Raw genomic sequence first — 57,671 nt, 5'->3', positions numbered from 1 at the left:
ACAACTCTTTCGATCATTACTTCGGTACTTATCCCGCCGCTACCAACCCGGCAGGCGAACCGGCGTTCATTGCCGCCAGCGGCACGCCAGCCGTGGCCGGCCTGACGCCAGCCCTGCTGACCGCCAATCCGAACTCGACCAACACTGCCAACGGCGCCGCCGCGGCTAACCCGTTCCGCCTGGACCGCTCGCAAGCCCTGACCGCCGACCAGAATCACGGCTACACCGCAGAACAGAACGCCTTCAATGGTGGCGCCATGGACCTGTTCCCGAAAAACACCGGCACCGCATCCAGCGGCACCGGCACCGGCCCGTTCTTTACCAAGGGTCTGGTGATGGGCTACTACGACGGCAACACTGTGACCGCCCTGTGGAACTACGCCCAGCATTTCGCCATGAGCGACAATTCCTTCGATACCGTGTTCGGACCGTCGACCCCTGGCGCGCTTAACCTGATCTCCGGCCAGACCAACGGCGTGACGCAGGTCGTCGGCAGCAACAGCACGGCTCTGATCGCCGACGGCCAGGGCGGCAAAACCATGATCAGCGATATCGACCCATCCGCCGATACCTGCTCGTCGACTGCCAATACCGCCACCATGAGCGGCAAGAATATCGGCGACCTGCTGAATGCGAAAAGCGTCAGCTGGGGCTGGTTCGAAGGCGGCTTCGACCTCACCGCGACCAACCCCAACGGCACCACCGGCTGCGCCCGCAGTACGTTTTCAACAGTGCTGAACGGCTATACGAGCGACTACATTCCGCATCACCAGCCATTCCAGTACTACGCGTCGACCGCCAACCCTAAACACATCCGTCCTGGTTCGGTGGCGGCAATCGGCACCAGCAACGATGGCGGCGCCAATCATCAGTACGACACCAACGACTTCTTCACAGCGGTCGCTGCCGGCAATTTCCCGTCGGTCAGCTTCCTCAAGGCCCAGGGTTACCAGGACGGCCATGCCGGCTATTCGAATCCGTTGGACGAGCAAGCCTTCATCACCAAGACAATCAATTTCCTGCAACAACAGCCTGACTGGGCCAACACTGTCGTCATCATCGCGTACGACGATTCCGACGGCTGGTACGACCATGTCAGCAAGGTAATCAACGGCTCGACCACGACTGCCGACACCTTGAACGGCGCCAGCACTTGCGGCAGCGGCACACCGCTGAATGGCATCAACGGCACGCCGGTGCAAGGCCGTTGCGGCTTCGGCCCGCGTTTGCCGTTGCTGGTGGTTTCACCCTATGCAAAAGCCAACTTCGTCGACCATACCCTGACCGATCAGTCTTCAGTACTGCGTTTCGTTGAAGACAACTGGCTGAGCGGCACCCGTATCGGCCAAGGTTCGTTCGACGCTATCGCCGGTTCGATCCAAGGCATGTTCGACTTCACCAACGGCGGCAACACACCGAAGCTGAATCTCAATACGACTACCGGCCTGCCAATGTGATAGTTCTGGCAAATAATGCCTGTTTCAAGTCATGATTCCCGGCGGCGCTGCGCATTTTAGGCAGCGCCGCCGGAACGTTTTTATGACGGCGCAGCTTGCCGTTCACCATAGCCTCGATGAAACGCTACTCCAGATTGTTTTTCGCCGTACCCTGCCTGTTGCTGGCATTGGCCGGTTGCGACCGCGCCACGCCCTCCGCATCTGCAACCGCTGCGGCAGTTGCGCCCGCGATGCCCGCAACGCCGATTTATCATGCCGCCCCTGACGCTGCCCATCCTGTGGAGTTAAGCGCTGTCGCCCAGCTCGGCAAAAAGATTTTCTTCGATCCGTCGTTATCCGGCTCCGGCAAGCTGGCTTGCGCTTCCTGCCACAGCCCGGACCACGCGTACGCGCCACCGAACAACCTGGCGGTGCAACTGGGCGGTCCCAGGCTGGAGCGCCAGGGCTTGCGCGCGGCGCCTTCGCTGCGCTACCTGGAACACACGCCGATATTCACTATCGGCCCCAACAGTTCGGTGCCGGACAGCGATACCGTTGCAGCGGCGCCTGTAACCACGGCTGACGTCAGGGTAGCCGCAGTAGCCAAAAGCACGCAGCCCAATGCGTCGCTGCTGGCGGCGGAAGCCAATGTGCCGATGGGTGGACTGGACTGGGACGGCCGCGCCGATACCTTGCAGAACCAGGCGCAAGGACCGTTTCTCGATCCGAACGAAATGGACAACAAGAGCGCCGCAGCCTTGCTGGAAAAATTACGCAGCGCGCCGTATGCAGAGGATTTGCGCAAGCTGTTCGGCGCCAACGTGTTCGACAATTCCGGCCTGGCGCTGAGCGAAGCCTTGTTCGCGCTGGGACGCTTCCAGCTGGAAGACCCGAGCTTTCATCCCTACGACAGCAAGTACGATTATTATCTGGCCGGCCAGGCCAAGCTGAGCGCGGAAGAAAGCCGCGGCCTCAAGCTGTTCGACGACCCGAAAAAGGGCAATTGCGCTTCCTGCCACATCGACAAGCCTTCACGTGACGGCATGTTTCCGCCGGCGTTTACCGATTACCAGTTTGAAGCGCTGGCCGGTCCGCGCAACAAGGACCTGATTGCGAACCGCGATCCGGATCATTACGACCTCGGCCTGTGCGGGCCGATGCGTGACGACTATAAAAAACAAGCGTCCTACTGCGGCCTGTTCAAGACCCCGACCTTGCGCAACAGCGCCACCCGCGGCGCACTGTTCCATAACGGCGTGTTCAAGAATCTCGACGACCTGCTGCATTTTTATGTGGAACGCGAAACCGATCCTGCCAAGTGGTATCCGAAACGCAAGGATGGCAGCATCGACAAGTACGACGACCTGCCGCCGCGCTACAAGAAGAATGTCGATGTCGTGGACGCGCCTTTCGACCGCAAACACGGCGATGCGCCGGCGTTGAATGCGGATGAGATCAAAGACATGGTGGCGTTTCTGAAAACGCTGAACGACGGTTATCAGCCCGGCGCAGGACAAAACAGCGCTTCCAAGTGAGGCAGCAGGCTGGCATGGGCGATTGGCATGAAACCACGGGCTGTCAAGCCAGAACCCGTTCTAGCTGCCCTTCTGTCCGATGATGCGAGGTTCAGCTAGCGCAGAAGCCGCCATGGGATCGTGGCCGCCAATGCTGAAACGGAGCCGTCCGCCACTGAACCGCATCCGCAGCTGACGATATTTCATGAGGTAATGCAATCCGACCAGCGTCGCTACAAAACCAGACGCGGCGCCGACGCCCAGTGCCCAGCGCGGGCCGAAGGTATCGGCAACCCAGCCAATCACCGGCGCACCGAGCGGCGTGCCGCCCAAGGCAACCGCCAGCAGGATCGCCATGACTCGTCCCCGCATCGCCGGTTCGGTCGACAGCTGCACTGCGCTGTTGGCGGTGGTGGTAAACGTTTGCGCGGCCACGCCGATAATCACCAGGGCGACGGCAAACAGTCCATAGCCGGGCATTAGCGCCGCCAGCGTCAGCCCGCCGCCAAAGACTGCCGCACCCGCCAGCAGAAAAGCCATGCGCGGTTTCTCGCGGTGCGCGGCCAGCAGCGCGCCGGTGACCGATCCCAGCGCCATGATCGACGACAGGAACCCGTACTGGTGCGCGCCTGCGTGGAAGACGCTGACCGACATGGTCGAAATGAAGATCGGGAAATTGAGGCCGAAGGTGCCGATCAGGAAAAACATGAACAAGATCGCCTTCAGGTCGGGCCGCCGCCAGATATAGCGAAAACCCGCAACCAGGCTGCCGCGCACGGGCGCCGCCCTGGTTCGTAGATTGAGTTCGCCGACGCGCAACATGTTCAGCGACGCCAGTACCGCGGCAAACGAGGCGGCATTGATCAGGAATACCCAGCCGGCGCCAATCACGGCGATGAGGACGCCGGCGATGGCCGGGCCGATCATGCGCGCGGCATTGAACGAGGTGGAATTCAGCGCCACCGCGTTCGACAAATCGTTTTCGGCCACCAGCTCCGAGACGAAAGTCTGGCGCGCCGGCGCGTCGAAGGCGGTAACGCAGCCCAGCAAAAACGCAAACACGTACACCTGCCATAGCTGGACTACGCCAGCAACCGTCAGGATGCCCAACCCTAGCGCCAGAACACCCATGGCGGCCTGGGTCACAATCAACAGTTTGCGGCGATCGAAATGGTCGGCGGCAAAACCGGTCAGCGGCAATAGCAGTGCCTGCGGACCGAACTGCAGCGCCATCACGATACCGACGGCGGTCGCATTATTGTGCGTCAGCTGGGTCAGGACGATCCAGTCTTGCGCGGTGCGCTGCATCCAGGTACCGACATTGGATACCAGCGCGCCGCCCGCCCAAAGCCGGTAATTGTACCCATTCAGCGAACGGAAAGTGCCGGTCATCATAAGATCAGCCTGGCGGCAATCCGGATCGCTGACATGCTCATGCGCGGCGGCTGTCCAGCAGAGCGATGATTTCCCGGGTGCTGCCGGTTTCACCCAGCCGCGGGAAGATCCGCGTGATGCTGTTGAGGTGGGCGTCAAGGTTCAGATCGGTCATGGCGTCGATCGCCAGCGTGACGTTGAAGCCGAGTTCGTGCGCCTGGCGTGCGGTCGACTCGACGCCGATGCTGGTGGCGACGCCGGCGATCACGACCTGGGTCATGCCGAGTTGCTTGAGATGTTGATCGAGCCCGGTGCCGGTGAATGCGCCCCAGGTCTTCTTGCTGACCGTGTGATCTTGCGGCTGCCGGTTCAGTTCCGGCACCAGTTCAGCCCAGTTGGCCGACAGCGCGCCGCTGCTGCGCACTTGTTCGTTGCGTCCTGGCGCGACGCCGGTCACGGTCACCAGCACCACTGGCGCGCCGTGGCGGCGAAATGCCTCGGCCAGCTCTGCGGCATGTCGTACCACCGGCTGCGTCGGGTGGACAATAGGCAAAGCGAGAATACCTTGCTGCAAATCGATAAGTATCAGCGCGGTCTGTGGATCAAGAATGGTTACTGCCATGAGATTCTCCTTCTGATGATGTGGATTGCGCTCAGCTTCGGCCGCAATGGATTGTGACCACGCTAGGCGTCAGCCAGGCGTTTCAGCAGTTCGACGCTGGCCGCGAGCTGTTCCAGCTCTGGCGCTGCGAATTTGGTGCGGATGGCGCGAAACAGCCAGTCTTCCCGCGCGGCGCGGCCGGCTCTGACCATATCGCGGCAAGCTTCGGTGAGCGATAAAATGGTTTGGCGGCCATCGGCCGGGTCCGCCGCCCCGCTCACCAGCCCGGCAGCCTCCAGCACCGCCACGGTGGCACCTATCGACTGCGGCCGCACGCCTTCCGCCCGCGCCAGGGTGGTGACCGTGGCCGGGCCGTCGCGCTCCAGCCGCAGCAATACCGATTTCTGCGATCCGGTGAAATCTCCAGCATGGCTCTGTTCGCGCAAGCGCCGGCCCAATTGGCCGAGCAGCACACGCAACTCCCCTGCCATGGCGGACGCACGCACGGCATCAGGATCGCTCGTTTGCTCCTGGATGATCATTGTCTTTCCGTGGGTTGTTGATTTATGCTTTTACTTTAGCATATACAAAGGAAGACTTGGTAGTTTTCCTTTATATATTTATGTATGGAGACTGCCTGCCCGATCAGCCGCTGCGGTGTAGACTTCCGATACCTGACCACTTCTTATACGGAGCGCGCATGAAACGAGTCACCGGTATCGGCGGGATCTTCTTCAAGGCCAAGGACGTGGAAGGCATGCGCGCCTGGTATAAAACCCATCTCGGCATCGATGTGCAGGACTGGGGCGGCGCGACGTTCAACTGGGCGGGCGATGATGGCAAGCCGGCGGTCGGCACGACGATCTGGAGTGTCTCCGCGATGGATAGCAATAACTACGCGCCCAGCACCGCGTCGTTCATGATCAACTACCGCGTCGCAGACCTGGATGCGCTGTTGGACGCCTTGCGCGCGGAGGGATGCAATGTGGTCGGCAATAGCGAGGCATCGGAATACGGCAAATTCGGCTGGGTGCTGGACCCGGAAGGCAATAAGGTCGAGCTGTGGCAGCCGCCGCCTGGACAATAAGGCGCAACGGAAGCCCTTGCTGACGTGACTGATCCATTATCTGGAACAGCCATGTGGCGGGGCTGTCAAATTTGAAATGAACACACCCTGCTAAAGGAGCAAGCCCACATGTCAACCACCCAGAAAAACCAACCGAGATTCGTCTGGTACGACGTCATGACCAGTGACACCAAGGCCGCTGAAACCTTCTACCGCAGCGTGGTCGGCTGGAACATGCAGGATGCCGGCATGGACGGCCCTGCCTACACCATACTTTCGGCCGGAAGCATCATGGTCGGCGGCCTGATGGCGATCCCGGAAGAGGCCAGCGCCATGGGCGCAAAACCTTGCTGGATGGGCTATATCGCGGTCAGCGACGTCGATGACTACGCCGCCCGCGTCACCAAGGCAGGCGGCTCGATCCGCCGGCCGCCGACAGACATTCCAGGCGTCGGCCGTTTCGCCGTGGCGGCTGATCCGCATGGCGCCGGCTTCTTTCTATTCAAAGGCAACAGCGAGGAACAGCCGGCGCCGGTGACGCCCGGCGCGCCCGGCCATATCGGCTGGCACGAACTGCATGCCGGCGACATGGAAAGCGCGTTCGCCTTCTATTCCGGCCTGTTCGGCTGGACCAGGGATGAAGCAATCGACATGGGGCCGATGGGCGTCTACCAGACTTTCGCTACCGGCGGCCCGGCGGTCGGCGGCATCATGACCAAGATGCCCGACATGCCCGCGCCCTGTTGGCTGTATTACATCAATGTCGAGGCCATCGACGCCGCGGCTGCACGTGTGACCGAAGGCGGCGGAAAAATCATCATGGGACCGCACGAGGTTCCCGGCGGCAGCTGGATCGTCCAGGGCTTTGACCCGCAGGGCGCGATGTTTTCGCTGGTGTCGGCAAAGCGTTGAGAGAAATGGCGAATCTTGGCGCCGCCGCAGGAACGCATAAGGATATGCGAATCCATTATTTGCGGCAGCGGCCTTGAAACGGGTGTAATGTTGTTTTTGGCAGGTGCTGCCTGCGAAAACCATGCATCCGTTCAGTTACCACAGTCATCTTATGTCCATTGCCATTGACACATCAATCCGAGCCGGCGTCTCCTCCCAAGCGCTCGAAATCAAGCCGATAAGCGGTCCGCTGGGGGCAGAAATCACCGGCCTCGACTTGAATCTGCCACTGTCCGGGCTGGACCTGGCGCGCATCCGCATGGCGTTGGTCAGGCATAACGTCGTGGTGTTTCGCGACCAGCACATTACGCCGGAGCAGCACGTAGCGTTCAGCCGCCGTTTCGGTCCGCTGCAAGTCCATGTACTGAACCGCTTCCATCTGCAGGGCCATCCGGAGATCCTGATCGTTTCCAATGTCATCGAAGATGGCAAGCCGATCGGCCTGGTGGATGCCGGCGCCGACTGGCATTCCGACTTGTCGTACATGCCCAAGCCCAGCCTGGGTTCGCTGCTACATGCGCAGGAATTGCCTGCTGAACAAGGCGATACTTCGTTCGCCAACATGTTCAACGCTTATGAAACGCTCCCCGCCGAGGTAAAACAACTGCTGGAAGGCCGGCGTGCGGTGCACTCCTATGTCTATCGCTATCGCCGCCTGCAGAAACTTTCGCCGTGGCGCGCCGACCTGACCCAAAAGCAGATCGACGAAGTGCCTGAAGTCGAACACCCGGTGATTCGCATCCACCCGGAAAGCGGCCGCAAGGCGTTGTTCGTCAGCGAAGGCTTCACCTCGCACATCGTCGGCTTGCCCAAGGATGAAAGCGATGCCTTGCTGCGCTTCCTGCATGAACATTCTGTAGACCCCGAGAATGTCTATCGCCATCAATGGCGCGCGCACGATATGGTGTTCTGGGATAACCGAAGCACCTTGCATTACGCCGCCATCACGCCGCAGCAGCTGCGCCGCACGCTTTACCGGACCACGGTCGAAGGCGACATACCGGTCTGATAACACAAAAAAACGGCAAGAAATCACTTCCTTGCCGTTTTTTCCTGCCGCTTTCCGATCCCTCAAAAACCGCTGCGCGCGCCTCTTAGCTGAATCAGCGCAGCGATCAATGCATCGATGTCCGCGCAGTTGTTGTAGAACGCCAGCGACGGCCGCACCGTACTCTCCACTCCGAACCTGCGCAAGATCGGTCGCGCGCCATGATGGCCGGAGCGCACCGCGATCCCTTGCTGGTTCAAGGCAGCGCCCACTTCCTCGGTCTTGTAGCCTGCCAGCACAAAAGACAGCGCGGCAGACAGCGACCTTTTTCTGTGCCGATCATAATCAGAAGAAAAATCAAAACGAACGAATACTTTTCTATCGCTATAGTTGAAATTCAAATAAGTGCAGCGGTGCTTTCGCGACGGCTTTATCTATTGCAATGAGATTTGCGCATGGAATCGACTAAAATGACGAGAGAAACCATACTTCCCTCGCCACGTAGTACCGAACACGAAGCCAAGTACGTATGTCCATCATTTCTCCATCTACCAACCCCGGCCGCCTGCGCAGCTTCATTCATTGCCTGGCGGTTCTGCTCGATGACAAGCCCACCGAAGACCGTATCCTGTGCGAAGGAGGCGTATTGCTGCGGCAGTTGATCGCGGTCGACGACTGGCTGCCGGATGCTTGCGCACAGGCCCGGCCCGAGCGTTACCAGCAATATCTGCTGCATGCCGATTCCAGCGAACGTTTTTCAGTTGTCAGTTTCGTCTGGGGACCGGGCCAGACAACGCCCATCCACGACCATACGGTATGGGGCCTGATCGGCATGCTGCGCGGCGCCGAATATTCGCAAGCCTACCGAGCTGCAGACGATGGCAGCCTGCGACCGGAGGGCGATGCGGTCAAGCTCGTACCGGGCACGGTTGAAGCGGTATCCCCGACCATCGGCGATATCCACCGGGTGCGTAACGCATTCGCGGATAGCGTATCGGTCAGCATTCACGTATATGGCGCCAACATCGGTGCGGTAAGACGCTCCGTGTATGCCGAAGATGGTAGCAGCAAGCCCTTCATCTCCGGTTATTCCAACGCCCATTTGCCGAACATCCGGGACCGTTCCATCGAATTGGAAAACCTATGACAACTACTACCAGCAACGAAACAGGCGCTTCCTTCGCCACCCTCTCCTTCGCGCAAATCCGTGCCGCACTGCTGGCGCGCGAGGAACTGGCTTTGCTGGACGTGCGTGAAGAAGCGCCGTTCGCTGAAGAACATCCGCTGTTCGCCGCCAACCTGCCCTTGGGACGGATCGAACTGGAAGCCTATACGCGCATTCCCCGCCGTGATACCACCATTGTTGTGTACGACGCCGGTGATGGACTGGCATTGCCAGCCGCACGACGCCTGCAGCAGCTTGGCTACAGTGCGGTGCATTTGCTGGAGGACGGTTTGCAAGGCTGGCGCAATGCCGGCGGCGAGATTTTCCGCGATGTCAACGCGCCCAGCAAAGCCTTCGGCGAACTGGTCGAATCGCAGCGTCATACCCCGTCTCTGTCAGCGCCTGAAGTCAAGGCGCTGCTGGACGCCAAGGCCGATGTGGTGGTGCTCGATGCGCGCCGCTTCGATGAATACAATACGATGAGCATCCCGGGCGGCATCAGCGTGCCCGGCGCCGAACTGGTGCTGCGCGTGCGGGCATTGGCGCCGCGGCCGGAAACCCAGGTCATCGTCAATTGCGCCGGCCGTACCCGCAGCATTATCGGCAGCCAGTCATTGATTAACGCCGGCATCCCGAATCCGGTCAGCGCTCTGCGTAACGGCACGATCGGCTGGACGCTCGCCGGACAACAGCTGGAACATGGGAAAACGCATAGATTCTCGGATCAAGCGCATTCCGAGGCTGGATCTGAACAACATATCCTGGCTGCGACGTCCGCCAGGCAAGTCGCCGACCGCGCCAAGGTCGGACGCACCGGTCTCGCTGCATTGGTCCGCTGGCAGCAGGAAAACGACCGCACAACTTATCGTCTGGATGTCCGCACGCCCGAGGAATACATGGCGGGCCATTTGCCAGGCTTCAGCTCCGCTCCCGGCGGCCAGCTGGTGCAGGAAACCGATCACGTCGCGCCGGTGCGCGGCGCCCGCATCGTGCTGGCCGACGACGATGGCGTGCGCGCCAACATGAGCGCGTCCTGGCTGGCGCAGATGGGTTGGGAAGTCCATGTTCTGGACGGATTGCAGAAAACGGATTTCAGCGAGACCGGCTTGCCGTCGCAAGCGTTGCCGCCCGCACCGCCGTTCGAATCGGTGACCGCCGCAAAGTTGGCCGAGTGGCTGAGCGAGAGCGATCCTAAGAGCAGCACCGTGCTGCTCGATTTCACCAGCAGCGCCAACTACGTCAAACAGCACATCCCCGGCGCACGCTTTGCATTGCGCTCGCAACTGGCCTCGGTTGTGCGGCAAACATCCTCTGAGGAACGCTATGTGCTGACTTGCGGCAGCAGTCTGCTGGCGGGCTATGCCGCCGGCGATTTGCATCAACTGACCGAGCGTCCGGTATTTGTGCTCGAAGACGGCACCGCAGCGTGGATTGCTGCAAGCCTGCCTTTGGAGTCTGGGGAAACCGCGCTGGCATCGCCCCGCATCGACCGTTATCGCCGGCCGTATGAAGGCACCGGCAATCCGGCCGCCGCCATGCAAGCCTACCTGGACTGGGAATTCGGTCTGGTAGCACAACTGGCGGCGGACGGCACCCACGGTTTCTTCGTGATCTGACTAACCGCGGAAATAGCGTGCTGGCGTGAATGGCATGGCGGCGACCTCGACCGGCACTACCTTGCCGCGCACCATCGCATGCAATTGCGTGCCGATTTTGGCGTACGCAGTCTCGACATAACCCATCGCTACCGGCTTATCCAGTGTTGGCCCGAAGCCGCCGCTGGTGACCTTGCCGATGACCTTGCCGTCGGCGTCGACCAGTTCCGCGCCTTCACGTACCGGCATGCGTTCCAAAGGCAGCAACCCGATCCGCTTGCGGCTGGCGCCTTGCGCCAGATGCTGTTCGATCTGCGCTGCGCCCGGATAACCGCCGGCGCGAGCGCCATCGGCGCGGCGCACCTTCGACAAGGCCCATATCAGGCTGGCTTCGACCGGCGTGGTGGATACATCCATATCGTGGCCATACAGGCACAGTCCGGCTTCCAGCCGCAGCGAATCGCGGGCGCCAAGGCCGATAGGTGCGACTTCCGGCTGCGCCAACAACAGCCGGGCAAGCGCCTCAGCCTGGGCATTGGGCACGGAAATCTCAAAACCGTCTTCGCCGGTGTAACCGGAGCGGCTGATGAAACACTCTGCGCCGGCCAGAGTCACTTTGCCGGTTTGCATGAAAACCATCTGCGCTGTTTCCGGCGCCAGGCGCGCCAGCACTGCGGCGGCAGCCGGACCCTGCAATGCCAGCAACGAGCGGTCTGTCAGTTCTTCAATCTCGCAACGGCCTGCCAGATGCTGGCGCAGATGCGCGGTGTCTTGCTGTTTGCAGGCGGCATTCACCACCAGGAACAGGTGGTCGCCGCCGTTGCTGACCATCAGGTCGTCCAGGATGCCGCCTTGCGGGTTGGTGAATACGGCATAGCGCTGGCGGTTGGCCGGCAAGTCGATGATATCGACCGGCAGCAGCGATTCCAATGCTGCCGCGGCATCCGGCCCGCTCAGGCGCAACTGGCCCATGTGCGAAACGTCAAACAGGCCGGCTTGAGCGCGGGCGTGTTTGTGTTCCTTGAGGATCCCGCTCGGGTATTGCAACGGCATGTCGTAGCCGGCGAACGGCACCATCTTGGCGCCGAGTTCCAGGTGCAAATCATAAAGCGCGGTGCGAGCCGAGGCTGCCGCGCTGCTGATATCAGTCATGAGATAGTGTCCTTTTGATTTATGTATGCGCTGTCCTTGCTAGCGGGACTGACGGTAAAGCACCGGTTTGGCTGGCATGCATTGCAACAGCCAAACCGGCAGCGCATCACTCGTAGTCCGACATCGGCGGGCAGGAACAAACCAGGTTGCGGTCGCCATATACGTTATCGATACGTCCGACCGGTGGCCAGTACTTGTTCTTGCGCAGCGACTTCAGCGGATACACCGCCTGTTCGCGCGAGTACACCCGCGACCACTCGTCGGTCAGGTCCTGCGCGGTATGCGGCGCATGGCGCAAGGCTGTCTGTTCGGCCTTGATATCGCCATTCTCGACCGCACGGATCTCTTCACGGATGGCGATCATGGCGTCACAGAAGCGGTCCAGTTCTTCCTTGGATTCGCTTTCGGTCGGCTCGATCATCAAGGTGCCGGCTACCGGGAACGACATGGTCGGCGCGTGGAAACCGTAGTCGATCAGGCGCTTGGCGACGTCTTCCACCGTGATGCCGGTCTTGTCTTTCAGCGGCCGCAGATCGATGATGCCTTCATGCGCCACCAGGCCGTTGCTGCCGGTGTACAGGATCGGATAATGCGGCGCCAGCCGGTGCACGATGTAGTTGGCGTTGAGGATGGCGATTTCGCTGGCCTGCTGCAGTCCCTGTGCGCCCATCAAGGTGATGTAAGCCCAGGTAATCGGCAGGATGCTGGCGCTGCCCCACGGCGCCGCGGAGACCGGCGCTATGCCGCTTTCCAGCATGCGATGGCCTGGCAGGAAAGGCGCCAGATGGCTCTTGACGCCGATCGGGCCGACACCGGGACCGCCGCCGCCATGCGGAATACAGAAAGTCTTGTGCAGGTTCAGATGCGAAACGTCGCCGCCGAACTTGCCCGGTGCGCACAGGCCCACCATGGCGTTCATGTTGGCGCCGTCGATATATACCTGGCCGCCGTGGGCATGGACGATTTCGCAGATCTCACCGATTGCTTCTTCGAACACGCCGTGGGTCGACGGATAGGTAATCATCAGCGCCGCCAGGTCGCCTGCATGCTGGTCGGCCTTGGCGCGCAAGTCGTTGACATTGACATTGCCTTGCTCGTCGCATTGCACCACCACTACTTGCATGCCGGCCATGTGGGCGGTCGCAGGATTGGTGCCGTGGGCGGAGCTCGGGATCAGGCAGATATTGCGCCGGCCTTCGCCGCGACTCTGGTGATAGGCCCGAATCGCCAGCAAACCGGCGTACTCGCCTTGCGAGCCGGCGTTCGGCTGCAGCGATACTGCATCGTAGCCGGTACAGACGCACAGCATCTGTTCCAGATCATTCACCAGTTGCTGATAGCCCTGGGCCTGATTCAGCGGCGCGAACGGGTGCAAGGAACCGAATTCAGGCCAGGTCACCGGAATCATTTCGGTGGTGGCGTTCAGCTTCATGGTGCAGGAGCCGAGCGGGATCATGCTGCGATCCAGCGCCAGGTCCTTGTCCGCCAGTGCGCGCAAATAACGCAGCATCTGAGTTTCGGAATGATGGCTGTTGAATACCGGATGCGTCAGGTAGGCGCTGCTGCGTTCCAGCGCTGCCGGGATTTTTTCGGCGGCTTCCGCTTCCAGCGTGGCAAACATCGGCAACGCCTTGCCGATCGCAAAGATGCCCCACAGCGCCTCGACATCGGCACGAGTGGTGGTTTCATCCAGGGCGATGCCAACGTTGCCGTCGTCGATCGGCCGCAGGTTGATCATCTGGCTGCGCGCCGCAGCATGAACGTCCTGGGTATGGCCGCCGGTATGCACGGTGATAGTGTCGAAGAAGCTGGCCGCCGGGACTGCATGGCCCAGTTGGCGCAAGCCTTCAGCCAGGATGGCGGTCAGCCGGTGCACGCGCTGCGCTATCGTCTTCAGACCTTGCGGGCCGTGATACACCGCATACATGCTGGCGATATTCGCCAGCAGCACTTGCGCGGTGCAGACATTGCTGGTGGCTTTTTCGCGGCGGATATGCTGCTCGCGGGTCTGCATCGCCAGGCGGTAGGCCGGTTCGCCGCGGCTGTCGATGGAGACGCCGACCAGACGGCCTGGCATCACGCGCTTGTGCGTATCCAGGGTAGCAAAATAAGCTGCGTGCGGGCCGCCGTAACCAAGCGGCACGCCGAAGCGCTGGGCGCTGCCGATCACAACATCGGCGCCGAATTCGCCAGGAGGCGTCAGCAGCGTCAGGGCCAGCAAATCAGCCGCAACCACTACCAGCGCCTGCTTGCCATGCGCCACGCGCACGGTGTCGGCGTAATCGTGGATTTCGCCGCTCAATGTCGGGTATTGCAGCAGCACGCCGAAGCAGTCCAGCCGCTCCAGGTCTTTATGATGATCCCCAACCACCACCTCGACGCCGATCGGCGCGGCGCGGGTGCGCAGCACGTCGATGGTTTGCGGATAGCAGTCTTGCGATACGAAGAAGATGTTGCTCTTGCTCTTGGACAGGCGCTGGCAGAAGGTCATCGCTTCCGCCGCTGCCGTGGCTTCATCCAGCAAAGAGGCATTGGCGATTTCCATGCCGGTCAGGTCGGTAATCATGGTCTGAAAATTCAGCAGCGCTTCCAGTCGCCCTTGCGAAATCTCAGGCTGGTATGGCGTATAGGCGGTGTACCAGGCCGGGTTTTCCAGCAGGTTGCGCAAGATGACGGTCGGCGTATGGCAGTTGTAATAACCCATGCCGATATGCGACTTGAACAGCTGGTTCTTGCTGGCGATCTGGCGCAGTGCTGCCAGTGTTTCCGCTTCGCTGCGCGGCGTGCCTAGCTTGAGCGGATGCCGCTCCAGAATGGCGCTGGGAACTACTTTATTGATCAGTGCGTCGATTGAATCGAAACCGAGCACTGTCAGCATGGCCTTTTGTTGGGTGTGATCCGGGCCGATGTGGCGTTCAATGAAATCGGCGTGTTGCGCCAGATCTTCAAGAGCAGGCCGTGATTGTGTCATGGGTGCTTCCTTCGTGTGTATCGTGTGTAAACAGTGCAGTAAAATTGCGTGATGCTTAAGCTTGGCCTTTGATCATGGCAGCGTAAGCCGCTTCATCCATCAAACTGTCCAATTCAGCCGAATCGCTTACTTTCATCTTGAAGAACCAGCCGGCGCCCAGCGGGTCTTCATTGATCTTGCCCGGCTCATCGGCCAATGTTTCGTTGATTTCGGTGACAGTGCCGCCCACCGGCATCATGATTTCACTGGCGGCCTTGACCGATTCAATCACTGCGGCTTCTTCGCCCTTGGCCAGTTCAGCGCCGACTTCAGGCAATTGCACGAACACCAGGTCGCCCAGGTGGCCTTGCGCGAAGTCGGTAATGCCGACCGTGACCAAGCCGTCTGCCTCGACGCGCAACCATTCGTGTTCAACCGTATATTTAACCTGACTCATGCTATCTCCTGTTTTAACCACATTATCAAAACCTACACATCTTGGCGTATCCAACACCGGATATGTCGGCAGAAATCAACTGCTCAGCCCGCTATTCGACCATAAGTCCGGCCGATTCAACAGCGTATTTTCCCACGCCTCCGGGTGTTTTTTGCAAGCATATGATTCTATTCAGAATTTTAGCATCGCTACAAACCGGCGCCTTCATTCGACATTTCATTTTCATAAATAAAATTATCATTTAATCATTTTCACATTAGGAATCCGATGACTAACGCAACCCGCGGCCGCCAGTTTTCGATGCATTTTTTTGCAAGAATTTACAAAAATTGCGCTAATTTTGTTTACAGAAAGAAATGACTGCCCTATGATCGGATCAATCACAAATATACAGATCTGTCTGTTTTTATCTATTGGATGATTGCAATATGCAACCCTTGTCCCAGGAAATCGATGTCAGCCCGGCAGGTTCTTTTTCACTGAATTCACTGCTGCGCGTCAGCGCCCGGCCCGTACTCCACCGCTTATCAGTCTATGGTGTGCTGCCGCAACAACTGGTTCAGATCATCTCGCGCGCTTCTGTGCGGCTGCTAGACTCTGACCTGACCTCTCAAACGCCGCATGACTGCGGGCCGGGCGAGGAAATCGGCCTGCCATTGGCCGCGCTGGCGCATCAGGCGCACGCAATGACGGAAAGGATCCTGGAGTTGATGGCGCATGTCGAATGGCTCGCCGCCCAAGAGCGTATCGAACTGACGACAGAAGAAAGCGCAGCCCGCGATTTCATCGCCGATGCGACCCTTACCATGACCCGGTTCGGCCGTTACCACGGCGACGATGTGCAACGAGCGCTAGCGCTCAAATTCGCTGCCAATGAACTGCTGCTGCATCTGGTCAGCAGCGCCGCTGTCAAGGATTTTTCAGATCAGCGCGATCTGCTGGCATTCACGAAAATGGCGGGGAGCTCTTACCGCTGTTATCACGAATTGCGCGCAAGCATGGGCGCCGGCAATGCGGTTAACGCACAAGGCTGTCAATGACAACCTGTCATTGACAGCCCTGCTTCCAGCCAGTCGGATAGGCAGCTCTTCAGAACTGGCGCATTTCCGGCGAATGCGTTTGCAACATGGTAAGCAGCGCATCATAGTAATCCTGGCAAGTATTCAAGCGCAACATGGCGCCTTGCAGGATTTCGTTGCGTGCTTCAGGGTATTTTGCATCAAGCGGCACGATCACATTTTCCAGCCAGCCCTGCGCATGGACGATATCGATGCTAATGTGTTCCTTGTAGTAGTCGACCTCGCCTTCCTTGCCCAGGCCGATGCGATGGCAGCCGTGCACCAGTTTTTCATACTGGCGCGGATCGAGCAGCTCGGTGATCGCCATGATGCCGATCGCCTTGAAGTAATGCTTGCGCTGCAGGCAGGTCAGCATGAACAGATTGTGTCCTGCCAGACCTTGCCAACCCAGTGAAGAAGCGTGATTGTCTTCCGCGTTATCGGCGCCGACCATATCCAGCAGTTTGCGGAACAGGTTGACGTGGCTTCTGGTGGAATTGCCGTTGCCCGACTCGTCCCACAGGTTCTGGACCAGTTCCTTGCGGGTTATTTCGTCGGAACCGACCAGTATCAATGCAATCAGGTCGAAGAAGCGGATATTCAGTGCGGCGTCGCTACGGAAAAATTCGACGAACTGGCCATGCGAAGCCGTGGTTTCCAGATAGTCGAACAAAGGATGGTTTGAAACGGCGTGCTCGCTCCAGAGAAAGCGCAAGGCATCGGTGAGCGGCATGCCGGCGCTGATACGCGCCAGCGGCGAAGAATCGCCGGAGGCCAGCCACGCTCTTTCGATTTCATTGCGCATCTGCTGCAGGTAATGATTGGACTGGTTGGCTGCGGCGAAGCTGGTAGCCGACGCCACATGCATGTCCAGCAGGATGAAGAGTGTCCTGTGCACCAGGCACAGGGCTTCGTCCTCATCTGTCGCCAGAGCCCTGGCAAGGGTGGCGCGGACCTTGGTCAGGAGCAGCTCGAATAGTTCGCGGTCGCTGTCGAAACGGCTTTCCAGCGCAGGATCGGCAACCAGCATGGCAACGATGGTATCGAGAGGAAGCTTGGAATATGGCTGCCGAAGGCTTTCGTAGACGTCGTGATGAAGATCCGCTGCATGAAACACTTCTGTAATTTGCGAATTCGCTACGGTCGAATAATTCATGTAACTTCCTCAAAGTAGTGTTTAAACCGTGACTGCTATTGCCACCCTTTATTTTTATGCAAGCGACTGACGCGCCGCCTACAAAATTTTTATGATATCTCAAATTTAAACAGACAGGTCTGTCATATAATTGAAATGTCATAACCTTATATGGATGCCAATGATAGCAGCACGATATCGTGCTTCGCACCACGCACCGCGCCATTGTATGCCGCTTGCCAGCCTGTTTGGGCCGCCAATAATTAAATTGCATTATAGACAACAAATGCTGCGGTAATATGCCGTACTGTATACAATACCGATTGCAGCAGATGATGTCCGGCAGTCGCCCATGCCCTGTGTTACGCACCGGCCAATCGCAATTCACGTAACTTACACTTCAAATTAATGACGCGTATGAAAGAAAAACGACAGATTCTTATTGACACGGCAACGCGGCTCTTTTCCCAAGACGGTTACCATGCGGTGGGCATCGACCGCATCCTGGCGGAGGCAGGTGTAGCCAAGATGACGCTATACAAATACTTTCCATCCAAAAAAGAGCTGGTGGTGGAAGTGCTGGAAGAACGCATGGCGATGTGCGCGAGTTCGCTCTCCTTGTTTCTCGAAAAATTCGATACGCCGATGGAGAAACTGCATGGCGTATTCATGTGGCATGACAAATGGTTTCGCGAAGTCAATTTTACCGGCTGCATGTTTACAGCGGCAGCGGCGGAATTCCACGGTTCCGACAACGCCATCTTGCGCACCGCCGCCAGCCAGAAAAAAGGCCTGACCGACCTCGTCAAGAGCGTACTGGAGCCGCTGGTGGGGAAAACCATTGCCACGAAACTGGCGCGGCAGGTAGTCATGCTACTCGATGGCGCCACCCTCGCGGCCCATGTCAGCGGCCGCAAAAATGCAGCCAACGACGCCTGGAGCGTCGCACAGGAGATGGTCCTGCTTGAACATTCCAAGCTTCAGACCGCGTAGATCGCCCTGCCCCTGATAGCGAGTCGATCCGGCCCTCCCGAGCGACTCGCTGCTCACTCCTTGCAACAAACCATCGCGCGGATACCGGTTAAGCCTATTTCGCATTCCCGACGATTTTTATGCTGCCTTTGAAGTGTACAAAGGTTCCGTCGGGGTATGACACATTGGTATAGACGGTGCCATGTTCAAAATCTTCCACGTGCACCACGTTCAGCTTGGATTCCGGCTCATGCCAGTACGCCATGTAGACATGCGGACGGATCTTGACCGCGGTGTACTGTACCGTCTCGGTGATGCCTTTGAAGATGCCGGACCGGCAAAAAATCGACAACGTGCCAAGATCCTTGAAGTTCAAGTCGATGATCGCATCGCCGAACACGACTTCCACCGCTTTCCCCGCCGCTGGAAAATCGCTGGCGCTTGCCAGCGCCACGCTGGCCGCATCAGAACTTTTACCCGCTGCAGCCAGTCCTTGAGCAGCATCTTGCGCCGATGCCTGTGCTACCAGGCCTAGTTGAAATGCTGTAAATAATGCTATTTTTAGCATTGGTTTCGACAACATGCTATCCCCCCGGTTTGATTGTTTTGAATCGTTAAATAATGTGCGACGGGGAAGTATATCTATAAATAAAATTGAACTGGCGCACTGATGTGTAACCGCCGGAAGGCGTGCCGGCCATCGGCCCAAGGTTGATTCCGGAAGGTTTTTACGCGCAGACTGCTGGAACCCACGCCAACTATTGGGGGAACGCGACGCAAAACATGGGGGCAAACGGGCGTTCCCGGATCTGATAGACAACCAGTTCCGGGGCCCGCTAGCGGTTTGTTAGTACTTTTATGCGAATAAATTTACAATCAAATTACCTTTTCTTCACGCAGCATGGCGATGTAATCCTTGCCATAACCGAGTTGCGCCAGCACTTCTTCGGTATGTTCGCCCAGCAAAGGCGAACGGGTGACTTCGGTCGAACTGTCCGACATCTTGATCGGATTGCCTACCGTCAGATATTTGCCGCGCGTCGGGTGGTCGACTTCGACAATCGTGCCGGTCGCGCGCAATGACGGCTCTTCGGCGATTTCCTTCATCGACAGGATCGGACCACAAGGAATATCGTACTGGTTCAAGATATCCATCGCCTCGAACTTGGTCTTGGTCATGGTCCATTGCTCGATGCGGGCGAAGATCGGTTTCAGGTGCAATAGCCGGGCCGCCGGCGTAGCGTAGGCATCGTCGGTAATCCAGCCTTCCTCGCCGATCACTTTGCAGACCGCCGGCCAGACCGCGCCTTGCGTGATGAAATAGATGTAGGCGTTGGGATCGGTTTCCCAGCCTTTGCACTTCAGGATCGATCCTGGCTGGCCGCCGCCGGATGCATTGCCGGCGCGCGGCACCGCCTCGCCGAATTTACTGTCAGGGTATTGCGGATACTCCTGCATGCTGCCGGTGCGTTCCAGCCGTTGCTGGTCGCGCAACTTGACCCGGCAAAGGTTGAGCACGGCGTCTTGCATCGGCGCCAGTACTTTCTGGCCACGGCCGCTGGTATGGCGTTGATACAAGGCGCTGACGATGCCGAGCGCCAGGTGCAGGCCGGTGCCGCTATCGCCGATCTGGGCGCCGGTGACCATCGGCGGACCATCGTCAAAACCGGTGGTGGACGCCGCACCGCCGGCGCACTGGGCGACGTTTTCGTAGACCTTGCAATCCTCATACTTGCCGGGACCGAAACCCTTGACCGAGGCAACGATCATGCGCGGATTCAGTTCCTGGATACGCTCCCAGCTGAAGCCCATGCGATCCAGCGCGCCTGGTGCAAAGTTCTCGACCAGCACATCGCAGTCCTTGATCAGGGTTTCCAGAACTTCCTTGCCCTTGGCGTTCTTGGTATCGAGCGTGATGGAGCGTTTGTTATGGTTGAGCATCGTGAAGTACAGGCTGTCGACGCCTGGAATGTCGCGCAGCTGGCCGCGCGTGGCGTCGCCCTCGCCGGCCCGCTCGACCTTGATGACATCGGCGCCGAACCAGGCCAGCAGTTGCGTGCAGGTCGGCCCTGACTGGACGTGGGTGAAGTCTAGAATGCGCACGCCATCCAGTGCTTTGCTCATGAAAATCTCCTGTTTATAGTTATCGTCCTCAGCGTGTCGCCGCTGCTGCAGTTGCTACCCTGATCTTAGCTGGATTCAGCTGTCTGCGTCGCCGCTAGCTTGGCTTCCAGTTCCGTCACATGTTTGCGCAACGCGCGGTCTTCGGCAAAACGGCTGCTTTCGTCACGGATGACGGCAACGATGGCCGCCACCTTGTGCTCCGGCGTATGCAGCAAGGCGACAGTGAACGCGATCGACAGGGTGTGCCCATCCTTGTGCACCGCCGGCACCCGCAGCACATCATTGCCGTAGCGCGTAATCCCGGTGTCCATGGTCTTTTGATAACCATCCCAATGGCGTTGCCGCTGGCGTTCCGGAATGATCAAATCGAGCGACCTTCCCAGCGCTTCTTCACTGCTGAAACCGAACATCCGCCGGGCCGCCGGATTCCACAGGGTGATTGCACCCTTGGCGTCGGAAATCACGATGGCGTCGCCGACGGCTTGCACCAGTTGTTCGAGATCGATTGTGGCAGTCATGGTCGGATTCCTTGTCTAATCAAGCAGCACAAATGTAAAGACGGCGTCCGCAATGGACGCCGCCTCTCCTGCCTATCCAGCGTTCACTACCGCATTTTCAGACTGCTTGCGCACTATGCAATTCCGCGATCTGTCCTGCGCTGTAGCCGAGACTGGCCAATACTTCGTCGGTGTGTTCGCCCAGCAGCGGCGAACCGGTGATTTCCGGCGTCAGGTCGGAGAACTTGATCGGGCTGCCGACGGTGAGATATTTGCCGCGTTCCTTGTGATCGACTTCGGTGATGGTGCCGCTGGCGCGCAGCGAAGGATCGTTCGCCAGCTCCTTCATGGTCAGCACCGGCGCGCACGGGATATCGAACTTGCGCAAGATATCGACGGCTTCAAACTTGGTCTTGTCTTGCAGCCAGACTTCAATCGTATCGAAAATCTCGGTGATGTGCGGCTGGCGCGCCTTCGGCGTGTTGTAGGCCGGATCGTCTATCCACTCATCCTTGCCGATCGCCTTGCAGATCGGTGCCCAGGCATGCCCCTGGATGGTGAAGTAGATATACGCATTCGGATCTTCCTGCCAGCCTTTGCACTTGAGCACCCATCCCGGCTGGCCGCCGCCACCGGCGTTGCCGCCGCGCGGCACGACATCGCTGAAGGTACCGTGCGGGTATTGTGGATACTCTTCCAGGAAACCCAGCCGGTCCAGCCGCTGCTGGTCGCGCAATTTGACGCGGCACAGGTTGAGCACGCTGTCTTGCATCGAGACCGCTACCCGTTGCCCTTTACCGGTCTTGTCGCGGCCGATCAGCGCAGTCAGTATCCCTATTGCCAGATGCATGCCGGTATTGCTGTCTCCAAGAGCCGCAGCGCTGACAGTCGGCGGACCATCCCAGAAACCGGTGGTGGAGGCCGCGCCGCCGGCGCACTGGGCGACATTTTCGTAGACTTTCAAATCATCATAATGGTGGCCGTCGCTGAAGCCCTTGACCGACGCCACGATCATCTTCGGATTGAGTTCGTTGATGCGCTCCCAGGAGAAACCCATGCGGTCCAGCGCGCCCGGACCGAAATTCTCCACCAGCACATCGGATTCCTTGATCAGCTTTTCCAGCACCAGCTTGCCTTCCGGCTTCTTGGTGTCCAAAGTCAGCGAACGCTTGTTGCTGTTCAACATGGTGAAATACAAGGCATCCACATCGGGGATGTCGCGCAGCTGCGAACGGGTGACATCGCCCGAACCGGGACGCTCGACCTTGATGACGTCGGCGCCGAACCATGCCAGCAATTGCGTGCACGCCGGACCGGCCTGGACGTGGGTGAAATCGATAATACGAATGCCGTCTAGTGGTTTGCTCATTTCAAAACTCCTGTTCAGTTTGATCTAATCCGTTATTCCTGTCCGTGCGACTGGCTTATTTGTACATGGTCTGCGCCATGGTTCCCGGTGCATATACCGCAGGATCGACCCAGATATTCACCACGGCGCAACGGCGTGTCTTGCGCACCGCTTCGCGCGCCCGTTGCAAGGCGCCGGCAATCTGTGCCGGATCGCGCACTTCTTCACCATGACCGCCCAGCATCTCGGCAAATTTGCCGTAAGGGATATCGCTCAGCAGGTTGCCGACGTTACCGCGTTCTTCGCCGTACTTGGCCAGCTGACCGTAACGGATCTGGTTCATCGCCGAGTTGTTACCGATGACCGCGATGTATGGCACGCCGAAACGGTTGGCGGTTTCCATGTCGAAGGACGTCATGCTGAAGGCGCCGTCGCCGTAGTAGCACATCACTTCCTTCTCAGGATTTGCGAGGCCGGCGGCAATTGCAAAGCCGGTGCCTACGCCAAGGCTGCCGAGCGCTCCCGGGTCCATCCACTGGCCCGGATTGCGCGGGCGTACTGCTTGCGCCGAAATCGTCACGACATCGCCGCCGTCGCCGATGTAGATGGTATCGTCGTTGAGGAACTCGTTGATTTCGTAGGCCACACGGTAAGGATGAATCGGCGAGCTGTTCGATTTAAACAAAGGCATCAGTTTTTCGGTGGCGGCCGCTTCCAGTTGCTGCAACTGCTTCATCCAGGCGCGCCGCTTTTCGTGTGCACCCTTGTTGATGCGGCCGCTGGCGGCTTGCAACACAGCGCCGAGGATGGTGCCGGGATCACCTACCAGGCCGAGCGAAATATCGCGATTCTTGCCGACAGTACGATAATCCTGGTCGATCTGGATCACCTTGGCGTTGAGACCGAGGCGTTTGCCGTAGCCCATGCGGAAGTCGAACGGTGTGCCGACGATCAGGATGACATCGGCCTTGTCGAAGCCTTCGCGGCGGGTACGGTCGAAATGATGCGGATCGCCCGGCGGCAGCAAGCCACGCGAAGCACCGTTGAAGTAAGCGGGAATATCCAGTCCGCGCACCAGGTCGATCGCTTCCTTGTGGCCGCGCGAAGCCCATACCTGGCTACCGTACAGCACCACCGGACGTTCCGCCTGGACCAGGATATCAGCGAGTTTTTCGATATCGGCAACGTCGCCCAGCGATTTGACCGAGGCGCGGTATTGGCCTGCGGCCGGAATCACGGCCTTGCTGATCTCGATTTCACGGTCCAGCACGTCGCGCGGGATTTCCAGGTATGCGGGACCGGGTGCGCCGACGAAGCAGGCCCGGATTGCCATCGATACCATGTCGGCCACGCGTTCGGTGGAACGGACACCTTCGGAGAACTTGGTAATCGGCCGCATCATTTCGGTATGCGGCAAGTCTTGCAGCGAACCCATCATGTGCTGGGTGATGCCGCCCTGGCCGCCGATATGCAACACCGGGCTTTCCGAACGGAAGGCGGTAGCGATGCCGGTGACGGCGTTGGTGCAACCGGGACCGGCGGTAGTGACCACCACGCCCAGTTTGCCGGTCTGGCGCGCATAGCCGTCGGCGGCGTGGGCCGCGACTTGCTCATGGCGGAAATCGACGATGCGGATACCTTCGTCGATGCAGCCATCATAGATATCGATGATATGCCCGCCGCACAAGGTAAAGATGGTATCCACGCCTTCGTTCTTCAGCGCGCGGGCGACCAGATGACCGCCGGACACCACGCCGGCTTCCCGGCTCTTGCGCTTGAGTGTATCGTCAGCGGTTGTACTAGTTGCCACTTTTGGCTCGGATATCACAGCTGCCATCATTCCTCCAGTTGTCGGTTGTCTCTTGGGTTTTCTTGTTGCATTGCTTGATGCCATCTTAGCCATTGCTCCCCGTAGTCTTCATTGACCTCGGTCAAGTTTTGCCGCATGATCTTTGGGCGCTGTCGTCTATCCTTGAATCGCTTACATGACCCTCATAGAAAACCACTCAGAAAAAAACATCATTCGCGTCCAACTGCGTCAAAATAACGTTTTAAAGGCCTTGAGCGAGAGCGAAATGCTCGAGCTGGAATCCCACTTGATCGTGGTGGATGGCGGCAAGGGAGAAATCCTGCTGCACCAGGGCGTACATGAGATGGAGCAATATTTCATCCTGGACGGTATCCTCAAGCGCGTGGTCACCAACCAGCAAGCCAAGGAAATGATCCTGCGCTTCGCCGACGAACGCGACATGGAAACCAGCTACGCTGCCTGGCGCCTGAAAACCCCCGCGCCCTACAGCATCGTTTGCGTCTCCAAGGCACGGGTTGCCAAATTGCCATTGCAGCAATGGGCAGCCTTCATGGATCGCCATCCGGAGCTCAAGCAGACCTTTGAATATGAAGTAATGCGTTTGATGAGCGAGATCATGGCGCACACCATCACTTTGCATCTGCTGGACGCGCCCGGCCGGGTGCACAGGTTTTTACGCAAGCATGCCGAGCTCTACGACCGCATTCCTAAAAAAGAGCTGGCGACCTACCTCAACATCTCTGCGGAAACCCTGAGCAGATTGAAGCATCAGGGAAAAATCTAGTCAGTCATCGCCTCTTCCGAAGCACCCACGTAACCCCGACACGCTGTCAACTCTGACAGCTGTTTATCCCTGTCTTGCCATCGTAGATTGGTAAGGCTGCTGTCGCCTTGCCTGAGCGCAAAGGCCGGCCCAGCGTACTTTTCCGGGAAATTTGTCGATCACAAATGGGGGAATCAACGATGCACGCAAAACCTGTCGTCCAGGCGCTGCTATTCAGCGCCTGCTTGCTAGCCATGAGTGCGCCACTGCGCGCGCAGTCAACTCTCACGCAAACGCCGCAACAACTCCAGAAAACCCAAGGTAACGACGCCGGCGCTGCAGCCAGGCGCGGTTTTGCCGAGTTCGTGCAACATCAGATTCAAGCCCATGCCGGCAACTTGCCAGATGGCTTTCCACTCGATGTCGCCGATGTCCAGGATCTGAAAGATGCCAGCATCGGCTACGGCTTTCCGGTCTATACAGTCGATCCGAAAGACATCGTGGCCGGCCGCAGCGACTTCAGCGCCATGGCCAAGCCAACCGGGACCTGGCGCTTCGTCATCGATCTAAAACACCGCCCGATCGGTCTGGCGACTGTCGAAAAGATCAACGGCGCCTGGCAAACGGTTGCCTATGGCGCGGCCGGCTTGTCCAAGGACGTCGACGCCTTGAGCCGTTTCCATGGCAATGCCGACCATTCCAACCTGCGCTTCATCCGGGTATATCAAGCCCGATCCGACTTTCTCGAGGTCGCTTCAGCCAATGGCGCCGTCCGCTTTGCACCGCTGCAATCCGCAAGGGAATCGCTGCTGCTGCAACAGCGTGCGAATAAAAGCGGCGGCAATGCCAACGATTCCGCCGGCGGCTTGCTCGATGCAAGCCAATTCGCAGAATCATTGCGCGCCGCGGTAAAAGCAAATCTCGCCAACTACCGCTGATCCGGCTTGCGTGCGGAAGCCGCCGTGATGCCAATCATCTGCCTACCCTTCAGGAGTTAATATGAAACAAACGACCTTAAGCCGCATCATGCTGGGTGCAAGCCTGCTATTTTCCATACCGTTGGCCCTCGCCGATTCAAAGACATTGAATGTGCCGCTGATTACGCAAGAACACAGCGAATGGTGCTGGGCAGGCTCCAGCAAGGCGGTGCTGAATTTCTATAAAAAGACCCCGAGCCAATGTAAGATAGTCAACTGGGCGCTTGGCATCAATTACGCCTGCGGCAATACCAGCTTCAACTGGAATAGCCAGGCGAATCAGCCGAACAGCATGTATGGCGACAACGGCAGCGTGCAAGACATTCTCAGTAACTGGGGTGTACCGAATACCGCGCTGGAGAACTACCTGTCGTGGGCGCATGTGGTCAGCGACATCGGCGCAAACCGGCCGTTCATCATGCGTTACGGCTGGACCGGCGGTGGCGGCCATATCGTGGTCGGCCGCGGCTACGAGACCGTGGACGGGGTGAATTATCTCTACATCATGAATCCGTGGCCCGGCGAAGGCATGACCTACGGCACATACGACTCGACAGTATCGGACGATGACCACCAATGGACCAATACCCAGCGCATCAACATCAACGGCTAGCCCTTTGATTAAATTGCACCAATGGAATTATTCCGGTTCCGACGGTATAAATTACGGCAATGTTGTTGTATTCCGCTCCTATCTGTCTATATTGCAGCGCAAGATATTGACAAGTGACATACCTGTTATCGGATAATGTCATTAGATGAATCATTATTCAAACTCTATAATGCAAAGCAGCATAAGAAGATTTCTACTTTGACAGGAGCACCACCATGACTACGGCAACCAATAGCTTCACCCCCGCGAACAGCACAGGTTTTTCGGCGAAAGTAGCAGGCATTGCCTATGCCGTAGCCGCTACCGTGTTCGGTATCAACCTGCGCGAATCGCTCGATGTGGAAAGCACCGGCGACAAGGCTGACACCGCCTACACCTGGGGCATGTAATACTGTCGGCCGCGGCCGACACAGTAGCGTCAACCACCTGACGCAAGTAAAACGCAGCACATGACAGCCAATCCCGGATTGGCTGTTTTTGTTTGTAACGATGGTTTGAATGGCGCTTTCAAGAGCGCCGTTTTGCGTAGAACTTCCGTGCCGCAGCATAATTTAGTTATGCCGTTTTTTTATATCAACAGCGAAACACTTGTGCGGATAACAGCCATTTCGGGAACGCAGGGACGATAAGCCGGACTTTGCGACAGAGGCGCGCGACATCCTGACAAGGGAGCGGCGATGCGTTGCGGGAGAGTGATGTGATTGCGGAATGACGAGGGCCGCCACTCCGCTAGTTGCCTGGCTTGCGGCCTAAGCCGAGTGCTCGATCGCCGAAGACGCGCTGGTATGGTTGTCAGCCACTGGCGCAGCAGCAGCAGCCGCAGGCATTTCCACCCAGCGTTTGCGCATCGGGGCCAGTACGAACTTGGCTGCGAGACCGGCGGCGATGGTAATCGCGGCGGCGATGATGAAGACCCGGTCCCAGGCGCCGCCGGCGGCCAGCACTGAAGTGAGCGGCACCAGCAAGGCTGCCGTTCCTTTTGCGGTGTACAGCGTACCTGCATTCCCCGATGCAAACTTGCTGCCGAAGGTATCGGCGCAAATCGCTGGAAAGATGGAAAATATCTCACCCCAGAACAGGAATATCAAAGCGGCAAACACCATGAATGCGTAGGGATTGTGGCCGTATTGCATCAAGCCCAGCAAGGACAGGCCTTCGCCGATAAAGACTATGAACATGGTATTTTCGCGGCCGATCTTGTCCGAGATGAAACCGCACAGAGGACGGGTGAAGCCATTGCACAGATTATCGATGGAGAGCGTCATGGTCAGCAGCGGCAAGGTCACGCCGAGCAAGGTAATCGGCAATTTGGCGATACCGAAATCCTTGGCTATAGGCGCCAGTTGTGCGGTTGCCATCAGGCCGCCGGCGGCTACCGCCACGAACATGAGATACATCACCCAGAACACCGGCGTCCTGATCATCTGTCCAGCCTTGTAATCGATCTTGGTCATGGTGAGTTTTTTCGACACCACGATTCCTTTCGGCGGCGCCGGCCGGACCATCAGCATCGCCAGCAGGAAGATGCAGACACCCTGCAGGATGCCGAAGAACAGGAAAGCGCGTTCATAGCCGGACGTCTGGATCATGTTGGCGATCGGGATCACCGTCACCGCTGCGCCGGCGCCGAAGCCGGCAGCCGTCATGCCCGCCGCCAGGCCGCGCTTGTCCGGAAACCATTTCAGCGCGTTGCCGACACAAGTACCGTACACGCAACCGGCGCCGACGCCGGCAATGATTGCCGCCGCATACAGCTCGAACAGGCTGGTCGCGGTCGAATTGATCACCCAGCCGGCGGCCGCAAAGATCGCGCCTACGGCAATCACCGGGCGTGGCCCTAATTTATCCACCAGCCAGCCTTCGATCGGCACCAGCCAGGTTTCGGTCACGATGAAAATTGAGAATGACAACTGAATCGCCGCCTGGCCCCAATGATGCTTGGCATCCATCGGTGTCACAAATAAGGTCCATGCATATTGCAGGTTGGCGACCAAGCCCATGCAGATGATACCGATAATCAGTTGAATCCACCGATTAGGGGCGCCCTTGGAATTACTGGTTTCCATGCGTCTTGTCTCCTGATATTTTGAGCTGCTTATATTTTTATCTGTTGCGACAGCTGACGGGATTTCGGCAATGCGCACTATTGGTGCGATGCCTGATTCTGCGGTGCTTTTCCCGGCCATTCCTTGACGCCGGTCAAGATTGTGCATCGCTGGAAGATTTAGTTTTGTGCCGGCAGCTCAAGCCACCCTTCGCAGCTGTAATTGCCCGCGCTCTTCTTCAAAGGTCTTGCCCAGCAACTTCACCAGCGCGTAGACCGTATCCAGCTGCGGCGTCGGCGTTGCAGTCAGGCGTCCCAGCTCGATCACCGACCCCACCAGCGCATCGATTTCCAGCGCCCTGCCCGCTTCTACATCTTTTAGCATCGAGGTCTTGTGTTTGCCGATTTTCTCGGCGCCGGCGATGCGTTTTTCCAAAGGCACGCGAAAGCTGATCCCAAGCTTGTGCGCAATCGTCTGCGCCTCCGTCATCAGCGCCGCGGCAAGCTCGCGGGTCAAGGGGAATTGGCAGATATCGACCAGGGTCGAGTGGGTCAAGGCGCTGATCGGATTGAAACTCAGATTGCCCCATAGCTTGAGCCAGATTTCCGAACGAATGTCATCCAGCACCGGCGCCTTGAAACCGGCCTTGATGAAGGTTGCCGAGATCTGCAGTACGCGTTCGCTGCTGGCTCCGTCCAGCTCACCCAAAGGAAAGCGCTCGCCCTCGAAATGGCGCACCACGCCAGGCGCGACCAGCTCAGAAGCCGGATAGACCACGCAGCCGATGACGCGCGACGACGGGATCTTTTCGCCGACAGCGCCGGTCGGATCCACCATTTTCAAGCGGCTGCCTTCCAGCGCGCCGCCGGTTTTGTAGAAATACCAATAAGGAATTCCGTTCTGCATGGTGACGATGGCGGTTTCCGGTCCCAGCAGATGATGCAGCTCATGGCTCACGGCTTCCAGCTGATGCGCCTTCAGCGCGAGTATCACCAAGTCTTGCTGGCCAACTTGCCGATAATCGTCGCTTGCCTTGGCCTGGCTGGCGATCTGCTCGGAGCCGTCCTCCAGAATCAGCTTCATGCCGTTGCGCCGGATCGCATCCAGATTGGCGCCGCGCACCATGAAGGTCACATCCTCACCTGCCAGCGACAGTTTGGCGCCGACAAAGCCGCCTATGGCCCCTGCCCCCACAATTGCTATTTTCATGATTGCTCCGTATTTGAAATAAGAAATCCGGGAAGCTCTGCCTTGACTATTCAAAGCGATTGCTTAATTTGCCGATGCCTTCGATCTCTATCTCCACGGTGCTGCCGGGCTTCATGGAGCCGACGCCGACCGAGGTGCCGCACAAGATGACATCGCCTGCATACAACGTCATGTCACGGGAAATCAGGCTGACCAGTTGCGCAGGCGAGAACAGCATGTCGCTGACCGGATAGTCTTGCCGCATTTCGCCATTCAATATGGTCTTGACCCTCAGCGCAGCGGGATCAATGCCGCTGGCCACCACCGGGCCGAAGGGACAGAAGGTATCGAAGCCCTTGGCGCGCACCCATTGCGCAAACGACGGATCGCGATTCAGGATGTCGGCCACCGTCACGTCGTTGGCGCAGGTATAACCGAAAATGTATTGCTCCGCATCCGTCTCGGCAACGCGGCAGGAAGTCTTGCCGATTACAATTCCCAGTTCGCCTTCAAACACCACTTTGCCGCCCGACGCCGGCTGGCGAATGATTCCATGCGGGCGCAGATATGAGTTAGGCGATTTGATCAGATACAGCGGTTCCGCCGGCCGCGACAGATTCAACTTGGCGCCCAGCGCGCCGAAGTTATTCCATAGCGCCAGGATTTTGCTTGGCGCTGTCGGCGTCAGCAGCGTGACGTCGCCGGCATCGAGATAAACGCCACCGGGTTCTGGATTCTCAAACATGACCCCGTCCCAGAGCTGGATGCGCTTACCCTCAAGCGTGCCAAAGCGGATCTCATCCTGATACTTGAAGCTCAGCCAATGCCTTATCATTATTTTCTCTCGTGGAAATCATCGACGATCAGCTATCGTTATCGTTATTGCAGGCAAGACAAGCTGGCCTGATTGTGCGAGGACTTGTTGCAAGGAGCCTTGACGACGGTCAAGATTGCCGATTTTTTAGTCGCCGCAGACCACTAGGTTTGTTTGAATAGCAGCTACTATTCAGATACCGATTTCGGCGCGCTGAACTTCGGCCCAGTTCACATTGAGGCCAGACGGTGAGCCGCAAGCTTCAAGCTTCTCCAGGCAACGGGCCCTGGCGTTTTCAATTGCACCGATCAAAAAATCAGCATCGTAGGCATTCAGCAGATGCGGCTGGTGCAGCTCGACATAAGAACAGATCAGATGTTTACCTGCGCAACGCGCCAGCAAGGAATGGTAGGTGTCGAAGTCCCAGTGCCAGCTCAGTCCCAGCTCGTAAAACGCCGCATTGTAGGAAAACAGCGATGCTTCTTCGGATGGGGCGACGAATGCCGGGTCGATCGTGATGCTAGCCATGATGGTTTTCCTCCAGGTGAAGCGCGTCAGCGCTTGGATTCATCCACATCGTTCTGCAGATGTGAAGCCATGGTAGGGAAAGCGAATGGATAGCAACAGTTAAAATTTTTACGAAAAACGATTAGCAATCACTTATGCGTTGATGCGCAAACAGAATGAAAAACGCCACTTTGCGTCAGCTGAAAACCTTTGAAACCGTGGCGCGCCATCTGAGTTATTCGCGTGCGGCGGAGGAGTTGCATCTGACGCAGCCGGCGGTCTCGCTGCAAGTCAAACAGCTTGAGGAACATGCCGGCCTGCCGTTGTTTGAACAGCTGGGAAAGAAAATCTACCTGACCGCAGCCGGCATAGAAATGCTGCGGCATGGCCGCATGATCATCCAGCAGTTTCGCGAAACGGAAGACGCCATGGCGCAGCTGCAGGGCGTCGCCGGCGGCAGGTTGAATGTGGCGGTGATCAGCGCCGGCGATTATTTTTTCCCGCGGCTGCTAGCCGAATTCCAGCGCAGCCGCGACAATGTCAGTCTCAAACTCACTGTGCATAATCGCGAAGAATTGTTGCGCAGCCTGCACGACAACCTGACCGACCTGGCGATCATGGTGCGGCCGCCTGAAGATGTCTGCATGATCCGGCAAGCATTCGCGCCCCACCCTTACGTCATCGTGGCGTCGCCCGAGCATCCGCTGGCCAACAGGAAAAATATTTCGATGACGCGCCTGCTGCGCGAACCGTTTATCGTACGGGAACGTGGATCGGATACATGGCAGTCGATGCAGGAGAGTTTCGGCGAACAAGTCGAGCAGATCAACGTCGCCATGGAAATCAAGAGCTTTGAAACCATCAAGCAGGCGGTGATTGCCGGCATGGGGATCAGTTTCCTGTCGGTCCATACCATCAGCCTGGAGCTGCAGGTTGGTAACCTGGTGGTACTGGATGTGCAGGGTTTTCCAGCCATGCTGAACTGGTATGTGGTGCATCGCCAGAACAAGCAGCTGCCGCCGGTGGCGATTGCCTTCGAAAATTTCCTGATGAGCGACGGCGCGGCGCTGATTGAAAAATTTACCCGCTTCAAACTGAAGCCATGAACTTGCGCTCAGCTCAGCTTGTCGCTAATTCCTTGTTCTTTCTGGGACGGCCGCCCAGCTTGCCATTTTCACGCGCGGCCTTGGTTTTTGCTTCACTGGATATTTTTCCGCCCATCTTGCCAATCTCGGACGCGATCCAGCGCTTGGAGCCAAGAAAACCTTCCAGCAATGCCGGCAGATAAAGATCCGCGTCAATGTGTGGAAAATGGATGCCCAGGCCTGACGGTGAAATTTCGGCATCCGCAAGTTCAGAGGGCTGCGCATGTTCCAGTCCTTGCGCATGCTTGGGCGAAAACGCCAGCTCCAGACCTGAGGCAAGCACGATAACGATACGGGCTACGCGCCGGTCGTAACGCACCGACACCACGCTCGGGAAAGCCGCCTGTTTCGCGGCAGCGCGCTGATTGGCTGCCTCGAATTGCTTGTCAGTTGTGTTATCCATGCAGTTGCCTCCATTCATCGCAAAGAATCGCCACGCTTGCATTCAGCTTGCCGGCTATCTTTGCGACCTCTTTTTGAGAAAATCCAAAATTCTCTCGCAACTCTGACGGTCCATAGGGGCATTGCAGGTTAAACACCGCCTCACAACCGTTGCCGATAACATGGACATGAGCCGGACGATGATCATTGGGATAAACCGCCACACGAAGTCCGAACATTGCGAGTACAGTCGGCATTATAGCAAAACCTAAGCGAGTTGGGTTATTAAATTCAAGGCAGACTTGAACCATACCCGAAGCCGCTCTAAGCAAAATCCCTAAACTTCCCTCCAGAACTCCGTAAAGCGCAGCATTTGCCTGCAATTTCTCAAAAAAAGCAAAAATCACACGTCAAAGCGGCCGTGCCGGCCGGCGCCAAGCGTAAACCTGGAAGCGCCATCTTCGCCTTCGCCAAATACGATCGGCACGCCATGGGCGCCCTCACGCCGCAAGGCCTCGGCGAGTGGCAAATCCCATTGTTCGTAAGCGGAATGGCGATCGGTCAGCATGCATTGCTGAGGAAAACCGGCAATCTGGCGCGCCAGATCTTGCGCCACCAGTAGCGCCCCGCCAACCGGAGTGCTGCGGTTGATCAAGCCCATTCCCAATGCTTCGACTGCAGCCACCGGACGCCCCGTCAGGATCAAATCCAACGCTCGGCCCATGCCGATCAGGCGCGGCAAACGCACGGTGCCGCCGTCTATCAGCGGCACGCCCCAGCGCCGGCAAAATACGCCCAATACGGCATCCTCGTCGGCCACTCGCAGATCAGCCAGCAACGCCAGCTCCAGCCCGCCCGCAACCGCACAACCGTTGATGGCGGCAACTAGCGGCTTGGAGAGCGCCATGCGGCTCGGACCCATCGGGCCGCTGCCGCCGCCATTGGCGTCGAGCTCATTACGCAAGGCTGGATCGGCGATGGCGGTGAGATCGGCGCCGGCGCAGAAATTGCCGCCGGCGCCGGTCAGCACCGCCACTTTCAATGAGGCGTCGGCTTCAAACCGTTCAAACGCCTGGTGCAATTCGTCGGCCATGGGACGGTCGACAGCATTGCGCTTGTGCGGCCGGTTCATCGTAATGGTGCAGATGCTGCTGTCGGTCTCGAACAAAATGGATGGCATGCTACCGCCTTTCTGCCTGTCTACGGATTGCGAGGAAAGAGCCGTAAGCCGCAATTCCGGCTGCGACGCTCTTCCCCGATACTTCAGTTAGTCACAGCGTCAATCGCCCGCATCTCCCGCGCCGCCACCGACAACATGGCGAGGTCGACATTGCCGCCCATCTGGAAATCGGTCAGCAAGCGGCGATAGCGTTCCAGCGGCGTCCTGCTGGCAGCCTGCCAGGCTTCTATCATGTCCTGCGACTGCTCCAGCGCCGGCGACAACTGAATCACCTTGGCGGTCAAGGCGCGCTGCAAACCGGTCAGGTCGCTCTGCAAAGCAGTCCGCGCCAGCGTCTGCCAATGCGAATCCACCGGCAAGGCGCTGACCCTTTCGCGCATCCAGCCGAAGTTCAGATTAAGGTCGAGCGCAAAATAGACCGCAGCCACCAGTTCCAGGCTACGGCCGGTGGACGCTGCGACTTCGGCGATATCCAGCACCGCGCCGATCAGCTCAGCACTGGCCACCCGTCGCGCCAGCTGTTCGGATACGCCTGCCTGTATCAGCGCATCGCGCTTGGCCTTGAGGGCATCGGCATCGGTGGCGGCCAGCAGCGAGACCAGCTGCGGCCCTAGCTGATCGGCGGCCTGGCGGAAGCGCGCGACCGTGGCTTCAATCGACGCTTCCTGCACATGCCGATGCAGGAACCAGAAACCGGCATGCTCGATCAAGCCACCGACGTCGACAAACATTTGCGCCTGCAAGGCATCCGGCACCTGGTTGTCGAGCGCATCGATGTCTTGCCAGATTTCCTCGAAACCGAAGACTTCGCGCGCAATCACGGTGGCGCGCACCACATCGGCCGGGCTGGCGCCGCTTTCATCGGCCAGCTGGTAGACAAACGTGGCGCCGACCCGGTTGGTCAGGGTATTCACCAGATACGTAGCGATGATTTCGCGCGCCAGCGGATGACGCCGCATGGCGTCGGGATAGCGCTCGCGCAGCGGCTGCGGGAAGTAGGCCGAAAGCGAGCTTGCGATAAACGGATCGGCCAGCAAATCCGACGCCAGCAATTCTTCATACAGCCACATCTTGTTATACGCCATCAGCACCGCGCGCTCTGGCGCCGCCAGTCCTTGCTTGGCGGTCTTGCGTTCGGCGCACTCTTCTTCCGAAGGCAGGAACTCAACCGCACGGTCCAGCCGGCCGGCGCGCTCCAGGAAACGGATCAGGCGCGCTTCCGGCTCCAGCAGGCTGGCGGAGCGGCGACCCGCTACCGACAGCGACTGCGTCTGGTAGTAGTTATCGGTCAAGACTTGCAGGCCGACTTCTTCGGTCATTTCCGCCAGCAGCTTGTTACGCTGCTTCTCGGTCATTTCGCCTTCGCTGACGATCAGGCCGAGCATGATCTTGATGTTCACCTCATGGTCCGAACAGTCGACGCCGGCCGAGTTATCAATCGCATCGGTGCAAATACGGCCGCCCTTTTGCGCAAACTCGATACGGCCGAACTGGGTAGCGCCCAGATTGCCGCCTTCCGCCACCACCTTGCAGTTGAGCTCGGCGCCATTGACGCGGATCGCATCGTTGGTGCGGTCGCCAACCTGGGCATGGGTTTCGCGCGTGGCCTTGATGTAGGTACCGATGCCGCCGTTGTACAAGAGGTCGACCGGGGCCAGCAAGATCGCACGGATCAATTCGGCCGGCGCCAGTTCGCTTGCCGTCACGCCCAGCATCGCCTGCACCTGCGGTGTCAGCGCAATGGTCTTGAGCGTGCGCGGGAAAATCCCGCCGCCGCCGGAAATCAGACTACTGTTGTAATCGGCCCAGCTGGAGCGCGGCAAGGCGAACAAGCGTTCGCGCTCGGCAAAGCTGGCGGCCGGATCGGGCGTCGGGTCAAGGAAAATGTGGCGATGGTCAAAGCCTGCCAGCAGCTTGATATGGCGTGACAGCAGCATGCCGTTGCCGAACACGTCGCCCGACATGTCGCCGATGCCGACCACGGTGAAATCCTGCTCCTGGGTGTTAAGGCCGGTTTCGCGGAAGTGGCGCTTGACGGCTTCCCATGCGCCACGGGCGGTGATCCCCATTTTCTTGTGATCGTAGCCGACCGAACCGCCGGAAGCGAAAGCATCGCCCAGCCAGAAGCCGTATTCGGCAGACACCGCATTGGCGTAGTCCGAAAAACTGGCGGTGCCTTTATCGGCAGCCACCACCAGATAAGGATCGTCCGGGTCGTAGCGCACCACATCTTGCGGCGGCAGCACCTTGCCGTCGACCAGGTTGTCGGTCAGGTCAAGCAGGCCGCGCAGGAAATTCTGGTAGCAGGCCACGCCTTCGCGCAGATACGCATCGCGCTCGCTGGCCGGCGGCGCACTTTTCAGCACGAAGCCACCCTTGGAGCCGACCGGCACAATCACGGCATTCTTGACCATCTGCGCCTTGACCAGGCCCAGTACCTCGGTGCGGAAATCCTCGCGCCGGTCCGACCAGCGCAAGCCGCCCCGCGCCACTTTGCCGCCGCGCAGATGGACGCCTTCAAAGCGCGGCGAATAGACCCAGATTTCAAACATCGGCTTGGGTGCCGGCAGGCCCGGCACCTTGGCCGGATCGAACTTGAACGACAGGTACGGCTTCGGCTGGCCATCGGCGCCGCGCTGGAAGTAATTGGTGCGCAAGGTGGCGCTGATCACGCCCAGGAACTGACGCAGGATGCGGTCTTCGTCCAGGTTGGGCACCCGGTCCATCGCTTCTTCAGTCTGCTGCAGCAAACTGTCGACTTTGGCTTGGGCGCCGGCGCTCTTGGCTTGCGCCGGATCGAAGCGCGTCAGGAACAGCTCCACCAGCTTGCGTGCAATCGCCGGATTGGCGGTCAACGCCTGCTCGATATAAGCATTGCTAAAGGTCGAGCCGACTTGTCGCAGATAGCGCGCATAGGCGCGCAAGATGGTCACTTCGCGCCAGTTAAGCCGGGCTCGCAAGACCAGGCGGTTGAGGTCGTCGTTATCCGCTTCGCCGCTCCAGACGCGGGCAAAGGCATCTTCGAAAACACCCTTGATACGGTCGATCTCGACCTCGCTGTCATCGGCGGTCTGCATGCCGAAATCGTGGATCCAGGCCGGCTCGCCATCTTGCAGCTCGATGCGGTAAGGCCGCTCTTCGTTGACCTTGACGCCCATGTGTTCCAGCATTGGCAGGCTTTGCGACAGGGCCATCGGCTTGCCGGCGCGGTAAATCTTCAGGCGCAAGGAAGCCGGCGCGGCTTCAATCGGACGATACAAACTCATGGCCAGGCCGGCATTTTGCTGCGCGGCTTCCAGCAAGACGATATCATGTACCGCGGCGCGCGCCGCGTAGTCCTCGCGGAAACCGGCCGGGAACGAGGCGGCATAGCGCCGCAACAGACGAGTGCCCTGCTCTTCGCCGCGCTGTTCCAGCAAGGCTTCCGCCATGTCGTCTTGCCAACGCCGCGTGGCTTGCACAATGCGCGCTTCCAGCTGCTCGACATTGATGTCGGTGACAGTGCCAGGTTCGGTGCGCACAGTAAACTGGATCCGCGCCAGCATCGATTCCGACAGCAAAGGCGTAAACTCGATGCCGGTGCCGTTAAAGGCTTCCAGCAGCAAGACCTGGATCCGCTCGCGCAATTCGGTATTGAAGCGGTCGCGCGGCACGAACACCAGGCAGGATACGTAACGGCCGAAAGCATCGCGCCGCACGAACAAACGGGTGCGCTGGCGCTCTTCCAGCCGCAAGATGCCGGTGGCGGTGTCGTACAGTTCATCTTCATCGATCTGGAACAACTCATCGCGCGGAAATTGTTCCAGGATGGTGGCCAGGGTCTTGGACAAATGTCCCTTCGGCACAAAGCCGGCGCGCTCCAGTACCTTGGCGACCTTGCGCCGCACCAGTGGAATTTCGTTGGTCGGCACCATGTAGGCGGTAGAGGTGTACAAGCCGACAATGCGGCGTTCGCCGATCACTTTTCCGGAGGCGTCGTAGCGCTTGACGCCGACATAGTCGAGGTAGCCGGCACGGTGCACGGTGGCGCGCGAATTGGCTTTGGTAATGAAAATCGGCGATTGCGCATCGATGATGCCTTGCGCGCTGATCGGCAGCTTGGTCATGTCGGCGCTATCCGAGGTGCGCAAGGCGTCGCGCAATATGCCGAGGCCGGAGCCGGGCACGCCCTGTAGATAATTTTCACCGGCGTTGACGATCAGTTCGTAATCGCGATAGCCGAGGAAGGTGAAATGGTCGTCCACCATCCACTCCAGAAAGGCACGCGCTTCGGCAATTTCACTCTTCAGCACAGCATCGCTGTTATCCTGTTTTTTCAAATCGTCGATGGCGCCGCTGGCCGCCGTCATCATCTGCCGCCAGTCTCCCACCGCGGCGCGGACATCGCCCAGCACCCTGAGCACGCCGGCCTGGATTTCTTCCATCCGCGCGGCTTCGGTGCAACGGTCGATTTCAATGTGTATGTTCGATTCCAGCCGGGCCCGCTCACCGTCCTTGCCGGCAGGTTCGCTGGCGCGCTGGATTTTTTCAACCTGGCCGCCAGCGTCGCGCCAGACCCGGAACACCGGATGAATCACCGCATGCAAGGTCAGGCCCAGTCGATTGATTTCCGTGCTGACCGAATCCACCAGGAAAGGCATGTCGTCGTTGACGATTTCGATCACGCTATGGCCGGATTGCCAGCCATGCTCGTCGATGCGCGGATTATAGATCCGCACGCGCGGCGCACCGCTGGTGAAATGCCTGCCGAATTGCCAATGCGCCACCGCAGCGCCATACAAATCCGCAACGTCGCGGCTCAGAATCTGTTCTTCTCCAACCTGTGAGTAATATTCGGCCAGGAACGGTTGCATGGTTGCAAACACTTCCGGCGGCAAACGATCTCGCGCGAATTCGACCATCTCTGTCAGCTTTTGCTGTTTTCCATCTACTGCGGCGTTATGCATGATTTTCCTTCGAATAGCTAAACGGTTAACTTCTTTCGAACTTTGCTCTGCATAGATTCTACCCATCACGGCGGCAAAACCACAGGCATTTTAAAAAAACAACCCGGCCGCCGGATTCTTGTCATTGTGCGGTAAAACGTTTGTGATAACTTCCCCGGCTTGATAAGGCGTCCAGCTCGGGTTAGCCGACACAAGGAAAATCATGTCGCAACGATTTCATAACCCGGTAGCCATCCATTACGGCGCCGATTGCCTGCAAGATCTGCCGCAAATTCTTGGTGCGGGGAAAGTGGTCCTGGTGACTTTTCCTGAAGCACGTGCGCTCGGACTGGTCGACAAAATGGCAGGGTTGCTGGGCGATCGCCTGTCTTATGTCATCGAAGATATCCAGCCCAATCCTGACGTTGCCGGATTGGCGGCGATGTACCAGCGGTTCTGGCGTCAGGAGCAGGCATGCGACACCGTAGTGGCGCTTGGCGGCGGCAGTGTGATCGATACCGCCAAAGCGCTGCTGGTGGGCACCGCCAGCGACAGTTTCCAGGAATTGCTGGCGCTACTCGCAGACGGCAGGCCGTTCACGCCGCCCAAGACAAAGAGACTGGTCGCCATCCCCACCACGGCGGGAACCGGCAGCGAAGTCACACCCTGGGCAACCATTTGGGATGCCGCCAACCAAAGAAAATACTCCCTGCATCTGGACTGCACCTGGCCCCAGGCGGCGCTGGTCGATCCGCAATTGATGTTGAGTCTGCCCAGGCAAGTCACTATCTCCACCGGACTGGATGCTTTGTCGCATGCCTTGGAATCGATCTGGAATGTCAACGCCAACCCGATTTCCGACACCTGCGCGGTGTCGGCGATCCAGGACATCCTGTCTTGCTTGCCGGCGCTGGTCGACGATCTTGGCAACCTGGCGCTGCGCTCGACCATGGCGCTGGCAGCCCTCAAAGCCGGGCTGGCGTTTTCGAACACCAAAACCGCGCTGGCGCATTCCATCTCCTACGAAATGACGCTAGGTTATGGATTGCCGCACGGGATCGCCTGTTCTTTCACGCTGCCGATGGTGTTGCGCATGGCCTGGGGCGCAAGACCAGATCGCGACGCCACGCTGCAGCGCGTGTTTGGCGCTACCCGCGACGAGGCGGAACAGCAACTCCGGAATTTCCTGCATCTGTTTGACGTCAAGACCAATTTTTCCGACTATGGCGTCGCGCGTCAAGAGGCACGGCAGATGGTCAGCCGCGCGATGCAGGGCGCGCGCGGGAAAAATTTTATCGGCAAAAATGAAATGCTTGCCTTTCCCTGAATCCAGCTTTTGCCGCCAAGCGGCAGAGCTATCGGGCTGGCCGAATCGCGGTCAAGCCTTGCCACCAGACAGTCAGACAAGTCGGCCCTGCTGCAACATGGCGCTGCATTCGCAGGCAGCCATTCGATCTCTCCCTTTTTTCCGCAGCCACGCCGTCCGCCAGCCAACTTGGCCCGGACGACAACATGCCATCGCTTGTTTCACTGTCCTTGCGACTGTGAAATTCAACGTATCCACGCCACATGTCATTTCCATCCGGTTTTCATGTTCCTCATTCGGTAAAATATAAATTCATTAAATTCAGTTAATTCATTGCAGTTAACGAATTTGGCGCTTATGATAAGTCATGTGTTGCCGAAAGTCATTTTTCTCTGTCGGCGACACCATCGCCGACACCCCAAATCATAAAGACCTTTACGGTACTGCGGCCGCCCCCGACGCCAGATAGGGATAGCGCTTCGCCGCAAGGAAGGTCGACATGGGTTTTCGCGCAAGAAATCAACCGCCTTTTTTATTGGATTTTTTCTCCAAAAGCCATGGCAAACTCAAAACCTCTGATTGTGCTGGAACGGATTCTGGCGTTCGAATTGCCGCAATGGCTGGTTGACGCCTTGATCTTGAGCACCACCGCCCAGCTGGCCGGTCACTTCCATTTCAACTCGGCGCTGACCACCACCGCCCCAATTCACTCGGTGCTCTTGTATTTTTGCTGCGCGATTGGCGTGCTGACTTTTTCAAAACTGAATTTGTATACATCGTGGCAAGAATGGTCGATGCCGGCGCTCTTCATGCGCCTGGCTCTGGCCTGGGGCGCCATACTCTTGACGGGATATTTTCTCAGTTTCATGATTCATGGCGTGGGCGGCTTGTCGCGCCGCTGGCTGGTCTATTGGTATCTGATCAGCATCGCTTTCCTGGCCTTGCACCGGTTGCTGACTTATGCTTCGGCTTGCCACTTGCGTAAGCGCGGCATCAACAGCCGGCGCATAGTGATTGTCGGTTACGGCCCCACCGGTCAGGAAATGCACAAGCGCGCGTTGCGCAATGCCGCAGCGTTGTATGACGTGCGTGCCATTGTCGCCACCCGCGAGCAAGCGAACAAGCTGCACGATCCCGCCATCGATCAGATCCATGGCTACGATCAGATCCATCATTATGTAGCCTCGCATGAGATTCATGAAGTCTGGATCACGCTGCCGATGAGCGCAGCGCCGCAGCTCAAGCAGTTGCAACACTGCCTGCGCAATACGCTGGTAGACATTCGCTGGGTGCCCGACACCTCAGGGATACAAATGCTCAGCAATCTAGCCGTCAATTTTCTAGGGATTCCGGCGGTAGAACTGAATCGCCCGGCGCCGAGCGGCGCGCATGCCATCGTCAAACATTTGCTGGACAAGCTGTTCGCCCTGGCGGCGCTGATGTTCCTGGCGCCGTTGTTTGCCGTCATCGCAATGTGCATAAAATGCTCTTCTCCCGGCCCTGTATTCTTCAAGCAGACAAGGCTCGGCCTCAACGGGAAAAAATTCATGGTCTTCAAATTCCGCACCATGAAACTGCACCGCGAGCACAACAAAATTACGCAAGCCACCCACAATGACCCGCGGATAACCCGGATCGGCCAGTTTTTACGCCGCACCAGCCTGGATGAGCTGCCGCAGTTCATCAATGTGCTTTTGGGCGACATGTCGGTCATCGGCCCCAGGCCGCATGCGCTGGAACACAACGAACTCTATGAAAAACTGCTGGAAATGTACATGGTGCGTCACCGGGTGAAACCCGGCATCACCGGCTGGGCGCAGATCCATGGCTACCGGGGAGAAACCGACACCGTGGATAAAATGGAAAAGCGGGTCCAGTTCGATCTGTATTACATCCAGCACTGGTCATTCCTGATGGATTTCCGGATCCTGGTCTGGACCGCCTTCAAGGGCTGGACCGGTAGCGCAGCGTATTGATAGCTGCGGTTTGGCTATCCGGCCCAGCTGCGCCTTGCCCCTTTTCTAGAAAGAAAGCGTTAGCGCAAGCGGCGCCGAACCCGCCGTCAACCCCACCACCTCGCCGCTTTCGGGGCAGGCCCTATCGAACTGGGCAGGCTGGAACTCGCTGATGACGCAAGTCTTGGCGCCATTTCTGGCGAAGCGATAGGTCCCTCCTCCCTGCGTAGTCCCACTCCAAGCGATATACACCGTGCGCCTTTGCTTTACTGCCTCCAGGCTGCTCAACGTCAGCAGGTAGTCGCCGCCATTGGTCTTGGCGGCGACAAGTTGCGTCTGAGCGATCCTGGACAGCAAATGCTGCATCGCCAGCATTGCCGGTTTCGGCCGGCCATCAACGTCGATCAAGCCATAATTGTCCTCTATCGAGCGGGGATCGCCTCCGGCGTCCTTCCAGGCATAAATATTCAGCAATGAAAGCCGCACAAAAACACTGGAGAGATATTCTCTCAATACCAGCATTGCTTGGCCGTTCTGGTCGCGCGTCGGGGCAACGCTGGAATATCCCCACTCTGAAGCGATCACCGGCGCGTTGCTTTTGTCATATTTGTGCATCACCTGATGGATTTCTGCGAAATCGTTGATCAGCGATTCCGGCTTCTGGCGATAAGGATGGATCGATATCCCGCTCAGGCAGGTTTTCAGCGAAACGTCGAGTAATTCGTCGTAGGGCGAGCCGCCATCGGTATGCGGCATGTGCGAGAAGCCGAAGCCAAACACCTTGTACGAGTTCGGACTTTCCTGGCTTTGCAAAGAACTGCAGATTTGCTGTACCGAGGGCACCAGGACCGGGTGTAATAATTCAGGCTTCAAAAAGGTCGGGATTTCGGGCTCGTTCCATAACTCCCATAAAATATCGGGATCGGGATGCCGGCCCATGAAATCCACGGCGAAATTTGCAAAAGAAATGGCGGACTGGCTGGCCGTGTGGCGGCTAGCGGCTGCAGAATTCTGCTCACCCCATACGTCCGGGCCGCCGAACAATGTCAGGATCGGCTTGAGTTGCACAGCGCGCAATCTGGCCAGCAAACCGGCGTAGTCTGGATTTTTCCCGGAAATGGCGGCAACCGGCGGCCGCACGCCGAACCGCACGTATTCAAAGCCAACCTTTTTGATCAGCTGCAAATCCTGTTTCGAGACCCGCGCCGGATCAATCTGGATGCTGATGGCGGTCGGATATTGCGACGGGATATTGGCTTGCTCAAGCGCTTCGGCCCGGCCGCCAGCCAGCACGCAAAACACCAGCGCCTTAAGGGGAAAACCCATGTTGGTCTTCATGTATGCTCCTGCATGGAAAATAGCGGGATTTCAATGGTTGCGCGCAGTTCCCCAAACAGGTTCTGGTAGCTGGCCACGAACTTGGCTGGCGCGAATTTCTCCTGATAGGAATGGCGCGCGGCGTCGCCGTATCTGCGCAAGGTAGCCAGATCCAGGTCATGCAATTTCTGCGCAAGATCGGCCGCAGTGCAATTGAATACCAGACCATTGACGGCATGCTCGACGATCTCCGGCAAGGCGCCACGGTCGCTGGCGATCACCGGCACCGCACTACGAAACGCCTCCAGCACGGTCAAGCCGAATCCTTCGTTACGCGAGGGCACGATGAAAACATCGGCACGCTCATAGAAATTATCGATTTCGGCGTGATCGATCCAGCCGTAATAATGCACGTTGCCTGCGACAATTTTTTCAATCTTCAGATTGCCTAGCACAGCGTCGCCGACAATATGATAGACAAAATTCGGCCTGCTTTTTTGCAGGACATGGATAGCGTCGACCAGAATATCGTAGCCCTTTTCCCAATCCAGGCGAGCAGCAAACAGGATGTGCAGCTGCTCGTCGAATTGAAGCCGTGCCTGAAGCCGGCTTTCCCGGTCAAGCACCGTGCTTTGGATAAGAATGTTTTTCTTGGAAAAGCCGCATTTGCGATTGATCTCATGCTCATGACGGGAGATATTAACCACCGCGTCGGGAATGTAGGACATGCACCTTTCGACAATCCGGCTCAGCGTTATCACCAGCTTGCTGCGATCGCGGAAGCTGGCCCAGCCGTGTGCGCAATACACGGTTTTCGTATTGCGGGCAAGCCACGGCTTGGCCAGGCACAAAGCAACGCCGGCGAACGTGCTGTGCGCATAGACAACATCCGGTTTTCGTTGTTTTGCCAGCCGCACGATGGCAGCGGCCAGCCGTAACGGCCCCAGGCCCTTCCTGGAATGCGAATGCGGCTGGATTTGCTTGGAAACGATTTGATCCGCTTGCGCCGCCGGGATCAGGTATTCAAAATCGCAGTTAAACTCCTTGCTGAAATACTCCAGCGTATCGAGGTAGGTGGCGATGCCGCCCTTGATGGTCTCGGCTACGTTCAAGATGTACAATGGTCGCGCGCGATTCATTCAAATCTCCTCGAAAAAACCGGTAGGCCCGGTGGTTATCGACGGCGACGGAGTTGCTCCCTCCTCTGCCGTAAGGTAATTAATCCCGAAGACGCAAAAGGCGTAGGCGCTCAAATGCCTGAAGAACGAGCCCAGATCCGGTTCAAAGAATGTCTGAATGGCGAAATTGGCGATCAGCAGCAAAAACAAAGGGTGGCTGCGATTGCCTCTGTTGAGCATGACCAAGGTAAGCAGCCACAGCGTGGAAGAAAGGATCAGTTCCTGCACGCGCAGGGAAAACAGCGGGGCAAAATAGAAGCGGACGGCGGCGAAGAAAGAATTCGGAACAACGGTAATCACGCCGCTGGGCACCAGGACATTCGTGAACATCGTTTTGGAGTCGGACAATCCCTCCCGGTTTGTATTGGCGACATCGCGCGCCTGCTGCAATTGATCCCAGAAGTCGCCGGGTATGGCGCAGCAGAGCAAGATCATGCCGAGGATCAGGCAGATGCGCAGCTTGCCACGGCTGCTTGCCACCACATGCATGGCCAGCATCAGGACGGCAATGACGGCGTAATACACGCGGAATTTCCATGCATACAACGCGTACAGGGCAATAATTGTCATGATTTTCTTGCGGTTCGACAGTTGCATGGCGCATACCGAACAGGCAATCAAATTCAGGATGATGACGATGACTTCCTTGGACAATTTAAGGTTGAAAAGCGCGAACGACAGCATCAGGAGAAACGCGAACAACAGATCAATCAGCCGATAAGATCTCTTGCATACGTAGACAATCACCGTCGCCGTCGCCAGCAACAGCAGGATCTGCGACCATTCCGGTCCGATCACGGCGTACACCATGGCGGTGCTGGTAAACGAATCCTGTAGCGAGATATCGAGATCGGTATATCTGATCAGGTCGGTGATGGTCTTTTCATCGATAAAGAAATAATCAGGGAGAAAAATCCGCTGATAAAAATAGATCATGCCGCTTAACACCAGCAAAAAAATCGCACTGATGACGCGCATTTCCGGATTGATGCGCGTGCTATATAATTTTTTCATAATCGGCGTTTGTGCCTGTCCAAACCGAAGCGACCGCGGCAGACTCTTGATAAACGGACGAGTTCAGCAACGCCGACACCTCCTTTTTGAGTCTGAGCGTCAGCCGCGCCTTGCCCGTTCCTACGCATGTCTCCCGCGCGTGGCTCAACAGATCCAGCGTGTGTTCTACGTCCGGTATCGGTGAGGAAATGAAGAACCTGCTACGGCCGACCAGTTCAAAAAAAGATTTGACCTTGACGTCCCAGTTAAGCCCGATCGCAGGTATGTCCAGGGCATAGGCGACGATGCTGGCGTGCAGCCGATGTGCGATGATGTAGTCGCAGGAGCAGATGTTAGCGACCAGCTGAGCCGGCGCACCGGCCCGCGCCACATTGATGATCGGCAGCCCGCCCAGACCGGCCGCCAGCGTGTCCTTGAATGCTTCGTCTTCAGGATCGCCGTTGGTAAACAATTTGACGAGATAGCCGGCAGTTGTCGCCTGGCGCGCCAGATCTTCGAAGAACCTTGAAATTTGCAAGCCGTAGGCCGCCTCATCCTTGACGCCGTGATTGATTTCCAGCGGACAGGAAATGCAAATACCGAGCACGTTGCCGGTATGCGCTCTAAGACCGCATTGGGCAAAAGTCCGTTGCGAATAAATTGCCGGATCGGGAGTGATGCAGACATCGCCATCGATCGCCAGATATTTTTTCATGTGCTGCGCTGACAGCAGATCACGGGCGCTAATGCGTATCGGCGCCATATTCCTTACAGCGCGCTGAAAAAGATTGGCGCCGATCTTGGACATCCGCTTCGATACGCCCACTGAAAAAATAGCCACCTTGCCGGATTTACCGATCGACTTGATGGTTCTTGACAGCAGGAACAGCTTGATCGGGAAATTCAGGTGAGCGTCCATGAACAGCTGGCCGCCGCCGATCACGATCAGATCGGCGTCAGTCAGCAGCTCGGCCCATTTATGACGCCAGCGCCACCAGTATTGCAAGCAGAAATAAGTGCACACAACCGATGGCCGGAGGCGTCCAGGCACCCGGTTGATCAAAGGCTTCCTGGAAATGGTAGAGGCGTCGTATCCGTCACGCCCTGCTATATCGAGCGCGCTGATATGCGCGGCCGGCGCCAGCTCAGTCAACAACTGCCGTATATTTTCATAAATGACGCCGTCGCCCAGATTCGGACTATACGGAACAGCGCAAATCACGATTTTCATAAATTGATAGCCTTTAGACTTTTCTTGATCTGGTAAAACATGATGACTGCGGCCGCCCCCAAACCGAACACGGTGGGTATCAAGACGTTGCTGATTGAACGGCTTCCGTTGAAGAAAAAAGCGAACAGGAAAAACAGGAAACCGACCGCCACCGCCCAGCTGGCGTAATGGGTCAGCCTGAGCGCCTTCAAAACCGTACGCCCCCCCTGGATGGCGGCGAAAATGACGGGGAACAAGACGTAGTCGCGCATGTTGAGGCCGGCGTATTTGACGCCGAACAGCAGGCCGACCAGTGACTCCCCCGCTGCCCACAGCAGCAAGCTATAGACAAGACTAAAACCCACCGTAACCAGCATGAAGGTGCGGGCCATCGTCGCAAATTTGGCCGAGCGCTCCTCCGCCAGGCGCGACAGCTTGGGAAGCTGGTAGTTGGAAATGGCGATATTCAGGTATTGCGCCGGCAATACCAAGGTCATCACGACGCGGAAATTGGCCGCCAGTTCGGCTTGCTGGCGCGACATGTAGAAAATCACCAGGCCGTGCGTCATTGCCCACACGAGGATCTGGCTGAAGGTATTATTCAGCCCGAAACTCAACCAAGGCATTTTTTCAAGCGGATAACTGCTGGTTTGCGCAGTCTTTACTGCCATGCCACGGGAAATCAGGCTGCTCGCAAGCAGCAGCGGCAAGCCCAGGAAAATCAGCACTTCATTCAACTGATACGGACTATTCTTCGGAATCAAGGCGATAGCCATGCATACACCGGCAAACTGCGACAGCGCTGGAATGACTGATTTAAGACTCTTGTTTTCCAGGATGGCGATGGAACGCACGGTCCAGTAAGCGATGAAACCGGTCAAGGCGAATATCAGCGCCAGCACGAAGTACGGCGGCGAGTCAGGGATATGCCCCACGAGGTAAATCGTCACAGGGATACTGGCAAGGGCGAGCGGCGCGTGCAACTGCATCAGTAGCGACTTGCTGATGAAGTGGTCCGATTTGGAAAAGACCAGCAGCGGCTCCATCACCGTGCAACCATGGATGATATTTAAAAGAATCACCGCCGAATACACCGCAGAAAACGAGGCAAAGCCCGCCACGCTCAAATATCGGGCAAGTAAAGTCTGGGTACAGAAAAACGACAGGGTAAAAATCGCCTGTTCGAAAATGACCTGGAATAAAGCACTAAATTTTTTCATGGCTCGGGCCTCAATGGTTTGACGCCGGTAAAAAAACGAGAGAAAGAGCCGCAAGGTGACCCGCGCTCCCCCTCCCCCGGTTTCGGGTTGCTTTCAGGTTGTGAGGGGCTTGCCTTTCTTGTATGAATAGGCGGTATAACGGTAGCTCCCATATTTAGAGCCGTAGCCATATTTGCCGGCATTAGGGTCCAGGCCATTGAACAGGACGCCTTTCGGATGCGTGCCGTTTTGCACCAGGCGTCTCGCCGACTCAAGAATTTCGCCGATTTTTGTGACGCCGGAACGGGCCACCAGAAAGGTGGTGCCGGATAACTCGGCCAAAATCGCCGGATCCGCCACCGCCAGCACCGGGGGGGAATCGACGATCACGATGTCGTACTGCTGGGCCACGGCTTGCAGGACGTCGCCGACACTACGCACCATAAGCAGTTCAGCAGGATTGGGAGGCAATTTTCCGGTCGACATGAAATCCAGGCCCTCGACCACGTTCTTGTGTATCGCCGCCGATACGGACAACGTGCCGGACACTAGTTCAGACAAGCCTCCGTCTCGTTCGAAACCGAAATATTCATTGAGATGCCCCTTGCGCAAGTCGGCGTCGATCAGGAGTACGCGCTTGCCCGAGGATGCCACCACCGCGGACAGATTTGCCGCAATAAACGATTTGCCTACACCAGGCGCCGGGCCGGTCAGCAGCACGATATTATTTTTTGCTTCCAGCATGGCGAACTGCAAGGCGGTACGCAGGCTACGCAAACTTTCTATCGCCAGGTCGCCAGCTTGCGCCACCGCCAGCAAGGAAATTTCGTGCGGCCGTGTTCTCACCTGCTTACTCAGCGCCAGCTGTGCATCGCTGCGAGGAATGGTCGAATACACGCTCAGGCCGGTATGCTGTTCGATCTCGTTGGCGTCGGTTACCCCGCTGAACAGCATATTGCGGACAAAAGCCACCGTTATACTGCCGAACAGGCCCAGTAGCAGGGCCACCGGCAGCACGATCAGCTTTTTCGGCTTGACCGGAATTTCAGGCAATGCGGCGACATCGACCAGGCGCACGTTGCCGATCTTGCCGGCTTTGACCAGCTTCAGCTGCTCGATATTGCTGAGTAGCCCGGTATACAGCGTGGTGTTGACGGTGACATCGCGCGTCAGCCGCAACACATCCTGTTCATTATTGGGAAAGCGTTTGATCAGGTTATTGACGTTTCCCTGCTCGCCATTCAAGGCCTGAATTTGCTGGTCGACCGCTTTCAAGGAGGGATGCGAATCGGCAAAGCGCATGGCCAGATCCTTGCGTTTCTGCTTGAGCTCCAGCAACTGGGTTTGCGTATCCACCGCTTTTTTCAGCACCATCGCGCCTTCGTCGCCCATGCTGATGCTACCGAGTTTGTTGCGCAGGGCGTTATACAGATTTTCCGCGTGCTCCAGTTCGCTTTTCAGCTCCGGTATCTGCTCGTTCAAAAAATCGAGCGATTTAGCCGCTTCGGCAGATTTGCGTTCAATGTTTTGCCGCACATATTGCTGGCCGATCTGGTTCATTGTGTCGCGCACAATCCGCGCATCAGGCCCCTCCCAGATAGCGCCGATCACGCCCGATTGCTTGCCTTTTTCAACAATCACCAGCTGCTCTTGCAGATCGAGGATGGTTTTCAACCTCGGATTGCGGATCAGTCTGAACACAGTTCCCGGCCTGGCGTTGATATTGGCCACTCTGAGTTCAAGATCGCCATCCTCGACTGCAAATTTTTCCAGTTTGCCGACACTGCCTTCAAACACATTGTCGAATTCCCCGCTACTCAGGCGATAGCGCCCGCGCGGCAGCACTTCCAGCTTGAATTTTTTCTCTTCAAGCACCTGCGGCACATTGAAAATGTCGGCAGCGATGCTTTCATTTCCCCATGCGTAGCCGCCAAGGCCGAACAATCCAGGGGTTGACAGTTTTTTATTGTGGCGGGCAATCCAGCCGCCAATCAAGGGGAAGTGCTTTGGATTCTGATCGATGAAAAGATGCAAGGCATCGACTGAACGCGAGACCACCAGGCGCGAACCGAGTATCTCAATTTCCGCCGCCGCGGTCGACTTGACGTCGAACATCGATGACATGTCGGCCAGCATGTTGCTGGCCGCCGCACTGGCGGAATTATCCTCGACCTGGACCAGGATGTCGGCCTGATATATCGGCGTGCCGAGAAAAGCATAGAGCGCGCCGAGCGCGACGAAAACGGCGGTGACGATGCCGATCATCCAGCGATTGTCGACCAGTACGTCGAGCAATGCTGCGAGATCCAACTCGTCATCCCTGCCAGCGATAATGTGCAGCGGCTGCGTAAGTTTGGTCATCGATAGCTTAGTGATGGTGTGGTGGTGTCAATCGGTGGTCTGCGCCTGGCCGCGGCTCGGCTGCGAGCGCGGCGACCTGCTTGCCACTATGCGTTCGACCCAATCGTCCACGCCTTGGTCGATCAGTTTCAAACAGCGTTCAAACTCGCTGCGCGGCCGCTGATGCGGATCGAAGATATCGAACCGGCCATATTCCCCAAGGCGAAACAGCTTGCCACGCGTGGTCGGGTAATGTTTTTCAATGAACTGCTTCTGTAGCACATCCATGACCAGGATCAGATCGGCCGATTCGCAATGCCAGGCGTGCAATTGCTGCCCCCGGTGCGCCGTGATATCGAGCCCGCGCCGGCGCATCAGCTCTATCGAGAAAGGGTCGGCCGGCGCGCCGGCGGCGGCATAGATCCCCGCCGAACTCAGTTGCACATCAGGCAATTTCTGGGCGAACGTCGCGACGGCCATGGGGCAGCGGCAGATATTGCCGATACAAACGATGAGGATGGATTTGATCAATTGTTCTTGTCCACTGCATTCCGGTAGTTGACCGCATTGGTCGAACTGCCGATGAAGAGCGCCATGATGCGGCTGAAACGCACCAGATCCGGGGCATCGACGTACACCACATCCTTGGCTTGCAGCTCGAAATTTTCCGCCAGCGCCAGGCTCAACGGCGATTTGCTGTCCAGATGGAAGATTTCCGGCATGCTGCCGTCAGGCGCCGCGCGCACCACGTAGATCGCGCTTGGATCGCTGGTTTCCGCCAGCATGCCGCCGACCTGGCTCAACGCATCGCTCAAGGTAAGGCGACCATTGCTGCGCAAGGGCACTCCGCGCGGATCCCTCACCTCGCCCGCCACCATGATCTGATTGTCGGTAAGCGGCGTCACTCGCAGTAAGTCTTCGTTCCGCAAGACTATTTTGGCGGGGCTGATGCCGTGCTCTGCCAATTCGGGAATGCTGATCCGGTAATTCTTGGCGTCGCGCGTCAGAGTGATGCGAGTGGGATCGCCGGACGAACTGATGCCGCCAGCCTGGTTGAGCGCCTCCGCCAGCGTCATCGGAACGTCGGTAACCGCCTTGACGCCGGCGCTGCGGACTTCTCCATCCACGTATATCTTGCAGCTACGGTAGCCGATCACGCGCAAGGTAATCTGCGGATCGCGGATGTATTTCTTCAACGCCGCCATCAATTGCTGCTGCGCCTCGGGCTCGGTCAGCCCGCCTGCCTTGAATCTGCCGACGTAGGGGAACTGCACGTTGCCGTCGTTGCCCACCGCGTACCCTGGCAGCGTCTGCGCGGCCAGGCCGACATTGGATAATTCGGCGCCGCTGGCGCCGATCGTATAGGTCAGGTTCGGCACCACCAGCTCCGGGTGATCCCAGACAATGATGGACAACACATCGGCCGCGCCGATCCGATAAGGTTCCGGCTTTTCAAGCAAGGCCAGGTAGTACGCCATGCTGGCCTGCGCCTGCTGCAAGCGTTCGGCGCGCTCTTGCTGCACCAGCTTGAGGGTAATCGGCTTGATCACTGGTTTCGATTCTGGGTCAGTGACGTCGACCGTACCCCGCGCATCGAATCGCATCCCGGGCGCCAGCGCACAACCACCCAGCGCCACAGACAGGAGTAACAGCACGATTGTTTTTTTCAATTGAACTCACACGTAAAAATCACCCGGCAATCACCGGGAAAATACCAGGAGCATTGCAAACCGGACTGCCGCGGCCCATGAGCGTTGGATGAACGGTTTCCTTGCCTGACACATCTGGTCCAGCGGGGGAAAATAAAATCACCAAAAACAATATATTCGTTACATTATTAAATATAACAAATTAAAATTGATTTTAATAGTGATTTTTAATTGCGTTGCAGAAAAATATCTCTCAGGCCGGTGCGAAATTCGTGCCTAGATTCCGTGTGGCATATCGTGCAAGTATTGATAGATATACTGTTGCGACAGGCACGAAGGACTTACTATGTGTGCAAGCAGAAGTCGTCCGGATTGTTTTTAGCCAACCCCGTGGTTGGCTCTGGAAGCGCTCTCCCAGTTAGCCTCACGAAAACCATTCGTCGCTATGGATGATCGGCATTTCATAGTTTGATAAAATACTTAACTAAATCAATTACCCGATGCCAGCAGTGAAACTCAATCAAAGCGATGTCACTACGCAAGAAGCTGCCCGTCTGCTGGGGATTTCCGTCACCTCGGTCCAGCAACTTGTAGAACGCGGAATCCTGGTTGCCTGGAAGACCCAAGGCGGCCACCGGCGCATCCCGCGCGAGGCGGTGGAAGCGCTCAAGGCAGAACGCAGCGATCTGCTGGAAGACAAAGGTTCTCTGTCTTCGACACTCAGCGCCTTGATCGTTGAAGACAATGCGCTGCAGCGGAAGGTGTATGAAAAGCAGATTTCTTCCTGGGATATTCCGCTCGACATCAGTTTTTGCGAAAACGGCTATCAGGCGCTGATGGAAATTGCCCAGCGCAAGTACGATATCCTTCTGCTCGATATCGTGATGGAGGGCATCGACGGCTACGAGATCGTCAAAACGGTGCTCGCCAAGCCTGATCTCCGGCATATCGACATCGCCGTCCTGACCACGCTTGGCAGAGACGACCTGGAAGCGCGCGGCGGCTTGCCGGACGAGGTGTTGTACTTCCAAAAACCTATCGTGTTCGAAGAACTGCGCGGCTTCTTGCGCGGTTGTGCGGCGCGCAAGGCACGTCAGACTCGCCTGAACGCAGGCGCATGATCAGGCATCGCTGCAGAGCAGGAAGCCGGTATTTCCCGCCACATTGCGCGCGCTGATTGCTATGCTTTCATGGATGCAAATCACCAAAATCGGTAGCAGTAACATCATGCTTCCGGCCGCCGTCGCGATTGCCATATGGCTGATCGCTGGCGACGCCCGCCGCTTGTTCCTGTATTGGTGCCTGCTGTTTGGGGGTGGCCTGATTCTGGTCGCGGCATCAAAGATCGCATTTGTCGGCTGGGGCATCGGCATACAATCAATCGATTTCACCGGCTTCAGCGGCCATGCGATGCGCTCCGCCGCGATTATTCCGACATTTTTCTATCTTGCGCTACAGCCAAGAACAAGAGCAGTCCGTTGGGCGGCCGTATTGCTGGGACTCTGCCTGGCCACACTCATCAGCGTTTCGCGCGTGTTTTTGCATTTTCATTCGGTAAGCGAGGCGCTAAGTGGATGGTTGCTGGGAAGCGCCGTCTGCCTCGCCTTCATCCTAAGCGCCGAAAGCCTGCCCAAACCAGGCTTCAATCGGATTCTGATCGCCGCCAGCTTTGCCCTGTTGCTGGTGGCGTCTTGCACCAAGCCGATACCGACGCAACGCCTGATCGATGGCGCGGCTCAACTGCTGTCAGGTCACTCCGCCGCTGTGCGCAAATAAAAAACCGCAGGCCGGATTAGCCTAACTACGTCATCAACGCTAACGACCCCTAGGTTGCAAGCTGCTCGCTGCTGGCAAGAAAATGCCGGACCTCCGCCATTGTCAGGGCCATTTCGGCTTTCAATTCTGAAAACCGGACAGGGCCGCATGCCAGTTTCTGCCGGTTGAATTCAGCATCGATATGATCCAGTATGCGGACTGCCGCATGCGCGCCAGAGATCAGCAAAGAGCCTTTGAGGGCATGGCATTCGTAAGTCGTTCCCGCCACATTCCCGGCCTGCACAGCAGACTCCAGCCGCGCAAACTGCTCTCCCGCGACCAGCAGGAACAACGAGCACAGTTCCGCGCAGACGGCGCTATCCCGATAAGCGTGTTTCAAGAACATCTCAGGGCTGAAATGGCGACAAGTGTGGGATGGCATGACCGAGCTTCATTACATTATCAAGTAACCTGCGAAAAGAGAGGCCGCATAGTCAAAATACATAATCGGGATCCACCGCCGCCAAGATCTGCACGCGCGATGCCGGCTTGACCACGATGGCGTCAAAACCTGCGGCCCTGAACGATGCCAGTTCTTCCTCCATGGCGAAGGCGGTATACGCGACCACGCGCGGCGCAAACGGATTAAGACGCGTCTTGACGATATGGCAAAATTCCCTGCCGTTGATATCCCGCATGCCGATGTCCGTCAGTATCACATCGACCAGATTTTTGTTCAGGTAGTGCAGCGCATCAGAAGCACAGGTAAGCACGTGCACCGAATAACCGGCGCGGGTCAGAATCACCTTGGCCAGGTTGCTGTTCAGAGGATTGTCATCCACCACCAGTATGTTTTTCATTGCGTCTTCATCGCTGTGTATGCCTTGACTGAATCGGCAGTGTAAAAGTGAATATGGAGCCTCGCTCAAGGCGCGACTGCACGGCAATCGTACCTCCCATGCATTTCACGAGCTCCTTGGCCAGCGCCAGGCCCATCCCGCTTCCCGCCTGCGAACGCAGGTCTGAGCCGTCTACCTGCGTGAATTTTTCAAAAATAGCGTTCTGAAAACTGGCAGGAATGCCTTCACCGGTATCGATCACTTTAAATTTCAGATCGCCCGTGCCGGGGAAAACCCGTACGGTGACCGCGCCTTGATTGGTATATTTCACGGCGTTATGGATTAAATTATTAAGCACCCTGACAATTTTGCTGCGGTCACAGGCAATTTCAAGCGGCAGACCGGGGCTCAGCGACAGCCGCAAGCCTATATTTTTCCGCATCGCCGTAGAAGCATGCCCCGCGACAATCTGCTGCATCAGATCGCGCAGATTTTCCGGCGCAATAAATACTTCCATTTTCCCTGCAGCGATCCGTTCAAGATCCAGTACGGAATTGACCAGTAACAGGAGATGTGTGCCGCTGTCGTGAATCGCCTGGGCGAAATGCCATTCGTCGGTGCCGGCCAGATCCTCCCGCAACAGCTCTGCGTAACCCAGGATACCGTTCAACGGTGTTCGCAGCTCATGCGATACGTTGGCCAAAAACTGCGATTTCGCCTGATTCGAAAATGCTGCAGCGCGGCGGGTTCTTATCAGGCCATTGGTCAAGAACAAAATGAACGTTGTGAATATCAACACCACGCCAGTGGCAAACATCGCCACGCCATAAGTGCGCCGCTGATGCACCAACCGGTGCCCGGCGGATTGCGCTGCCTCAAACACCACACCTTGCGCCAAACCTTGCGCCGCACCCTGCTCCACGTAGGCCGGGGCTGCCTGGCTAACCACAAAAGCCCCGATCTCTAACTCGCGCTCAGTATCGTCATATAAAGTCAGCGCCCATATACAGGCGATTAACGCGCTTGCAAACAGAAAGATCGCCAGGCGCATGTCTGATTTGTGCGGCGCAATCATTGCAACAAATGCGTCACGCATTTTTTTCAGTACATCGGTAAGGCGCAAAGCGGCCACTGAAATCCATTTTCAAAAAAAAGTGAAATTTGCGGTTGCAAGCGATTGCACCTCAACCAATGCGGCCATTACCGTCGCAAGTCGCCGCCGGGCGGCAGATCAGATTAAATTTCCTTAATGCAATATTAGTGGAATAACCAGTCTCTTTGTACTGTCAGAATTGTCAGTGATCGCAAGTGGTCGGCATCTATGCAGAAGAGCCTTGCAATTTGCATACGAAAGGGCTACTTTCTCAATTAAGAATACCCCGGAAACATTCTTGCAATTGCAGACCAGGCTGAAGGGACTCGCAGATGAAAACCGTTGCACAAATTCTCAAAGGCAAGCAGAACCAGGCGATCTACACCATCGCACCGGAAGCCAAGGTGTTCGACGCTATCAAGATGATGTCGGACCACAGCGTCGGTGCGCTGCTGGTGACGGTGGATGAAGAAATTGTCGGCATCGTCACGGAGCGCGACTATGCCCGCAAGATGATACTCAAGGGACGCTCATCGACCGATACCTCGGTAAGCGACATCATGACCGGCTCGGTCATGTATGTCCGCCCGGAAGACACCAATGAACAATGTATGGCGCTGATGACTGAAAATCGCCTGCGCCACCTGCCGATTCTGGACGGCGGCAAGTTGATCGGTCTGATTTCCATCGGCGATCTGGTAAAAGACCTGATTTCCGAGCAGCAGTTCATCATCCAGCAGCTGGAGCATTACATCATGGGGCATCCGGCCTGAGCAAATCAGGCATATATATTAAAAAAAGCATGGGAACAAGCGGCACTTGGCTTGTACCATAATATTGAATTGCACCTCACAGGTGGCCTCAGATGAAAAACTGGGTAGTCCTGCCTTTCTGCCTGCTGCTTGCCGCCTGCGTCTCCGCACCGCAGGCGCCGCGGGCAGATAATCTCTTCGACGATCAGCTGTTCGCTGCGCCCTCGCAACGCATCAGTGCCGCCGACGTATTCGCGCTCAGCCCGGCTATGAAGCGATATCTGAAAAGCGAAGAAATGACTTATCAGATGCATGCTAAAGGCATGCAGCAAGGTTTGTTCGACGCCTTGTACAACAAGAAACAGCTGAAACTCGACTACAACTCCGAGCACACCCGCAATGCGGCGCAAACCTTCGACGCGCGCGCCGGAAACTGCCTGTCTCTGGTGATCATGACCGCCGCTTTCGCCAAGGAGCTCGTGCTGCCAATCCAATACCAAAGGGTATTGATCGATCAATCCTGGACGCGCAATGAGAATATTTATTTTGCCAGCGGACACGTCAATCTCACGCTGGGGAAAAAACTGTCCGACGTCCATACGCGATACGACCAAAGCAGCTTGCTGACAATTGATTTCCTGCCGCCGTCAGAAATTGATGGCCAGAATCGGCTGGATATCAGCGAAAACACCATCGTCGCCATGTACATGAACAACCAGTCGGCCGAAGCACTGGCTTCGCATCAGCTGGACGATGCCTATTGGTGGGCGCGCGAAGCCATCCGGCAAGATCCCAGATTCCTTGCCGCGTACAACACGCTGGGAGTCATCTACCGGCGCCACGATAATCCGTTGCAAGCCGAACGCGCGTTCGCGCAAGTGCTCGAACGCGAGCCGGACAATACTGTAGTCTTGTCTAACCTGATCGATGTCCTCGGCGACCTGGGCCGTACCAGCGAAGCAAACGCACTGAACATCAAGCTGACGCAGTTGCAGCCGGAAGCGCCATTCCAGGCGTTCAACCTGGGCATCGCAGCGATGCAAGCAGGAGACTACAGGGCTGCAAAGCTGCAATTCGGCAAGGAACTTCTACGCGATCCTTACTATCACGAATTCCAGTACTGGATGGGTATCGCCTGCCTGCGGCTGGGAGAAATCGACCAGGCGGCGAAGCATCTGAGCATCGCCATGGAAAACAGCACGACCCGCAACGATCATGACCTGTATGCCGCCAAGCTCGACCACGTAAAATCTTACCGTGCGCCGCTTCTGGTGCACTGAGTAGCGCACCGCCAGTTCGCAAACGTAATGCAGCGCAATGCGATATGTAATGGAAATTATTCCATTACTGCAGC

At 57.5% G+C, this 57,671-nt stretch carries 52 protein-coding genes (1 of these 52 running past the window's edge); 20 read left to right on the top strand and 32 right to left on the bottom strand.

Annotation, left to right across the window (positions count from 1 at the left end):
- Window positions 1-1,457: the 3' portion of an alkaline phosphatase family protein gene (locus ABI171_RS12920; RefSeq protein ID WP_348092956.1), read on the top strand. Its footprint begins 169 nt before the window's first position; only the last 1,457 of its 1,626 coding nucleotides appear in the window; the start codon falls outside the window, past its left edge; the stop codon is at window positions 1,455-1,457.
- A gap of 95 nt (window positions 1,458-1,552) precedes the next feature.
- The gene (locus tag ABI171_RS12915) at window positions 1,553-2,971 is read left to right on the top strand and encodes a cytochrome c peroxidase (RefSeq protein WP_348092955.1); all 1,419 of its coding nucleotides are present in this window, start codon (window positions 1,553-1,555) and stop codon (window positions 2,969-2,971) included.
- A gap of 60 nt (window positions 2,972-3,031) precedes the next feature.
- Here ABI171_RS12915 and ABI171_RS12910 read toward each other — a convergent pair whose 3' ends face one another.
- The 3 genes from ABI171_RS12910 to ABI171_RS12900 all read right to left on the bottom strand — a co-directional run bounded on the left by ABI171_RS12910 (window position 3,032) and on the right by ABI171_RS12900 (window position 5,467).
- On the bottom strand, window positions 3,032-4,342 hold the full coding sequence (locus ABI171_RS12910; RefSeq protein ID WP_348092975.1) for an MFS transporter: 1,311 nt from the start codon (window positions 4,340-4,342) through the stop codon (window positions 3,032-3,034).
- Window positions 4,343-4,382: 40 nt separating this feature from the next.
- A complete protein-coding gene (locus ABI171_RS12905; protein WP_348092954.1) occupies window positions 4,383-4,946 on the bottom strand; it encodes an isochorismatase family protein in 564 nt (187 codons plus the stop codon).
- 62 nt (window positions 4,947-5,008) lie between these two features.
- A complete protein-coding gene (locus ABI171_RS12900; protein ID WP_348092953.1) occupies window positions 5,009-5,467 on the bottom strand; it encodes a MarR family transcriptional regulator in 459 nt (152 codons plus the stop codon).
- 158 nt (window positions 5,468-5,625) lie between these two features.
- On the opposite strand from ABI171_RS12900, the gene ABI171_RS12895 reads away from it, so the two are divergent.
- The 3 genes from ABI171_RS12895 (at window position 5,626) to ABI171_RS12885 (ending at window position 7,951) form a co-directional block, all read left to right on the top strand.
- Complete coding sequence (locus ABI171_RS12895) at window positions 5,626-6,012, top strand: VOC family protein (protein ID WP_348092952.1); 387 nt, start codon at window positions 5,626-5,628, stop codon at window positions 6,010-6,012.
- Between the two features lie 108 nt (window positions 6,013-6,120).
- Entirely contained in the window at window positions 6,121-6,903 is a 783-nt protein-coding gene (locus ABI171_RS12890; protein WP_348092951.1) for a VOC family protein, read from the top strand.
- Window positions 6,904-7,054: 151 nt separating this feature from the next.
- Window positions 7,055-7,951, top strand: a complete 897-nt coding sequence (locus ABI171_RS12885; protein WP_348092950.1) for a TauD/TfdA family dioxygenase — start codon at window positions 7,055-7,057, stop codon at window positions 7,949-7,951.
- Between the two features lie 62 nt (window positions 7,952-8,013).
- On the opposite strand, the gene ABI171_RS12880 is transcribed toward ABI171_RS12885, so the two are convergent.
- Window positions 8,014-8,331 carry an aminotransferase class V-fold PLP-dependent enzyme gene (locus ABI171_RS12880; protein ID WP_348092949.1) on the bottom strand — a complete coding sequence of 106 codons (318 nt, stop codon included), beginning with the start codon at window positions 8,329-8,331 and terminating at the stop codon, window positions 8,014-8,016.
- A 128-nt stretch (window positions 8,332-8,459) separates the two neighbouring features.
- Here ABI171_RS12880 and ABI171_RS12875 point away from each other — a divergent pair, with 128 nt between their 5' ends.
- Entirely contained in the window at window positions 8,460-9,077 is a 618-nt protein-coding gene (locus ABI171_RS12875; protein ID WP_348092948.1) for a cysteine dioxygenase, read from the top strand.
- Window positions 9,074-10,711, top strand: a complete 1,638-nt coding sequence (locus tag ABI171_RS12870) for a rhodanese homology domain-containing protein (RefSeq protein WP_348092947.1) — start codon at window positions 9,074-9,076, stop codon at window positions 10,709-10,711. The genes ABI171_RS12875 and ABI171_RS12870 overlap by 4 nt, the downstream gene beginning before the upstream one ends.
- Here the strand turns inward: ABI171_RS12870 and gcvT are convergent, their stop codons facing one another.
- The 3 genes from gcvT to gcvH form a co-directional block, all read right to left on the bottom strand.
- Window positions 10,712-11,842 (bottom strand): glycine cleavage system aminomethyltransferase GcvT, encoded by a 1,131-nt coding sequence (gene gcvT, locus ABI171_RS12865; protein WP_348092946.1) that lies wholly within the window; start codon window positions 11,840-11,842, stop codon window positions 10,712-10,714.
- A gap of 106 nt (window positions 11,843-11,948) precedes the next feature.
- On the bottom strand, window positions 11,949-14,813 hold the full coding sequence (gcvP, locus tag ABI171_RS12860; RefSeq protein WP_348092945.1) for an aminomethyl-transferring glycine dehydrogenase: 2,865 nt from the start codon (window positions 14,811-14,813) through the stop codon (window positions 11,949-11,951).
- A 55-nt stretch (window positions 14,814-14,868) separates the two neighbouring features.
- Window positions 14,869-15,249: a glycine cleavage system protein GcvH gene (gene gcvH, locus ABI171_RS12855; protein ID WP_348092944.1), complete on the bottom strand. Its 381-nt coding sequence runs from the start codon at window positions 15,247-15,249 to the stop codon at window positions 14,869-14,871.
- A 428-nt stretch (window positions 15,250-15,677) separates the two neighbouring features.
- Between gcvH and ABI171_RS12850 the strand changes: the two genes are divergently transcribed.
- Entirely contained in the window at window positions 15,678-16,289 is a 612-nt protein-coding gene (locus ABI171_RS12850; RefSeq protein ID WP_348092943.1) for a hypothetical protein, read from the top strand.
- Window positions 16,290-16,338: 49 nt separating this feature from the next.
- On the opposite strand, the gene ABI171_RS12845 is transcribed toward ABI171_RS12850, so the two are convergent.
- The gene (locus ABI171_RS12845) at window positions 16,339-17,463 is read right to left on the bottom strand and encodes an iron-containing redox enzyme family protein (RefSeq protein ID WP_348092942.1); all 1,125 of its coding nucleotides are present in this window, start codon (window positions 17,461-17,463) and stop codon (window positions 16,339-16,341) included.
- Window positions 17,464-17,859: 396 nt separating this feature from the next.
- Here ABI171_RS12845 and ABI171_RS12840 point away from each other — a divergent pair, with 396 nt between their 5' ends.
- On the top strand, window positions 17,860-18,435 hold the full coding sequence (locus tag ABI171_RS12840; protein WP_348092941.1) for a TetR/AcrR family transcriptional regulator: 576 nt from the start codon (window positions 17,860-17,862) through the stop codon (window positions 18,433-18,435).
- Between the two features lie 94 nt (window positions 18,436-18,529).
- Here ABI171_RS12840 and ABI171_RS12835 read toward each other — a convergent pair whose 3' ends face one another.
- The 5 genes from ABI171_RS12835 to ABI171_RS12815 form a co-directional block, all read right to left on the bottom strand.
- Window positions 18,530-18,982, bottom strand: coding sequence for a hypothetical protein (locus ABI171_RS12835; RefSeq protein WP_348092940.1), 453 nt, complete (start codon window positions 18,980-18,982; stop codon window positions 18,530-18,532).
- 308 nt (window positions 18,983-19,290) lie between these two features.
- Window positions 19,291-20,538 carry a formyl-CoA transferase gene (gene frc / locus ABI171_RS12830; RefSeq protein ID WP_348092939.1) on the bottom strand — a complete coding sequence of 416 codons (1,248 nt, stop codon included), beginning with the start codon at window positions 20,536-20,538 and terminating at the stop codon, window positions 19,291-19,293.
- Window positions 20,539-20,603: 65 nt separating this feature from the next.
- Complete coding sequence (locus ABI171_RS12825) at window positions 20,604-21,056, bottom strand: PAS domain-containing protein (protein WP_348092938.1); 453 nt, start codon at window positions 21,054-21,056, stop codon at window positions 20,604-20,606.
- 97 nt (window positions 21,057-21,153) lie between these two features.
- A complete protein-coding gene (frc, locus tag ABI171_RS12820; RefSeq protein WP_061940463.1) occupies window positions 21,154-22,404 on the bottom strand; it encodes a formyl-CoA transferase in 1,251 nt (416 codons plus the stop codon).
- 55 nt (window positions 22,405-22,459) lie between these two features.
- Complete coding sequence (locus tag ABI171_RS12815; RefSeq protein ID WP_348092937.1) at window positions 22,460-24,220, bottom strand: thiamine pyrophosphate-binding protein; 1,761 nt, start codon at window positions 24,218-24,220, stop codon at window positions 22,460-22,462.
- Window positions 24,221-24,368: 148 nt separating this feature from the next.
- On the opposite strand from ABI171_RS12815, the gene ABI171_RS12810 reads away from it, so the two are divergent.
- The 4 genes from ABI171_RS12810 to ABI171_RS12795 all read left to right on the top strand — a co-directional run bounded on the left by ABI171_RS12810 (window position 24,369) and on the right by ABI171_RS12795 (window position 26,935).
- Entirely contained in the window at window positions 24,369-24,977 is a 609-nt protein-coding gene (locus ABI171_RS12810) for a Crp/Fnr family transcriptional regulator (protein ID WP_348092936.1), read from the top strand.
- 179 nt (window positions 24,978-25,156) lie between these two features.
- Complete coding sequence (locus ABI171_RS12805; RefSeq protein WP_348092935.1) at window positions 25,157-25,894, top strand: hypothetical protein; 738 nt, start codon at window positions 25,157-25,159, stop codon at window positions 25,892-25,894.
- A 61-nt stretch (window positions 25,895-25,955) separates the two neighbouring features.
- Window positions 25,956-26,546 carry a C39 family peptidase gene (locus ABI171_RS12800; RefSeq protein ID WP_348092934.1) on the top strand — a complete coding sequence of 197 codons (591 nt, stop codon included), beginning with the start codon at window positions 25,956-25,958 and terminating at the stop codon, window positions 26,544-26,546.
- A gap of 215 nt (window positions 26,547-26,761) precedes the next feature.
- On the top strand, window positions 26,762-26,935 hold the full coding sequence (locus ABI171_RS12795; RefSeq protein WP_348092933.1) for a hypothetical protein: 174 nt from the start codon (window positions 26,762-26,764) through the stop codon (window positions 26,933-26,935).
- A gap of 360 nt (window positions 26,936-27,295) precedes the next feature.
- On the opposite strand, the gene oxlT is transcribed toward ABI171_RS12795, so the two are convergent.
- The 4 genes from oxlT to ABI171_RS12775 all read right to left on the bottom strand — a co-directional run bounded on the left by oxlT (window position 27,296) and on the right by ABI171_RS12775 (window position 31,121).
- Complete coding sequence (oxlT, locus tag ABI171_RS12790; RefSeq protein WP_348092932.1) at window positions 27,296-28,612, bottom strand: oxalate/formate MFS antiporter; 1,317 nt, start codon at window positions 28,610-28,612, stop codon at window positions 27,296-27,298.
- A 177-nt stretch (window positions 28,613-28,789) separates the two neighbouring features.
- Complete coding sequence (locus ABI171_RS12785; RefSeq protein WP_348092931.1) at window positions 28,790-29,800, bottom strand: 2-dehydropantoate 2-reductase; 1,011 nt, start codon at window positions 29,798-29,800, stop codon at window positions 28,790-28,792.
- Between the two features lie 46 nt (window positions 29,801-29,846).
- Window positions 29,847-30,614: a fumarylacetoacetate hydrolase family protein gene (locus tag ABI171_RS12780; protein WP_348092930.1), complete on the bottom strand. Its 768-nt coding sequence runs from the start codon at window positions 30,612-30,614 to the stop codon at window positions 29,847-29,849.
- 171 nt (window positions 30,615-30,785) lie between these two features.
- Window positions 30,786-31,121, bottom strand: coding sequence for a hypothetical protein (locus ABI171_RS12775; RefSeq protein ID WP_348092929.1), 336 nt, complete (start codon window positions 31,119-31,121; stop codon window positions 30,786-30,788).
- Window positions 31,122-31,276: 155 nt separating this feature from the next.
- Here ABI171_RS12775 and ABI171_RS12770 point away from each other — a divergent pair, with 155 nt between their 5' ends.
- Window positions 31,277-32,206, top strand: coding sequence for a LysR family transcriptional regulator (locus ABI171_RS12770; RefSeq protein WP_348092928.1), 930 nt, complete (start codon window positions 31,277-31,279; stop codon window positions 32,204-32,206).
- 13 nt (window positions 32,207-32,219) lie between these two features.
- On the opposite strand, the gene ABI171_RS12765 is transcribed toward ABI171_RS12770, so the two are convergent.
- The 4 genes from ABI171_RS12765 to ABI171_RS12750 form a co-directional block, all read right to left on the bottom strand.
- Complete coding sequence (locus tag ABI171_RS12765; RefSeq protein WP_348092927.1) at window positions 32,220-32,648, bottom strand: DUF2442 domain-containing protein; 429 nt, start codon at window positions 32,646-32,648, stop codon at window positions 32,220-32,222.
- A complete protein-coding gene (locus ABI171_RS12760) occupies window positions 32,641-33,033 on the bottom strand; it encodes a DUF4160 domain-containing protein (RefSeq protein WP_348092926.1) in 393 nt (130 codons plus the stop codon). Before ABI171_RS12760 ends, ABI171_RS12765 begins: the two co-directional genes overlap by 8 nt.
- Window positions 33,030-33,806 (bottom strand): crotonase/enoyl-CoA hydratase family protein, encoded by a 777-nt coding sequence (locus ABI171_RS12755; protein ID WP_348092925.1) that lies wholly within the window; start codon window positions 33,804-33,806, stop codon window positions 33,030-33,032. The genes ABI171_RS12760 and ABI171_RS12755 overlap by 4 nt, the downstream gene beginning before the upstream one ends.
- An 83-nt stretch (window positions 33,807-33,889) precedes the next feature.
- Window positions 33,890-38,752 (bottom strand): NAD-glutamate dehydrogenase, encoded by a 4,863-nt coding sequence (locus ABI171_RS12750; protein WP_348092924.1) that lies wholly within the window; start codon window positions 38,750-38,752, stop codon window positions 33,890-33,892.
- A 202-nt stretch (window positions 38,753-38,954) separates the two neighbouring features.
- Here ABI171_RS12750 and psrA point away from each other — a divergent pair, with 202 nt between their 5' ends.
- Both psrA and ABI171_RS12740 read left to right on the top strand, forming a co-directional pair.
- On the top strand, window positions 38,955-40,058 hold the full coding sequence (psrA, locus tag ABI171_RS12745) for an iron-containing alcohol dehydrogenase PsrA (protein WP_348092923.1): 1,104 nt from the start codon (window positions 38,955-38,957) through the stop codon (window positions 40,056-40,058).
- Window positions 40,059-40,594: 536 nt separating this feature from the next.
- On the top strand, window positions 40,595-42,013 hold the full coding sequence (locus ABI171_RS12740) for an undecaprenyl-phosphate glucose phosphotransferase (RefSeq protein ID WP_348092922.1): 1,419 nt from the start codon (window positions 40,595-40,597) through the stop codon (window positions 42,011-42,013).
- A gap of 45 nt (window positions 42,014-42,058) precedes the next feature.
- Here the strand turns inward: ABI171_RS12740 and ABI171_RS12735 are convergent, their stop codons facing one another.
- The 8 genes from ABI171_RS12735 to ABI171_RS12700 form a co-directional block, all read right to left on the bottom strand.
- A complete protein-coding gene (locus ABI171_RS12735; protein ID WP_348092921.1) occupies window positions 42,059-43,330 on the bottom strand; it encodes a hypothetical protein in 1,272 nt (423 codons plus the stop codon).
- Window positions 43,327-44,448: a glycosyltransferase gene (locus ABI171_RS12730; protein ID WP_348092920.1), complete on the bottom strand. Its 1,122-nt coding sequence runs from the start codon at window positions 44,446-44,448 to the stop codon at window positions 43,327-43,329. The genes ABI171_RS12735 and ABI171_RS12730 overlap by 4 nt, the downstream gene beginning before the upstream one ends.
- Complete coding sequence (locus ABI171_RS12725; protein WP_348092919.1) at window positions 44,449-45,501, bottom strand: hypothetical protein; 1,053 nt, start codon at window positions 45,499-45,501, stop codon at window positions 44,449-44,451.
- Entirely contained in the window at window positions 45,485-46,711 is a 1,227-nt protein-coding gene (locus tag ABI171_RS12720; RefSeq protein ID WP_348092918.1) for a polysaccharide pyruvyl transferase family protein, read from the bottom strand. Before ABI171_RS12720 ends, ABI171_RS12725 begins: the two co-directional genes overlap by 17 nt.
- Window positions 46,708-47,910, bottom strand: a complete 1,203-nt coding sequence (locus tag ABI171_RS12715) for a hypothetical protein (RefSeq protein ID WP_348092917.1) — start codon at window positions 47,908-47,910, stop codon at window positions 46,708-46,710. Before ABI171_RS12715 ends, ABI171_RS12720 begins: the two co-directional genes overlap by 4 nt.
- Before the next feature lie 93 nt (window positions 47,911-48,003).
- The gene (locus ABI171_RS12710) at window positions 48,004-50,250 is read right to left on the bottom strand and encodes a polysaccharide biosynthesis tyrosine autokinase (RefSeq protein ID WP_348092916.1); all 2,247 of its coding nucleotides are present in this window, start codon (window positions 50,248-50,250) and stop codon (window positions 48,004-48,006) included.
- Between the two features lie 27 nt (window positions 50,251-50,277).
- Window positions 50,278-50,760, bottom strand: a complete 483-nt coding sequence (locus tag ABI171_RS12705) for a low molecular weight protein-tyrosine-phosphatase (RefSeq protein ID WP_348092915.1) — start codon at window positions 50,758-50,760, stop codon at window positions 50,278-50,280.
- Complete coding sequence (locus ABI171_RS12700; RefSeq protein ID WP_348092914.1) at window positions 50,757-51,899, bottom strand: polysaccharide biosynthesis/export family protein; 1,143 nt, start codon at window positions 51,897-51,899, stop codon at window positions 50,757-50,759. The genes ABI171_RS12705 and ABI171_RS12700 overlap by 4 nt, the downstream gene beginning before the upstream one ends.
- A 479-nt stretch (window positions 51,900-52,378) precedes the next feature.
- Between ABI171_RS12700 and ABI171_RS12695 the strand changes: the two genes are divergently transcribed.
- The gene (locus ABI171_RS12695; RefSeq protein WP_348092913.1) at window positions 52,379-52,999 is read left to right on the top strand and encodes a response regulator; all 621 of its coding nucleotides are present in this window, start codon (window positions 52,379-52,381) and stop codon (window positions 52,997-52,999) included.
- A gap of 106 nt (window positions 53,000-53,105) precedes the next feature.
- A complete protein-coding gene (locus tag ABI171_RS12690; protein WP_348092912.1) occupies window positions 53,106-53,654 on the top strand; it encodes a phosphatase PAP2 family protein in 549 nt (182 codons plus the stop codon).
- A gap of 49 nt (window positions 53,655-53,703) precedes the next feature.
- On the opposite strand, the gene ABI171_RS12685 is transcribed toward ABI171_RS12690, so the two are convergent.
- From ABI171_RS12685 to ABI171_RS12675, 3 genes are all read right to left on the bottom strand, one after another.
- Window positions 53,704-53,985, bottom strand: a complete 282-nt coding sequence (locus ABI171_RS12685) for a hypothetical protein (RefSeq protein ID WP_348092911.1) — start codon at window positions 53,983-53,985, stop codon at window positions 53,704-53,706.
- Window positions 53,986-54,127: 142 nt separating this feature from the next.
- Window positions 54,128-54,493, bottom strand: a complete 366-nt coding sequence (locus ABI171_RS12680) for a response regulator (protein WP_348092910.1) — start codon at window positions 54,491-54,493, stop codon at window positions 54,128-54,130.
- Window positions 54,494-54,500: 7 nt separating this feature from the next.
- The gene (locus tag ABI171_RS12675; protein WP_348092909.1) at window positions 54,501-55,604 is read right to left on the bottom strand and encodes an ATP-binding protein; all 1,104 of its coding nucleotides are present in this window, start codon (window positions 55,602-55,604) and stop codon (window positions 54,501-54,503) included.
- A gap of 293 nt (window positions 55,605-55,897) precedes the next feature.
- Between ABI171_RS12675 and ABI171_RS12670 the strand changes: the two genes are divergently transcribed.
- Both ABI171_RS12670 and ABI171_RS12665 read left to right on the top strand, forming a co-directional pair.
- Complete coding sequence (locus ABI171_RS12670; protein WP_348092908.1) at window positions 55,898-56,338, top strand: CBS domain-containing protein; 441 nt, start codon at window positions 55,898-55,900, stop codon at window positions 56,336-56,338.
- A gap of 92 nt (window positions 56,339-56,430) precedes the next feature.
- Window positions 56,431-57,597, top strand: a complete 1,167-nt coding sequence (locus ABI171_RS12665; RefSeq protein WP_348092907.1) for a tetratricopeptide repeat protein — start codon at window positions 56,431-56,433, stop codon at window positions 57,595-57,597.
- Window positions 57,598-57,671 lie beyond the last annotated feature (74 nt).

The sequence above is a fragment of the Collimonas sp. genome (assembly GCF_039923675.1).
In the GTDB taxonomy this organism is placed as follows: domain Bacteria; phylum Pseudomonadota; class Gammaproteobacteria; order Burkholderiales; family Burkholderiaceae_D; genus Collimonas.
The sequence above is the reverse complement of the archived record's forward strand: the minus strand, read 5'-3'. Positions and strand labels throughout refer to the sequence as shown.

Excerpts from the sequence above, each read along its gene's own strand:
- ABI171_RS12775 (WP_348092929.1), bottom strand. The coding sequence starts at position 31,121 with ATGGCTAGCATCACGATCGACCCGGCATTCGTCGCCCCATCCGAAGAA.
- ABI171_RS12770 (WP_348092928.1), top strand. The coding sequence starts at position 31,277 with ATGAAAAACGCCACTTTGCGTCAGCTGAAAACCTTTGAAACCGTGGCG.
- ABI171_RS12665 (WP_348092907.1), top strand. The coding sequence starts at position 56,431 with ATGAAAAACTGGGTAGTCCTGCCTTTCTGCCTGCTGCTTGCCGCCTGC.
- ABI171_RS12870 (WP_348092947.1), top strand. The coding sequence starts at position 9,074 with ATGACAACTACTACCAGCAACGAAACAGGCGCTTCCTTCGCCACCCTC.
- ABI171_RS12690 (WP_348092912.1), top strand. The coding sequence starts at position 53,106 with ATGCTTCCGGCCGCCGTCGCGATTGCCATATGGCTGATCGCTGGCGAC.
- ABI171_RS12785 (WP_348092931.1), bottom strand. The coding sequence starts at position 29,800 with ATGAAAATAGCAATTGTGGGGGCAGGGGCCATAGGCGGCTTTGTCGGC.
- gcvP (WP_348092945.1), bottom strand. The coding sequence starts at position 14,813 with ATGACACAATCACGGCCTGCTCTTGAAGATCTGGCGCAACACGCCGAT.
- ABI171_RS12765 (WP_348092927.1), bottom strand. The coding sequence starts at position 32,648 with ATGGATAACACAACTGACAAGCAATTCGAGGCAGCCAATCAGCGCGCT.
- psrA (WP_348092923.1), top strand. The coding sequence starts at position 38,955 with ATGTCGCAACGATTTCATAACCCGGTAGCCATCCATTACGGCGCCGAT.
- ABI171_RS12780 (WP_348092930.1), bottom strand. The coding sequence starts at position 30,614 with ATGATAAGGCATTGGCTGAGCTTCAAGTATCAGGATGAGATCCGCTTT.
- ABI171_RS12900 (WP_348092953.1), bottom strand. The coding sequence starts at position 5,467 with ATGATCATCCAGGAGCAAACGAGCGATCCTGATGCCGTGCGTGCGTCC.
- ABI171_RS12835 (WP_348092940.1), bottom strand. The coding sequence starts at position 18,982 with ATGCTAAAAATAGCATTATTTACAGCATTTCAACTAGGCCTGGTAGCA.
- ABI171_RS12885 (WP_348092950.1), top strand. The coding sequence starts at position 7,055 with ATGTCCATTGCCATTGACACATCAATCCGAGCCGGCGTCTCCTCCCAA.
- oxlT (WP_348092932.1), bottom strand. The coding sequence starts at position 28,612 with ATGGAAACCAGTAATTCCAAGGGCGCCCCTAATCGGTGGATTCAACTG.
- ABI171_RS12890 (WP_348092951.1), top strand. The coding sequence starts at position 6,121 with ATGTCAACCACCCAGAAAAACCAACCGAGATTCGTCTGGTACGACGTC.
- ABI171_RS12720 (WP_348092918.1), bottom strand. The coding sequence starts at position 46,711 with ATGAAAATCGTGATTTGCGCTGTTCCGTATAGTCCGAATCTGGGCGAC.
- ABI171_RS12695 (WP_348092913.1), top strand. The coding sequence starts at position 52,379 with ATGCCAGCAGTGAAACTCAATCAAAGCGATGTCACTACGCAAGAAGCT.
- ABI171_RS12680 (WP_348092910.1), bottom strand. The coding sequence starts at position 54,493 with ATGAAAAACATACTGGTGGTGGATGACAATCCTCTGAACAGCAACCTG.
- gcvT (WP_348092946.1), bottom strand. The coding sequence starts at position 11,842 with ATGACTGATATCAGCAGCGCGGCAGCCTCGGCTCGCACCGCGCTTTAT.
- ABI171_RS12730 (WP_348092920.1), bottom strand. The coding sequence starts at position 44,448 with ATGAATCGCGCGCGACCATTGTACATCTTGAACGTAGCCGAGACCATC.
- ABI171_RS12840 (WP_348092941.1), top strand. The coding sequence starts at position 17,860 with ATGAAAGAAAAACGACAGATTCTTATTGACACGGCAACGCGGCTCTTT.
- ABI171_RS12670 (WP_348092908.1), top strand. The coding sequence starts at position 55,898 with ATGAAAACCGTTGCACAAATTCTCAAAGGCAAGCAGAACCAGGCGATC.
- ABI171_RS12895 (WP_348092952.1), top strand. The coding sequence starts at position 5,626 with ATGAAACGAGTCACCGGTATCGGCGGGATCTTCTTCAAGGCCAAGGAC.
- ABI171_RS12825 (WP_348092938.1), bottom strand. The coding sequence starts at position 21,056 with ATGACTGCCACAATCGATCTCGAACAACTGGTGCAAGCCGTCGGCGAC.
- gcvH (WP_348092944.1), bottom strand. The coding sequence starts at position 15,249 with ATGAGTCAGGTTAAATATACGGTTGAACACGAATGGTTGCGCGTCGAG.
- ABI171_RS12725 (WP_348092919.1), bottom strand. The coding sequence starts at position 45,501 with ATGAAAAAATTATATAGCACGCGCATCAATCCGGAAATGCGCGTCATC.
- ABI171_RS12815 (WP_348092937.1), bottom strand. The coding sequence starts at position 24,220 with ATGGCAGCTGTGATATCCGAGCCAAAAGTGGCAACTAGTACAACCGCT.
- ABI171_RS12755 (WP_348092925.1), bottom strand. The coding sequence starts at position 33,806 with ATGCCATCCATTTTGTTCGAGACCGACAGCAGCATCTGCACCATTACG.
- frc (WP_348092939.1), bottom strand. The coding sequence starts at position 20,538 with ATGAGCAAAGCACTGGATGGCGTGCGCATTCTAGACTTCACCCACGTC.
- ABI171_RS12740 (WP_348092922.1), top strand. The coding sequence starts at position 40,595 with ATGGCAAACTCAAAACCTCTGATTGTGCTGGAACGGATTCTGGCGTTC.
- ABI171_RS12875 (WP_348092948.1), top strand. The coding sequence starts at position 8,460 with ATGTCCATCATTTCTCCATCTACCAACCCCGGCCGCCTGCGCAGCTTC.
- ABI171_RS12905 (WP_348092954.1), bottom strand. The coding sequence starts at position 4,946 with ATGGCAGTAACCATTCTTGATCCACAGACCGCGCTGATACTTATCGAT.
- ABI171_RS12715 (WP_348092917.1), bottom strand. The coding sequence starts at position 47,910 with ATGAAAAAATTTAGTGCTTTATTCCAGGTCATTTTCGAACAGGCGATT.
- ABI171_RS12810 (WP_348092936.1), top strand. The coding sequence starts at position 24,369 with ATGACCCTCATAGAAAACCACTCAGAAAAAAACATCATTCGCGTCCAA.
- ABI171_RS12710 (WP_348092916.1), bottom strand. The coding sequence starts at position 50,250 with ATGACCAAACTTACGCAGCCGCTGCACATTATCGCTGGCAGGGATGAC.
- ABI171_RS12735 (WP_348092921.1), bottom strand. The coding sequence starts at position 43,330 with ATGAAGACCAACATGGGTTTTCCCCTTAAGGCGCTGGTGTTTTGCGTG.
- ABI171_RS12910 (WP_348092975.1), bottom strand. The coding sequence starts at position 4,342 with ATGACCGGCACTTTCCGTTCGCTGAATGGGTACAATTACCGGCTTTGG.
- frc (WP_061940463.1), bottom strand. The coding sequence starts at position 22,404 with ATGAGCAAACCACTAGACGGCATTCGTATTATCGATTTCACCCACGTC.
- ABI171_RS12805 (WP_348092935.1), top strand. The coding sequence starts at position 25,157 with ATGCACGCAAAACCTGTCGTCCAGGCGCTGCTATTCAGCGCCTGCTTG.
- ABI171_RS12845 (WP_348092942.1), bottom strand. The coding sequence starts at position 17,463 with ATGAATTATTCGACCGTAGCGAATTCGCAAATTACAGAAGTGTTTCAT.
- ABI171_RS12795 (WP_348092933.1), top strand. The coding sequence starts at position 26,762 with ATGACTACGGCAACCAATAGCTTCACCCCCGCGAACAGCACAGGTTTT.
- ABI171_RS12750 (WP_348092924.1), bottom strand. The coding sequence starts at position 38,752 with ATGCATAACGCCGCAGTAGATGGAAAACAGCAAAAGCTGACAGAGATG.
- ABI171_RS12850 (WP_348092943.1), top strand. The coding sequence starts at position 15,678 with ATGCAACCCTTGTCCCAGGAAATCGATGTCAGCCCGGCAGGTTCTTTT.
- ABI171_RS12800 (WP_348092934.1), top strand. The coding sequence starts at position 25,956 with ATGAAACAAACGACCTTAAGCCGCATCATGCTGGGTGCAAGCCTGCTA.